The 57,671-nt window shown below is 39.2% G+C and carries 54 protein-coding genes, 4 tRNA genes, 1 pseudogene and 1 riboswitch (2 of these 60 only partly in view); of the genes and pseudogenes, 16 read left to right on the top strand and 43 right to left on the bottom strand.

What is annotated here, in order from left to right:
- From nuoL to pckA, 19 genes are all read right to left on the bottom strand, one after another.
- On the bottom strand, nt 1-948 hold the 5' portion of the coding sequence (gene nuoL / locus H9L23_RS24635; RefSeq protein WP_394355226.1) for an NADH-quinone oxidoreductase subunit L. It extends 954 nt beyond the left edge of the window; 948 of the gene's 1,902 nt are visible here — the first part of the coding sequence; it begins with the start codon at nt 946-948; the stop codon falls past the left edge of the window.
- Between the two features lie 13 nt (nt 949-961).
- Nucleotides 962-1,291: an NADH-quinone oxidoreductase subunit NuoK gene (gene nuoK, locus H9L23_RS24630; protein WP_025146334.1), complete on the bottom strand. Its 330-nt coding sequence runs from the start codon at nt 1,289-1,291 to the stop codon at nt 962-964.
- Nucleotides 1,291-1,794 carry an NADH-quinone oxidoreductase subunit J family protein gene (locus H9L23_RS24625; protein WP_187592770.1) on the bottom strand — a complete coding sequence of 168 codons (504 nt, stop codon included), beginning with the start codon at nt 1,792-1,794 and terminating at the stop codon, nt 1,291-1,293. Before H9L23_RS24625 ends, nuoK begins: the two co-directional genes overlap by 1 nt.
- A gap of 83 nt (nt 1,795-1,877) precedes the next feature.
- The gene (locus H9L23_RS24620) at nt 1,878-2,381 is read right to left on the bottom strand and encodes a NuoI/complex I 23 kDa subunit family protein (protein WP_025146332.1); all 504 of its coding nucleotides are present in this window, start codon (nt 2,379-2,381) and stop codon (nt 1,878-1,880) included.
- Nucleotides 2,382-2,383: 2 nt separating this feature from the next.
- On the bottom strand, nt 2,384-3,421 hold the full coding sequence (gene nuoH / locus H9L23_RS24615; protein WP_187592769.1) for an NADH-quinone oxidoreductase subunit NuoH: 1,038 nt from the start codon (nt 3,419-3,421) through the stop codon (nt 2,384-2,386).
- Entirely contained in the window at nt 3,421-4,431 is a 1,011-nt protein-coding gene (locus tag H9L23_RS24610; RefSeq protein ID WP_025146330.1) for a 2Fe-2S iron-sulfur cluster-binding protein, read from the bottom strand. The genes nuoH and H9L23_RS24610 overlap by 1 nt, the downstream gene beginning before the upstream one ends.
- Nucleotides 4,432-4,498: 67 nt before the next feature.
- Nucleotides 4,499-5,866, bottom strand: coding sequence for an NADH-quinone oxidoreductase subunit NuoF (gene nuoF, locus H9L23_RS24605; RefSeq protein WP_187592768.1), 1,368 nt, complete (start codon nt 5,864-5,866; stop codon nt 4,499-4,501).
- 75 nt (nt 5,867-5,941) lie between these two features.
- Entirely contained in the window at nt 5,942-6,457 is a 516-nt protein-coding gene (locus tag H9L23_RS24600) for an NADH-quinone oxidoreductase subunit NuoE family protein (RefSeq protein ID WP_187592767.1), read from the bottom strand.
- The gene (locus tag H9L23_RS24595) at nt 6,450-7,664 is read right to left on the bottom strand and encodes an NADH-quinone oxidoreductase subunit D (RefSeq protein WP_025146326.1); all 1,215 of its coding nucleotides are present in this window, start codon (nt 7,662-7,664) and stop codon (nt 6,450-6,452) included. The genes H9L23_RS24600 and H9L23_RS24595 overlap by 8 nt, the downstream gene beginning before the upstream one ends.
- Nucleotides 7,665-7,667: 3 nt before the next feature.
- Nucleotides 7,668-8,168: an NADH-quinone oxidoreductase subunit C gene (locus H9L23_RS24590; protein ID WP_025146325.1), complete on the bottom strand. Its 501-nt coding sequence runs from the start codon at nt 8,166-8,168 to the stop codon at nt 7,668-7,670.
- Nucleotides 8,168-8,710: an NADH-quinone oxidoreductase subunit B gene (locus H9L23_RS24585; protein ID WP_039472971.1), complete on the bottom strand. Its 543-nt coding sequence runs from the start codon at nt 8,708-8,710 to the stop codon at nt 8,168-8,170. The genes H9L23_RS24590 and H9L23_RS24585 overlap by 1 nt, the downstream gene beginning before the upstream one ends.
- Nucleotides 8,711-8,917: 207 nt before the next feature.
- Nucleotides 8,918-9,289, bottom strand: a complete 372-nt coding sequence (locus H9L23_RS24580; protein ID WP_187592766.1) for an NADH-quinone oxidoreductase subunit A — start codon at nt 9,287-9,289, stop codon at nt 8,918-8,920.
- A gap of 82 nt (nt 9,290-9,371) precedes the next feature.
- A complete protein-coding gene (locus tag H9L23_RS24575) occupies nt 9,372-11,099 on the bottom strand; it encodes a tetratricopeptide repeat protein (protein ID WP_187592765.1) in 1,728 nt (575 codons plus the stop codon).
- 86 nt (nt 11,100-11,185) lie between these two features.
- Nucleotides 11,186-12,085 (bottom strand): PstS family phosphate ABC transporter substrate-binding protein, encoded by a 900-nt coding sequence (locus H9L23_RS24570; RefSeq protein ID WP_187592764.1) that lies wholly within the window; start codon nt 12,083-12,085, stop codon nt 11,186-11,188.
- 241 nt (nt 12,086-12,326) lie between these two features.
- Entirely contained in the window at nt 12,327-13,145 is an 819-nt protein-coding gene (locus H9L23_RS24565; RefSeq protein WP_187592763.1) for an energy transducer TonB, read from the bottom strand.
- 18 nt (nt 13,146-13,163) lie between these two features.
- Entirely contained in the window at nt 13,164-13,670 is a 507-nt protein-coding gene (locus tag H9L23_RS24560) for an ExbD/TolR family protein (protein WP_187592762.1), read from the bottom strand.
- Nucleotides 13,671-13,673: 3 nt separating this feature from the next.
- Complete coding sequence (locus H9L23_RS24555; RefSeq protein ID WP_187592761.1) at nt 13,674-14,288, bottom strand: biopolymer transporter ExbD; 615 nt, start codon at nt 14,286-14,288, stop codon at nt 13,674-13,676.
- Nucleotides 14,289-14,367: 79 nt separating this feature from the next.
- Entirely contained in the window at nt 14,368-15,198 is an 831-nt protein-coding gene (locus tag H9L23_RS24550) for a MotA/TolQ/ExbB proton channel family protein (RefSeq protein WP_108197404.1), read from the bottom strand.
- Between the two features lie 298 nt (nt 15,199-15,496).
- Nucleotides 15,497-17,092, bottom strand: coding sequence for a phosphoenolpyruvate carboxykinase (ATP) (gene pckA / locus H9L23_RS24545; RefSeq protein ID WP_187592760.1), 1,596 nt, complete (start codon nt 17,090-17,092; stop codon nt 15,497-15,499).
- Between the two features lie 900 nt (nt 17,093-17,992).
- Here pckA and thrA point away from each other — a divergent pair.
- The 4 genes from thrA (at nt 17,993) to thrC (ending at nt 23,251) form a co-directional block, all read left to right on the top strand.
- A complete protein-coding gene (thrA, locus tag H9L23_RS24540) occupies nt 17,993-20,446 on the top strand; it encodes a bifunctional aspartate kinase/homoserine dehydrogenase I (protein ID WP_187592759.1) in 2,454 nt (817 codons plus the stop codon).
- A 4-nt stretch (nt 20,447-20,450) separates the two neighbouring features.
- Complete coding sequence (locus H9L23_RS24535; RefSeq protein ID WP_187592758.1) at nt 20,451-20,903, top strand: DinB family protein; 453 nt, start codon at nt 20,451-20,453, stop codon at nt 20,901-20,903.
- A 21-nt stretch (nt 20,904-20,924) separates the two neighbouring features.
- On the top strand, nt 20,925-21,857 hold the full coding sequence (locus tag H9L23_RS24530; protein ID WP_187592757.1) for a homoserine kinase: 933 nt from the start codon (nt 20,925-20,927) through the stop codon (nt 21,855-21,857).
- A gap of 86 nt (nt 21,858-21,943) precedes the next feature.
- Nucleotides 21,944-23,251, top strand: a complete 1,308-nt coding sequence (thrC, locus tag H9L23_RS24525; protein WP_187592756.1) for a threonine synthase — start codon at nt 21,944-21,946, stop codon at nt 23,249-23,251.
- 538 nt (nt 23,252-23,789) lie between these two features.
- Here thrC and H9L23_RS24520 read toward each other — a convergent pair.
- The 8 genes and pseudogenes from H9L23_RS24520 to murQ all read right to left on the bottom strand — a co-directional run bounded on the left by H9L23_RS24520 (nt 23,790) and on the right by murQ (nt 33,836).
- Nucleotides 23,790-25,214 (bottom strand): sugar MFS transporter, encoded by a 1,425-nt coding sequence (locus H9L23_RS24520; protein ID WP_187592755.1) that lies wholly within the window; start codon nt 25,212-25,214, stop codon nt 23,790-23,792.
- 141 nt (nt 25,215-25,355) lie between these two features.
- Complete coding sequence (locus H9L23_RS24515) at nt 25,356-25,769, bottom strand: tail fiber domain-containing protein (RefSeq protein ID WP_187592754.1); 414 nt, start codon at nt 25,767-25,769, stop codon at nt 25,356-25,358.
- Between the two features lie 78 nt (nt 25,770-25,847).
- Complete coding sequence (locus H9L23_RS24510) at nt 25,848-26,150, bottom strand: hypothetical protein (RefSeq protein WP_187592753.1); 303 nt, start codon at nt 26,148-26,150, stop codon at nt 25,848-25,850.
- A 174-nt stretch (nt 26,151-26,324) separates the two neighbouring features.
- Nucleotides 26,325-27,278, bottom strand: coding sequence for a methylenetetrahydrofolate reductase [NAD(P)H] (gene metF / locus H9L23_RS24505; protein WP_108197393.1), 954 nt, complete (start codon nt 27,276-27,278; stop codon nt 26,325-26,327).
- 159 nt (nt 27,279-27,437) lie between these two features.
- Nucleotides 27,438-31,135: pseudogene (gene metH / locus H9L23_RS24500) on the bottom strand (methionine synthase).
- A gap of 140 nt (nt 31,136-31,275) precedes the next feature.
- Nucleotides 31,276-31,381: riboswitch (SAM riboswitch) on the bottom strand.
- 113 nt (nt 31,382-31,494) lie between these two features.
- The gene (locus tag H9L23_RS24495; protein WP_187592752.1) at nt 31,495-32,250 is read right to left on the bottom strand and encodes a Bax inhibitor-1/YccA family protein; all 756 of its coding nucleotides are present in this window, start codon (nt 32,248-32,250) and stop codon (nt 31,495-31,497) included.
- A 38-nt stretch (nt 32,251-32,288) separates the two neighbouring features.
- Nucleotides 32,289-32,855, bottom strand: a complete 567-nt coding sequence (locus H9L23_RS24490; RefSeq protein ID WP_187592751.1) for a hypothetical protein — start codon at nt 32,853-32,855, stop codon at nt 32,289-32,291.
- A gap of 177 nt (nt 32,856-33,032) precedes the next feature.
- Nucleotides 33,033-33,836: an N-acetylmuramic acid 6-phosphate etherase gene (gene murQ, locus H9L23_RS24485; protein WP_187592750.1), complete on the bottom strand. Its 804-nt coding sequence runs from the start codon at nt 33,834-33,836 to the stop codon at nt 33,033-33,035.
- Between the two features lie 189 nt (nt 33,837-34,025).
- On the opposite strand from murQ, the gene H9L23_RS24480 reads away from it, so the two are divergent.
- The 4 genes from H9L23_RS24480 (at nt 34,026) to H9L23_RS24465 (ending at nt 38,231) form a co-directional block, all read left to right on the top strand.
- Nucleotides 34,026-35,633, top strand: a complete 1,608-nt coding sequence (locus tag H9L23_RS24480; RefSeq protein WP_187592749.1) for a S41 family peptidase — start codon at nt 34,026-34,028, stop codon at nt 35,631-35,633.
- Nucleotides 35,634-35,787: 154 nt separating this feature from the next.
- A complete protein-coding gene (locus tag H9L23_RS24475; protein WP_187592748.1) occupies nt 35,788-36,921 on the top strand; it encodes a histidine decarboxylase in 1,134 nt (377 codons plus the stop codon).
- 79 nt (nt 36,922-37,000) lie between these two features.
- Nucleotides 37,001-37,597 carry a short chain dehydrogenase gene (locus tag H9L23_RS24470; RefSeq protein ID WP_187592747.1) on the top strand — a complete coding sequence of 199 codons (597 nt, stop codon included), beginning with the start codon at nt 37,001-37,003 and terminating at the stop codon, nt 37,595-37,597.
- 127 nt (nt 37,598-37,724) lie between these two features.
- The gene (locus H9L23_RS24465; protein WP_187592746.1) at nt 37,725-38,231 is read left to right on the top strand and encodes a GNAT family N-acetyltransferase; all 507 of its coding nucleotides are present in this window, start codon (nt 37,725-37,727) and stop codon (nt 38,229-38,231) included.
- A gap of 107 nt (nt 38,232-38,338) precedes the next feature.
- Here H9L23_RS24465 and H9L23_RS24460 read toward each other — a convergent pair whose 3' ends face one another.
- From H9L23_RS24460 to era, 4 genes are all read right to left on the bottom strand, one after another.
- The gene (locus tag H9L23_RS24460; RefSeq protein ID WP_187592745.1) at nt 38,339-38,848 is read right to left on the bottom strand and encodes a GNAT family N-acetyltransferase; all 510 of its coding nucleotides are present in this window, start codon (nt 38,846-38,848) and stop codon (nt 38,339-38,341) included.
- Nucleotides 38,849-39,200: 352 nt separating this feature from the next.
- Nucleotides 39,201-40,502, bottom strand: coding sequence for a ribosome biogenesis GTPase Der (der, locus tag H9L23_RS24455; protein ID WP_187592744.1), 1,302 nt, complete (start codon nt 40,500-40,502; stop codon nt 39,201-39,203).
- Between the two features lie 155 nt (nt 40,503-40,657).
- Nucleotides 40,658-41,164 (bottom strand): TlpA family protein disulfide reductase, encoded by a 507-nt coding sequence (locus H9L23_RS24450; protein ID WP_187592743.1) that lies wholly within the window; start codon nt 41,162-41,164, stop codon nt 40,658-40,660.
- A gap of 16 nt (nt 41,165-41,180) precedes the next feature.
- Nucleotides 41,181-42,077, bottom strand: coding sequence for a GTPase Era (gene era / locus H9L23_RS24445; protein WP_187592742.1), 897 nt, complete (start codon nt 42,075-42,077; stop codon nt 41,181-41,183).
- Between the two features lie 114 nt (nt 42,078-42,191).
- Here era and H9L23_RS24440 point away from each other — a divergent pair.
- From H9L23_RS24440 to H9L23_RS24420, 5 genes are all read left to right on the top strand, one after another.
- A tRNA-Met gene (locus H9L23_RS24440) sits at nt 42,192-42,267 on the top strand.
- A 70-nt stretch (nt 42,268-42,337) separates the two neighbouring features.
- Nucleotides 42,338-42,409 (top strand) — tRNA-Glu (locus H9L23_RS24435).
- A gap of 156 nt (nt 42,410-42,565) precedes the next feature.
- Nucleotides 42,566-43,585, top strand: coding sequence for a hypothetical protein (locus H9L23_RS24430; RefSeq protein ID WP_187592741.1), 1,020 nt, complete (start codon nt 42,566-42,568; stop codon nt 43,583-43,585).
- A 380-nt stretch (nt 43,586-43,965) separates the two neighbouring features.
- Nucleotides 43,966-44,041 (top strand) — tRNA-Met (locus H9L23_RS24425).
- Between the two features lie 30 nt (nt 44,042-44,071).
- Nucleotides 44,072-44,143: transfer RNA gene (locus H9L23_RS24420), tRNA-Glu, on the top strand.
- 109 nt (nt 44,144-44,252) lie between these two features.
- Here H9L23_RS24420 and H9L23_RS24415 read toward each other — a convergent pair.
- Nucleotides 44,253-44,879, bottom strand: coding sequence for an SDR family oxidoreductase (locus H9L23_RS24415; RefSeq protein ID WP_246474968.1), 627 nt, complete (start codon nt 44,877-44,879; stop codon nt 44,253-44,255).
- Between the two features lie 217 nt (nt 44,880-45,096).
- Here H9L23_RS24415 and H9L23_RS24410 point away from each other — a divergent pair, with 217 nt between their 5' ends.
- On the top strand, nt 45,097-45,447 hold the full coding sequence (locus H9L23_RS24410; protein ID WP_025146356.1) for a winged helix-turn-helix transcriptional regulator: 351 nt from the start codon (nt 45,097-45,099) through the stop codon (nt 45,445-45,447).
- Between the two features lie 26 nt (nt 45,448-45,473).
- Here H9L23_RS24410 and H9L23_RS24405 read toward each other — a convergent pair whose 3' ends face one another.
- Genes H9L23_RS24405 through H9L23_RS24385 form a run of 5 tightly spaced genes read right to left on the bottom strand, consistent with a single transcriptional unit; the run spans nt 45,474 to nt 49,628 of the window.
- Entirely contained in the window at nt 45,474-46,637 is a 1,164-nt protein-coding gene (locus H9L23_RS24405) for an AMP-binding protein (protein ID WP_187592740.1), read from the bottom strand.
- A 9-nt stretch (nt 46,638-46,646) separates the two neighbouring features.
- The gene (locus H9L23_RS24400) at nt 46,647-47,564 is read right to left on the bottom strand and encodes a glycosyltransferase family 2 protein (protein WP_187592739.1); all 918 of its coding nucleotides are present in this window, start codon (nt 47,562-47,564) and stop codon (nt 46,647-46,649) included.
- A gap of 2 nt (nt 47,565-47,566) precedes the next feature.
- The gene (locus H9L23_RS24395; RefSeq protein ID WP_187592738.1) at nt 47,567-47,872 is read right to left on the bottom strand and encodes a hypothetical protein; all 306 of its coding nucleotides are present in this window, start codon (nt 47,870-47,872) and stop codon (nt 47,567-47,569) included.
- A 19-nt stretch (nt 47,873-47,891) separates the two neighbouring features.
- On the bottom strand, nt 47,892-48,797 hold the full coding sequence (locus H9L23_RS24390; protein WP_187592737.1) for a hypothetical protein: 906 nt from the start codon (nt 48,795-48,797) through the stop codon (nt 47,892-47,894).
- 3 nt (nt 48,798-48,800) lie between these two features.
- Entirely contained in the window at nt 48,801-49,628 is an 828-nt protein-coding gene (locus H9L23_RS24385) for a class II glutamine amidotransferase domain-containing protein (protein ID WP_223191015.1), read from the bottom strand.
- Nucleotides 49,629-50,160: 532 nt separating this feature from the next.
- Here H9L23_RS24385 and H9L23_RS24380 point away from each other — a divergent pair.
- The gene (locus H9L23_RS24380) at nt 50,161-51,051 is read left to right on the top strand and encodes a helix-turn-helix domain-containing protein (RefSeq protein WP_187592736.1); all 891 of its coding nucleotides are present in this window, start codon (nt 50,161-50,163) and stop codon (nt 51,049-51,051) included.
- A gap of 66 nt (nt 51,052-51,117) precedes the next feature.
- Entirely contained in the window at nt 51,118-51,852 is a 735-nt protein-coding gene (locus H9L23_RS24375) for an SDR family oxidoreductase (RefSeq protein ID WP_187592735.1), read from the top strand.
- 107 nt (nt 51,853-51,959) lie between these two features.
- On the opposite strand, the gene H9L23_RS24370 is transcribed toward H9L23_RS24375, so the two are convergent.
- The 6 genes from H9L23_RS24370 to H9L23_RS24345 form a co-directional block, all read right to left on the bottom strand.
- A complete protein-coding gene (locus tag H9L23_RS24370) occupies nt 51,960-52,547 on the bottom strand; it encodes a YdeI/OmpD-associated family protein (RefSeq protein ID WP_187592734.1) in 588 nt (195 codons plus the stop codon).
- Nucleotides 52,548-52,553: 6 nt separating this feature from the next.
- Nucleotides 52,554-53,006 carry a DUF1569 domain-containing protein gene (locus H9L23_RS24365; RefSeq protein ID WP_187592733.1) on the bottom strand — a complete coding sequence of 151 codons (453 nt, stop codon included), beginning with the start codon at nt 53,004-53,006 and terminating at the stop codon, nt 52,554-52,556.
- A 73-nt stretch (nt 53,007-53,079) separates the two neighbouring features.
- Nucleotides 53,080-53,772: a helix-turn-helix transcriptional regulator gene (locus tag H9L23_RS24360; protein ID WP_187592732.1), complete on the bottom strand. Its 693-nt coding sequence runs from the start codon at nt 53,770-53,772 to the stop codon at nt 53,080-53,082.
- Between the two features lie 116 nt (nt 53,773-53,888).
- Nucleotides 53,889-54,971 (bottom strand): Gfo/Idh/MocA family protein, encoded by a 1,083-nt coding sequence (locus H9L23_RS24355; RefSeq protein WP_187592731.1) that lies wholly within the window; start codon nt 54,969-54,971, stop codon nt 53,889-53,891.
- A 25-nt stretch (nt 54,972-54,996) separates the two neighbouring features.
- On the bottom strand, nt 54,997-56,448 hold the full coding sequence (locus H9L23_RS24350; RefSeq protein ID WP_187592730.1) for a Gfo/Idh/MocA family protein: 1,452 nt from the start codon (nt 56,446-56,448) through the stop codon (nt 54,997-54,999).
- Between the two features lie 30 nt (nt 56,449-56,478).
- A protein-coding gene (locus tag H9L23_RS24345; protein WP_187592729.1) for a family 16 glycoside hydrolase crosses the window boundary here: on the bottom strand, nt 56,479-57,671 show its end. The gene runs 2,254 nt beyond the window's last position; 1,193 of the gene's 3,447 nt are visible here — the last part of the coding sequence; the start codon falls outside the window, past its right edge; its stop codon occupies nt 56,479-56,481.

Raw genomic sequence — 57,671 nt, 5'->3', positions numbered from 1 at the left:
CGATACGGTTGAATAAGCCAATACTTTTTTGATATCTGTTTGAGTTAAAGCAATAATTGCCGCCACTAAAGCGGTTGCCGCACCAATAATGGCAATGATGTGCTGGGTAAGTGGCGCAAGATCGAACAATACACTCGAACGGGCAATCATATAAATACCAGCGGTTACCATGGTTGCAGCGTGGATTAAAGCTGAAACTGGTGTTGGTCCGGCCATTGCATCTGGTAACCAGGTAAATAAAGGCAACTGGGCCGATTTACCGCAGGCACCGATAAACAATAAAATGGTGATTAAAACCAAAGTATCATTACCTGGCAACATATTGGCTGCCTGAGGAAAAACTTTAGCAAATTCTACACTGCCAAAAGTAGTGAAGATTAAGAACACCCCTAGTAAAAAGCCTAAATCGCCGATACGGTTCATTACAAAAGCTTTCTTAGCTGCCGATGCATAAGCATTGTTGGTATACCAGAAACCGATTAACAGGTATGAGCATAAACCTACCCCTTCCCAACCGATAAACATGACGATATAGTTAGAACCCAATACCAATAAAAGCATGAAGAATACAAACAGGTTTAGGTAGGAGAAAAACTTACCAAACCCAGCATCATCGTGCATGTAACTGGTAGAATATAAATGAATCAGGAAACCAATTCCGGTAATGATCAAAAGCATGATCGAGCTTAAAGGATCAACCAGGAAAGATAACGGAATATGCAACGTACCTGCACTAATCCAATCGAATAAAAATACTTCGTGAGCTTTTTGTGTGTCGCCTTGTAAACTAAAGAAAATAACTACGCTGATGATAAAGGATGCCAGGATTACCCCACTTCCGATGATACCAACAAGTCCTTTAGATAAAGAGTTTCTGCCTAGTCCATTAATTACAAACCCTAAAAAAGGAAGTAACGGAACCAACCAAATCAATTGTTCTATTGTCATTCTTATTATATATTTACCACTTAAGGCGATTTAAAACATTAATATCTATCGATTTCGTATTGCGGTAAACCATTACAATAATCGCTAAGCCTACTGCAACTTCTGCAGCCGCCAAAGCCATAATGAAGAATACGAAAACCTGTCCTGATGGGTCGTTGCTGTGAACTGAAAACGCGGTTAAAAGTAAATTAACGGCGTTAAGCATCAGCTCAACCGACATAAAAATTACGATGGCATTTCTGCGCGTAAGTACACCAATTACGCCAATAGAAAAAATAATGGCACTTAAATAGATGTAGTGGTTTAGCGGAACGCCTGCTGCTTGTGTGAATAAATTTTCCATTATGCTTCTACCTCATCTCTTTTAGATAATAAAACGGCTCCAACCATTGCTGCCAATAGTAATAGAGATGATAATTCGAATGGTAATAAAAATGGCCCAAAAAGCTCTTTACCTAAATTTTCTACCAATCCTAATCCCGGGTTTTTCAAAATCAACGGACTGTTAATACTTGCTGATTTTAAAGAACCAATTAAAGTTATTACCAAACAACCTCCGGCAATTACGCCGACAATTTTAATCAGTGGAGATTTACTTGGTTCGGTTTCATTGTTCAGGTTAAGCAACATCAGTACAAAAAGGAAAAGTACCATAATTGCCCCCATGTAAACAATAAAGTTTACCACGGCCAAAAATTGTGCATTTAACAGCACATAGTGAACAGTGAAAGTGAAAAAGGTAAGGATTAAGTATAATACACTGTGGATTGGATTTTTTGCAAAAATCACCAGCAGCGAAAAGATGATACTTAATGTGGCTACGAAATAGAATACTTGTGTACTCATTAATTGTTTATTTATTTATGTTCTATGGTTTGTGTCTCCACAAATCATTTTTTTCCGTGGCTCGTGTCCTCACGAACCATTAATTACTTTTTCATTTCCAATGGAGCCTCAACCAGCTTATCTTTTCCGTAAATAAAATCCTTACGTAAATAATCAGCCGGAACAATTGGTCCATCTAAGTAAATCGCCTCTTTAGGGCAAGCTTCTTCACATAACCCACAGAAAATGCAACGCAACATGTTGATTTCGTATGTTGCAGCATATTTTTCTTCGCGGTATAAATCTTTCTCTTCAGGCTTGCGCTCTGCAGCAATCATTGTGATTGCCTCAGCAGGACAAGATAAAGCACATAAACCGCAGGCGGTACAACGCTCTTTTCCATTCTCATCACGTTTAAGCGAGTGCATACCCCTAAAGTTTGTAGAGAATTCGCGTTCTACTTCAGGATATCTAATAGTAGCCTCTTTTTTAAATAAGTGACTGATGGTAATGCCCATACCCTTAGCAATTGCCGGCAGGTACATACGCTCCATAAAGCTCAACGGCTTTTGTTCCAGTACTTTTTTCTTATTACTTAATGATTCCATAATTAAAACTTCTCAATAATCGCAATCACAACACCTGTTATTATAATATTGGCAATGGCCAAAGGTATTAAACCTTTCCAACCCAAATTCATCAATTGATCGTAACGGAAACGAGGGATTGTCCAGCGTACCCACATGAAGAAAAAGATGAAAGCAAATATTTTAGCAAAGAAAACTGCTGTACCAAAAAGTGGTGCCCAAGTTGGTCCTAACCAAACTGCCATCGAATCCATACCCGGATAATTGTAACCGCCCCAATATAAAGCTGCCATTACTGCCGATGATACGAACATGTTGATATACTCAGCAAAAAGGTAAAACCCTAATTTCATTGATGAGTATTCTGTATGATAACCACCGATCAATTCCGTTTCACATTCAGGTAAATCGAATGGGGCACGGTTGGTTTCGGCGAAAGAACAAACCATAAAGATTAAAAAACCAAGTGGCTGATATAAAACATTCCATCTCCAGCCATGTTGCTGATCAACGATTTCCTTTAAGCTTAAAGTATTGGTCATTAAAAGCAATGCAATGATTGATAATCCCATTGCGATTTCATAACTGATATTCTGTGAAGCTGCACGGATGGCACTTAACAAAGAGTATTTGTTGTTTGATGCCCATCCACCAATCATTACACCATAAACACCTAAAGAAACTACACCAAAGATGTATAAAACACCTACATTGATATCAGCAACCTGTAAAGCAACTGTTTTACCTGCAATTAATACCGGGCTTCCCCATGGAATAACCGCCGTACCAATACAGGCACAAAGCAATGCTAAACCCGGGCCAGCGATAAACAAAAACCGGTTGGATGAAGTTGGAATAATTTCCTCTTTCATAAACATCTTCACACCATCGGCCAAAGGCTGTAAAATACCAAAGGGGCCAGCTCTATCCGGTCCTAAACGATCTTGTAAATATGCAGCAACCTTACGTTCAGCATAAGTAGAATACATGGCAATAACTAAACTGATGCCGAAAATTACAGCTACCAGGATAAATTTTTCTATAACAAAAGCGCTATCCATTAGTATTTAACTGTTTTATGTAATTCAATTTCATTTGCCGCCTGTAATGCCTCATTTGGCTGAATAACGTGCAAAGGTTTTAATGTTTCGTAGTGATTTGATGCAATTACCGAAGTATCATCAATATGAGTTGGGTGTTCGATTACCCAATCGGCAGTTGCTTTTTTATCAAAACGGCAAGTGTTACAAATAAACTCTTCAACCTCACCAAACTGATCTTTACGTGCGGTAACACGCAGGACATCTGCTCCTTTATACCAAAGGGTTACTTTACCGTTGCATTTTTCGTGATCGCAATCGCGGTGTGCATCAACTGGTTTGGTAAACCAAACACGGTTTTTAAACCTGAAAGTTTTATCGGTTAAAGCACCAACAGGACAAACATCGATTACGTTTCCAGAGAAATCGTTATCTACAGCTTGTTGGATATAAGTAGAAATTTCAGAGTGATCGCCACGGTTTAAGATACCATGAACACGTTTGTTTGTAATCTGATCAGCAGTGAAAACACAACGGTAGCACAGTATACAACGGTTCATGTGCAACTGGATCTTATCACCTATATCAATGCGTTCGAAAGTACGGCGCTCAAACTCATAACGTGTTTTTTGCAAACCATGCTCATAACCTAAATTCTGAAGATCACATTCTCCTGCCTGATCACAAACTGGGCAATCTAGAGGGTGGTTAATCAACAAGATCTCCACAACACCTGCACGTGCTTCCAAAACTTCAGGAGAAGTAATGTTAAGCACTTCCATTCCATCCATCACCGTGGTACGGCAAGAAGCCACCAACTTCGGCATAGGGCGTGGATCTTTCTCCGAACCTTTAGTCACTTTTACAATACAGGTACGGCATTTACCGCCACTGCCTTGCAATTTAGAATAATAGCACATTGCTGGTGGAACAATATCCCCTCCGATCTGCCTTGCAGCATTCAGAATGGTTGTTCCATTATCAACCTCTACTGTTATCCCATCTATCGTAACCTTAACTTTTTCACTCATGGTTAATGATATTCTTTTTATTTTTTTGTATCGCTTTGGTTCGCGTTTCTACGAAACAAGGCGAAAATTATTTCTCTTCCGTTACCGGAGCTTTTTCAATTGGTGTTGCATAATTTGCAATGCCATAATTCTGGCTCTGGCTTTTAACCGGTTCTTTAATGTGCCATTCAAATTCATCCCTGAAGTGACGGATAGCACTAGCTACCGGCCAGGCTGCTGCATCACCCAGCGGACAGATTGTATTTCCTTCAATCTTGCGTTGAATATCCCACAATAAATCAACATCTTCCATTTTACCATGACCATGTTCGATTTTCTGCAATACTTTTTCCATCCATCCGGTACCCTCACGACAAGGCGAACATTGTCCACAGCTTTCATGATGATAAAAACGGGCAAAATTCCAGGTATTACGAACAATACACTGATCTTCATCAAAAGCGATAAAACCACCAGATCCCATCATGGTTCCTGTTGCAAAGCCACCTTCAGACAAAGATTCGTAACTCATTAAACGAGGCTCGCCGTTAGCGTATTTTAAAGTTAAATTGGCAGGCAAAATAGGTACAGATGATCCACCTGCAACTGTTGCTTTTAAGCGTTTGCCATTGGCAATACCGCCACAATATTCATCCGAGTAGATAAATTCTTCTACCGGCAAACCCAATTCGATTTCGTAAACGCCTGGTTTTACTAAATTACCAGATGCCGATATTAATTTTGTACCTGTACTTCTACCGATACCGATTTTTGCATATTCATCACCACCATCGTTAATAATCGGTACAACTGCGGCAATCGACTCCACATTGTTAACCACTGTTGGACAACCATATAAACCAGCAATCGCCGGGAATGGTGGTTTAATACGTGGATTACCTCTTTTACCCTCTAGTGATTCTAACAATGCGGTTTCTTCACCACATATATAAGCGCCACCACCTGGCTGAACATATAATTCTAAATCGTAACCAGTACCTAAAATATTTTTACCCAACCATCCTGCAGCTTTAGCTTCAGCAATGGCTTTCTCTAAAATGCGGATCTGAGGCATCATTTCGCCCCGTACATAGATGTAAGAAACCTTAGCGCCTAAAGCGAAGCTAGATACAATCATTCCCTCAATTAAAGCATGGGGAATATATGTCATTAAATAACGGTCTTTAAAAGTTCCTGGCTCAGACTCATCAGCATTACACACCAAATAACGTGCAACACCTTCAGGCTTGGCCAAAAAGCTCCATTTCATCCCCGTTGGGAACCCCGCACCCCCGCGACCGCGTAAGCCTGATTTTTTAACCTCTTCAACAATCTCTTCAGGTGTTAAAGTTTTCAGGGCTTTTTCCACAGCACGATACCCGCCTTTTTGGCGATAGACTTCAAGCGTGTTGATGCCTGGTACGTTTATATGCTCTAGTAACAGTTTTCGAGACATTTTAATTAGTCTATAGTCTGTAGTCTACAGTCCTTAGTCTTAAGTCACAACGACTCACGACTTAAGACTCCCGACTTAGGACTTATTTTTCAAATCTTCAATCAATTTATCTACACTTGCCTCAGTAAGGTTTTCGTAGAAAGTATATTCCGGGCTAATTTGCAATACCGGACCGAAACCACAGGCAGCTAAACATTCAACTCCTCTAAAGCTGAATAAACCATCGGCAGTAACTTCACCTTCTTTAACACCCAACTTGTTTTCCAAGTGGCTTAATATTTTTTCGGCACCTACCAGGCAACAAGGGCCAGTACGGCACACCTCTAAAGCATATTTACCCTGCGGCTTTAAAAAGTACATGGTATAAAATGTTGCCACCTCATAAACTTCAATAGGCTGAATATTTAAATATTCAGCAACTTTATCCATAGCCGATGTTGGTACCCAAAGAAACTCAGCTTGTACCAGGTGCAAAAGTGGCAGCAAAGCTGATTTGCTTTTATCTGCCGGATAACGGCTTTTAACTTCATCAAATTTGGCCAGCAATTCTGATGAAAACACTACAGGTGTTTGTTCTTCTACTTTAAGCATCTAATTCTCCTGCAATAATATTCATACTACTCATGTTGATAATGGCATCAGACAATAACATGCCCTCGCTCATTGGTGCAAACATCTGGTAGTTTATAAAACTTGGTCTGCGGAAGTGTAAACGATATGGTGTACGTCCCCCGTCATTAATCAGATAGAACCCTAATTCACCATTTCCGCCTTCTACAGCGTGATAAACTTCTGCTTTTGGAGCATCAATTTCGCCCATCACAATTTTGAAGTGATAGATTAATGCTTCCATATTGTTGTAAACTTCTTGTTTTGGAGGAAGATAAAATTCAGGAACATCAGCATGGAAAATGCCTTTTGGTTCTGATTTTAATTTTTCTAAAGCTTGTTCGATAATGCGTACACTTTGCCACATTTCTTCGTTACGCACTAAATACCTATCGTAAATATCGCCGCTTGTACCTACCGGAACTTCAAAATCGAAATCCTGGTAAGAAGAATACGGATCACTTACACGAACATCATAATCAACACCTGTTGCACGTAATAATGGTCCTGTCCAGCTGTATTCTAAAGCAGTTTCTTTAGTAACCTCTGCAACTCCAGCAGTCCTATCAATAAAAATACGGTTACGTGTTAAAAGGTTTTCGAACTCTTTTAAGGCTACAGGGAACTCTTTTAAAAATTTATTGATCTTAGCAAAGGCAATATCATTGAAATCTCTTTCAAAACCGCCAATACGACCAATATTCGTTGTTAAACGTGCACCGCAAACCTCTTCAAAAATTTCGTAAATATGCTCACGAAACTGAAATAAGTATAAGAAAGTGGTCGTTGCTCCCGTATCCTGACCAATAATCGTGTTGCAGATAATGTGATCGGCAATACGCGAGAGCTCCATAACAATTACCCGAAGATAATCTACACGTTTTGGCATTTGAATATTCAACAACTTCTCAACCGTCATGTGCCAGCCCATATTGTTAATAGGCGAAGAGCAATAGTTTAAACGGTCGGTAAGTGGTGTAATCTGATAGAATGGGCGATGTTCGGCAATCTTTTCGAAAGCACGGTGAATGTACCCAATAGTAGAAACGCCGCTTACAATACGTTCGCCATCTAATTGCAGAACATTTTGAAAAACGCCGTGGGTTGCAGGGTGTGTTGGACCTAGATTTAAGGTTACCAGCTCACTTTGCGGGTCGTTATCTGTAAATACCGGATGGTTATGATTCATAGTTTACCTTCCAAAAAATTCGTCTTTTTTATCTACCCTGTTCGGATCTTCCAATGGATATTGTTTCAACATTGGGTGAACACCTAAATCATCCATATTTAAAATACGGCGTAAATCTGGGTGACCTTCAAATTTAACTCCGAAAAAGTCGTATGTTTCACGTTCCATCCAGTTGGCACCTTTCCAAACAGTTGTTGCAGTCGGAATAGTTGGGTTCTGTTCAGAAATGAAAACTTTAATCCTGATCCTTACTTTCTCTACCATGTTGTGCAGGTGATAAACAACTGCAATACCATGGTCTTTACCAGGATAGTGAACTGCAGTGATATCAGTAAGGAAATTGAATTTTAATTCTTCTTTAAGATGCGAAAGCACATTGATGATAACATCTTTATAAGTTACAAAAGTTAATAAACCATAAGGTTCAGAAACGGCAGTAACCTTTTCGCCAAACCTTTCAGTCAGCTTAACGTGGATGTCGTTATTTAACGTTGTTTCTTCCATTATTTAATGCCGTATTGACCTAAAAGTTCTTTGTAATAATCAGAATTTCTTCTTCTGCCCGATTCGTTTTTCACCAAATCCTGAATACGCTGAAAACCATCTAAAATGGCTTCTGGTCTTGGAGGGCAACCCGGAACGTAAACATCCACCGGAATCACCTCATCAATACCTTGCAAAACTGAATAAGTATCGAAAATACCACCACTGCTTGCGCAGGCACCAACAGCCATTACCCAACGTGGCTCAGCCATTTGGATATAAACCTGTTTTAGTACAGGAGCCATTTTTTTGGCAATAGTTCCCATAACCATTAAAACATCGGCCTGGCGGGGAGAAAAACTTAAACGTTCTGCACCAAAACGACCTAAATCGTAATGGGAGCCCATAGTCGCCATAAACTCGATTCCACAACAAGAAGTTGCGAAAGGCAATGGCCATAATGAATTTGAGCGGGCCAAACCAATCACTTTATCTAAGGAAGTGGCAAAATAGCCAGGTCCTTCGGTTCCTGGAGGCGCATCAACTATATTAATTTCACTCATGTTTATAAACAAAAAATGCTCATCCCTTTGCAGAATGAGCAACAAATTTACAATATTTTAAAGGCAATTAAACTAGCTTTACTCGATTTAGAACCTTTCTAAATAACTAAAAGCGCTTGTAGATAGTGTAAGTGATACACATTCAGTTTTCAGTTCTCAATTTTCAGTTCGCAGTTTTAAAATTGCTAACTAATAACTGCCAGCTGACTAGTTCCAGTCTAAAACTTTTTTCTTGATCACGTAGATAAAACCTAACAACAATGTACCCATGAAGATGAACATTTCAATCATCCCATCCATTTTCAATGCACGGAAATTAACTGCCCAAGGATACATAAAGATCACCTCTACATCGAAAAGCACAAATAAGATAGCTACAACAAAGTATTTGATAGAGAAAGGCTGACGGGCATTACCTACCGATTTAATACCAGCTTCAAAGGTTTCCAGTTTATCACTCGTTTTACGTTTTGGACCTAAAAAGTGGGTAGCAACCAATGTGGTTACCACAAAACCTAAAGCAACAATTACTTGAAATATAATTGGTAAAAAATCTATAGAGGAACTTTGCGCTTGCATAATTTTTATTTTGTGATGCAAAAGTAAAAGAAAAAGGCAGAGTAACCAAACTCTGCCTTTTCTAAATTATTTAACTTTTTAATTATTTGCCTTTACCTTTTGCTTTAGCAGCAGGTGCTGGTGCTGTTAATTCTTTTAATTTAGCTGCAGCAAATGTTCCGGTAGGGTAAACCGCTACACTTTTATCGAAATATTCTTTTGCTTTAGCTTTATCTGTGTTGAAATAATATCCACCTAAATTATCATAAGCTTCTGATAGTTTTTTAGCGTTGGCAGTAACCAATTCTGGTTTCTCAGTGACTTTCTGAATAAAAGTTTCAAAATGAGGAACCATTAATCCTTTTGGTGCTTTATCATCATCTAATAAACTATTTATGCGTGCTCTGTATAAGTAAGCATCAGTAGTTTCAGGAGCGATTTTAGCAACCTTTGCAATCAAAGTATCTGCTTTTACTAATAAGTCTTTAGAAGGATTCTTTTTAGCTGAATATTGAGTTGCATAGTCGAAATAGTATGCTAATCCGTCATAAAAATAACTATATAGAACACCTTTAGCATTTGGACTAGCAGCAATTACTTTATCATAAATTTGAGCTGACTTATCATATTTTTTTGCGTCGAAAAAGGTTTTTGCGACTTCTGCAAGCGCGTCAACGTTATTTGAATCTTTCTCTACAGCTTTAGTAATATTCATTAAAGCTAAACTATCCTGACCAGCTTTTAATTGAGCTTTACCTAGATACAAGTAATCAAATCCTAAGATTTTATTTGGATCTTTTTCTTTAGCAAAGAACTCATTCATGCTGGTTAAAGATGCTGGATAATTTTTATTCTCGTACGCTGCCCAGCCTTTCATCCTTGATACAACTGCACTTTTAGGATCGTTTGCAGGAGCTTGAATTGTTGTTGCTACTTGTTCAAGGGTTGGAAAATCTTTAGCATAAAATAAGAACTGAGCATAACGCAATTGAGATTCTAAAGATTTATCAGTTAAATCCATATATTTTTTGTAGTTCTCAATTCCTTTTGCTGCTTTTTCCTTATCTGTACCGAAGCTACTCCACTGTAAGTATAACTCACCCAATTCGCGGTAAGCAGGACCATAATTTGCATCAGCAGCAATTACATCCTGTAATTCTTTTTCACCTTCAGGAAAAGCCCTAGACTCTTTGTACATTTTACCAATCTGAGTTTTAGCCCTTCTGTTATTCGGATCAACATCACCAACACGCATGTATGGACCTAAAGCTTCAGAGTTTTTCTTCTGTAACGCATAGGCATCACCTAAAGCCAAGAAAACTTCAGCATCTTTATCTTTAGAATCTAACTCATCAGCTTTGGTAATGTTAGCTAAAGCATTCGTAAAATCAGGTTTAGATACGTCATCACTTGGCTTATCCTGCGCTAAATAAGCTTTACCGATATACAAATAAGTTTTGTAATCTTTCGGAGCCAAAGCTACAGCTTTATCAAAATTGGTTTTTGCAGAAGTTGGGTTATTTGATAACATATCTGCTTCGCCCAAACCAATTAAGTTTAGGTTGTTTTTAGGATCAGCGGTTATACCTTTGGTAAATACCGCTCTTGCTGAGTCGATATAACCGGTTTTCAAATAAACCAAACCAAGATTGTAATAGTTATTACCATCTGATGCTTTTGAGCTCACCAATGATTTAAGCACTGATGATGCTTTTTGATACTGTTCAGCGTCAATGGCTTTTTTCGCGTCATTTAAATCTTGAGCAAAAACTGCAGAACCCATCAACACCAAACCTACATTTAAGGTTATTGCTTTCTTTAAAATTTTCATCGGATATTCTGTTTTTTTTATTTAATAAAAATGAAGTGTCTCTTTAGATTTACTTCGTGGTTCAATTTATAATTTTTAATTTAATTTTACTTCGTCAGGTTAATTTCCCTTGGCATTAATTTATGTGGCCCGAGTCCAGATTTAAGTACAATTAACTGCCCTCTCTGACTTCTTAACCATGTTGCAAATCCTGTGCCTAAACCATCTCTTCCTTCGCAATCTATAATATTTATATTTCTTAAGAAAGGATAAACACCATTAATCAAATTATCCTGGGTTGGTTTATAAAACTTGTCATCACCAGGCCCACCCTTCACATTCTTTACACCCAGTACCTTTATTTGAGAAAGGTACTCACTTACCTCAGTATTTTTACTGGTAATCCAATTTACGCCCAAAATACCAATAAAATTTTTATCCTCAGCAATAAGTTTAATTACTTCATTGCTTGAATTTTTAGAGTAAACACCTGTAGCTGGAAATTGACTGATACGAGCCAATTCTTTAAAATATTGAAAGGTACTTGAATAAGCGTTATCAAAGACCAATTTCTTATCTGATTTCTTCCCTTGTAATATATCAATAACCTCTTTAACGTTAATTGTACTATCAATATTGCCCTGATTGGTAATTAAAGCAATACCATCTATAGCAAAACGTGAAGTATTAATTTTAATATTACGCTGGCTATAATATTTTTCCTCTGCTTTGGTTAACAATCTTGGCAAAACGATTACCCTTACACTGTCATTTAGAAATGCAGGCAATAATTTTTCTTCAGGTTTTACGGTTGATTCAAATTTTGCATCCGGATAATCTAAACTAAAAATATCGATCTGATCCTGAACAATCGGTCCAACACTTTCATCAACCAATATTTTTAAGGTACCGCTTGTTCTGGTTTCTTTAACTGCATCCGGCTTGTTTTTACGTTTGCAGGATGCAAGTAAGGCTAGTACACAAAATATTAAAAGGTAATTTTTCATTGAATGATTAGTCGCGCCTACCCAGGCTTAAAAGTCTTACAAAAGCATAAATAATCAAAAAGATACCGATTGCGATGCGTCCCCATTGTGGAATGGTGCTTAACCGAAGCGCAATTGGTTCATAAAATATAAATGCAAAGCCTAACACCACATAAAAGACGAACATGATAAGGCCTAAAATGAGCAAAAACCGCTGTTTAGGCGATTTTTGCTTAAAAATATCAAAATTTAACATCTACTATTAGTTCAATGTAAAGTTAACGTTGATGTTGTATTTTACCCTTACCGGCTTACCATTTTGGATACCTGGGTTCCAACGTGGACTAGCTTTCAATACACGGATAGCTTCTTCATCAGTTCCGCTACCCAAACCACGGGTGACCTGAATATCTGTTAATTTACCATCTTTCTCTACAACGAATGATAAAAATACTTTACCCTGAACGTTGTTTTCTTGTGCCATTGGTGGGTATTTAATCGCTCCTCCTAAATATTTATAGAATTTAGCGATACCTCCCGGATATTCTGGTTGTTTCTCGATACTAACAAAGTCGTAAACTTTATTATCATCAACCGCAACTGCAGCTTCTCTTTTTGGTCCTTCACCTACTGGTTCAGCGATAACAATATCAGCTGTAGGGTCACCTTTGATATCTTTCTGACCTGGATCAGCTTCTTTCAATTTTTCAACTGTAGGTGGTTCATCACGAACCTCGATATCAGGTTTTACAATTGGAGGTGGCATTTTCACCTGGTCAATCTTTGGTGGCGGTGGCTCTACCGGTGGCGGTGGAGGTGTTTCCGGGTTTACCGGTGGTGGTGGAGCTAAAATTACTTCCTGTGCTTTTACCTGATCTTCCTGCTGATCCATTGAACCTTTGATAAGGCTATAGATTTTTGGAGAGAAAAATAATACAAGGAAGATAATAGATCCAATAATTAAGGCTTTAGTGGTATTGGCACCATTGCTTTTACGCAATTGGTACGCACCATAGTTTTTGTTTTTATCGGCAAAAACCACTTCAAGCCATTCTTTTCTGAATATATCTAACTTCGACATAACTATTGGTTTTACTGATTATAAAATTCCTTTTTCTTTCATGAACTGTTTCTCATTATCAAGGATATTATCATCATCAATCTGACGAACCTTAACTTTAAGAATTTCCAACTCGTCCATTATATCTACAAAGTTTTGGAATGTAGAACCTGATGTTGGTTTAACCAGTACAACAAAGTCTCCGGCAACGCCTGAAGCGTCAGCTGCTTTTCTATTTTTAACAATAGCATCTTCGATTTGTGAACCAGATTCTATCGTTGGTGCGCTTTCGCCAGCAACTCCCATGTACCATGCAACCTTATCGCTTTTACCCAATAAAATTGTCATTGTTTTACTTGCTTTCAGCTCCAATCTGTTCTCAGGTAACTTTTCGTTTTTATCTGGCTTTGCAATATCCATCGCTTGTGGCGTAGAGATTACTGTTGTTAAGATAAAGAATGTTACCAAAAGAAACATTAGATCCACCATCGGAGTCATATCAACCCTTGGGGTGGCTTTCTTCCCGCCTGTGTTTAATTCTGCCATTTCTTATTTCTTTTTAGCTTCAGAGTTGGTAACCAATAAAAACTTGTTTACACTTTGTTTCTGAAGTACATCAATAATCTTTTTAACTACCGGATATTCTTCTTTTGCATCACCTTTAATACTGATACGCATATCCTGATTATTAATCTCCTTAGTTGCTTTACGGGCATTTAATACCCATGCATTCAGCTGATTATCAGTTGAATCTGAAGGTATACCAGGTTGAACCCCTGGTTTCATACGGTCAGCACCATTTAAGGCAATAAGAGATTTTAAACTCTGGATCGGAACACCGAAACTTCCTATCGAAGAAAAGCGTTGTACTTCTAAGGGAGTGAACGATATTTTATACTGTTCGCCCATTAGTTCTAATGTTTTCGCTCTTACTTTGACCCCTGCTACTTCAAAGAAAACTTTACCCTGCCCAATGGTTAATATCGCATTGTTTTCTACCGGCACCTTAAACTCATACGTAGATGAAGGTGTAGAAACGGCTAGTGGTTCTGGTTGCCTTGCTGTAGCAGTTAAGATGAAGAAAGTAAGTAACAATGATGCCACATCACACATGGCGGTCATATCTGTTACTGTACTTGTTCTTTTAACTTTAATTCTAGGCATAATATTTTTTACTAGTTTTTAATAATGATGATCTTTTTTCCGGTTTTCCATAAAGCCGGTAAAAATTTTTTCAAAATTCTTATTTATGCGAACTAGCGTATGTTTGAACGATGCTGAAACCAGCTTCATCGATTGCGTAAGTTAACTTGTCAATTTTAGAAGTTAATACGTTGTACATGATAATTGCCACAGTAGATACCAAGATACCTGTTGCAGTATTGATAAGTGCCTCAGAGATACCTACCGCTAATGCTGACTGATCTGGAGCACCAGAGTTTGCTAAACCGGCGAATGCACGGATCATACCTGTTACTGTACCTAATAAACCTACTAATGTACCGATTGATACCAAAGTTGCAATTACAGTTAAGTTTTGCTCTAACATTGGCATTTCTAAAGCTGTAGCTTCTTCAACCTCTTTTTGGATTGCAACGATTGATTGCTCAACATCCATGTTGGTATCAGCTTCAACTTCGCTGTATTTTTTCAAACCAGATTTAATTACGTTAGCAACTGAACCTTGTTGTTTATCACACTCAGCTTTTGCAGCCTCGATGTTACCTGCGCTTAATAAACCTTGTACTTTGCGGATGAAAGTATCTAAGCTAGATTTTCCACTTGCTTTACCAATAACGATGAAACGTTCGATAGAGAATACAATTACCACTAATAGTAATCCAACTAAGATTGCTACGATAGGGCCTCCTTTGTAAGCTGTTCCAAGATAGTTACCAGGTAATGGTAATTTCTCTCTGTCACCATCGATAAAGTTACTTCCTTCTCCGAATACGAATCTCCAAACACAGAATCCAATAACGATACAGATTGGAATAACGAATGTTGCAAATACGTTTGAAGCACTAGAAGAGCTCTCTTTTTTAACAGTTGTTGGTTTTGGTGCGTTTGCCATTTTTTTTGAAATTTTAGTTTTAGTTCTTGTTTTTAATTTTTAGCTGTTTTTTCTTATTGTAATACACTCAACGTTTCATATCCGAAATTGTTGCGAAAAACAAATTTATAAATTGATTTTAAATTACAAATTAATAAATCAATAAGCAATTAAATCGTTACTTAGAATTTAGTTTCGGTAAACCACATAGGGTGTATAACAAAAAAATTGCCCCAGCCGAGGCAATTCTTTCACAATAAAAACTAAAAAAAAATCGAATTGCAAATTTTTCGCTCAAAAAATGCATTTTAAAGTGCATTTAACATAATTTTAACGCTTCGTGTCTGCTTTTTGGTACTTTTGTCAGTTCAAATTGCTTAAAATTTTCTGAAAAGGCATCTGCCAGCTGATAAGCTTTTAAAAAATATTCTTCCTGATTATCCCATGTTTTAGACGGATCTAAAATATCATTGGGTACCCCGGGACAAATTAATGGCATCATTAATTTAAATACATGATGTTGTTTATAATGATGGTGATTTAAATCTCCGTTTAATGCTGCTTTGATCATTGCCCTGGTATAACTCAATTTCATCCTTTTACCAACGCCATAGGCTCCCCCACTCCATCCTGTATTTACCAGCCAAACGTGTACTTTGTGCTTTTTCATCTTCTCCCCCAATAAAGCTGCATATTTTGAAGGATGCAATGGAAGAAAAGCTTTACCGAAACATGCCGAAAAGGTTAACTGAGGCTCAGTAACACCGGCTTCTGTACCCGCAACTTTAGCAGTATAACCACTCATAAAGTGGAACATGGCCTGTTCTACGTTTAATTTTGATATTGGAGGCAATACGCCAAATGCATCAGCGGTGAGGAAAAAAATATTCTTCGGCACCGCGGCAACAGAGGGCAGGATGGCATTATCAATATAATCTATAGGATAGGCTACACGTGTATTTTCTGTTTTATCGATATTGGAGTAATCAACATCTTTTGTGCCCGGAAAAAAATTAATGTTTTCTAATAATGAGCCAAATTTAATGGCTTTAAAGATTTGAGGCTCTTTTTCTTCGGTTAAATCAACACATTTTGCATAACAGCCTCCTTCGAAGTTGAATACCGAATCGCTGCCCCAGCCGTGCTCATCATCTCCGATTAAACCTCTTTCGGGATCGGCTGATAAAGTGGTTTTGCCCGTTCCAGACAAGCCGAAGAAGATAGCGGTATCTCCATCCTTGCCTACATTTGCAGAGCAGTGCATAGAAAGTGTATTCTTATATACCGGAAGAATGAAATTTAACACAGAAAAGATTCCTTTTTTAATTTCACCAGTATAACCTGTTCCACCGATCAAAATCATTTTTTTAGTGAAATTGATGATAGAGAAATTTTCCTGACGGGTTCCATCAACAGCAGGATCGGCGAGGAAGCCTGGGGCGGCAATAATCGTCCACTCCGGGCTGCTTATTAAAGCATCTTCATCAGGACGGATAAATAAATTGTGAGCAAAAAGATTCTGATAGGCCGTTTCAGTAATTACGCGGATGGATATTGCATCATCCGGATCGGCACATGCTGAAGCATCACGTACATAGATTTTTTTGTCGCCAAGGTAACTGGTGAGCTTATTAAATAACTGGTCAAACTTTTCAGGGCTGATTTTAATGTTTACATCTCCCCACCAAACCTGATCTTCGGTTACGTCGTCGCACACGATAAACCTGTCTTTAGGCGAACGTCCGGTAAATTTCCCGGTATCAATGGCCAGGGCTCCCGATGCCGCCATTGTACCTTCTTTATTTAATAATGCATCATCAATTAGCTCTTTTGGAGACAACTGGTACTTTACAGCAATGTTCCCGCCTAGATTTAAATAGCTTAAATCTGGCGTTTGCAGTTTCTTTTTGCTCATAACAATAAGTTAGTTAGTGGGGCAAAGGTAAAGACTTATGTTGCACAAAAACGAGTTTTAAAATATATTTATTTACATATTGTAGCAAATACACTATGACTTAAAAATCTCATTTACAATTATTTATAAAGTATTTTTGAAGATAAAAAAATTTAAAAAAATACACTAAGTTAAATTAGGTAAATGGTTTTAGTGTGTTTAAATTCTTCTGAGTACACACCTATATGGGATTGAGTGTAAGTTATGCATCTTAGATAAAAAAACATCAATTTACCACCCCGCCCTGCGGGCACCCCTCCAAAAGAGGGGAATAATTAGACGCTGGAAAGGCAACCCACTTCAATAGTAGCACCAGCCCGCGTTAATTAAACCTGATAAAAGCGGCAGCTCCCGATTCCCCAACAACAAAACAGCACTCCCATCGGGACTATAGCGATTAGCAGGGCTGCATTACCGGGAGGAATACTGAAGGATCTTTTCAAATTATCAAAAACCACCCCGCCCTTTTGGCACCCTCCGAAAAGAATCGGAGCAGGCACTTCAAAGCAGCAGAATAAATAATGCACTTATTTCATTTACTTAAACGTTTTAATAGAAATTTCGAAATAAAATTGAAAAAACATTTGCATTTTAAAAAAATAATCTTCTACTTTACGGTGTACAAAGTACACAAAGACAAGATGAAATTTAACACTTCAATTATTACAACGATTATTATTACCACCGGTATAAACCAGCGGGGCTAATTTGTTGTAAGTTGAAAAAACATAAAACACAGAAAGCGTCCCGATGAAAATCGGGACGCTTTTTTTTTAACCCATGCTGAATGAAACCTGTACGAACGAGCATTTTAAACTACAGATTGGTACAGTAACAAACAGTTAAACCTAATATAAACTAATGAAAGTACTCAAATTCGGCGGCACATCCGTAGGTTCGGCCGAGAACATTAAAACCCTCTTACGCCTGGTTGGCGAAGAAAAACAGAAGAACAGCCCGGTAGTTGTATTATCGGCAATGAGTGGTGTAACTAATTTGCTTACCGACATGGCCGAAATGGCCGAACGTGGTGAAGATTACGATGCCCATTTAAAAGAAATTGAAGCTAAACATTTTGCTGTAATCCGTACGCTTTTACCTGCGGCTGCACAGAACCCGGTGTTTACGCGTTTAAAGATCTTTTTTAACGAACTGGAAGATCTGCTGCAGGCGGTAACCAATCTGCGTGAGCTTAGCTCACAAACCAAGGACCAGATTTTAAGCTATGGCGAACGCTGTTCTACTTTTATGATCAGCCATATTGCTTCGCAAACTTTTGGCGGCGCACTTTATGTAAACGGATCGGAACTGATTAAAACCGATAGCAACTTCGGTCAGGCGAAGGTTGACACGGAACTGACTGAAATGCTGATCAACAATTTTTACCAGGAAAATAAAGATAAGGTGCTTTTTGTAACTGGTTTTATTGCCAGCAATGCATCAGGCAGAGTGACTACATTAGGTCGCGGGGGTTCTGATTATACTGCAGCCGTTTGGGGCGCAGCCTTAAATGCGGAAGAAATAGAAATCTGGACCGATGTAAACGGCATGATGACAGCTGATCCACGCATTGTGAAAAAGGCTTTCTCGTTACCGGAGTTAAGTTATACTGAAGCCATGGAATTGAGTTATTTCGGGGCTAAAGTAATTTATCCGCCAACGATGATCCCTGCTTTTATGAAGAAAATCCCGATTGTGATCAAAAACACTTTCGAACCTGATTTTGGTGGAACATATATTAAAAGTGATGTAAAAGCTTCGACTTTACCAATAAAAGGAATTTCTTCTATCGATCAGATCAGCATCATTAATTTAACTGGTAGCGGCATGGTTGGGAAGGCAGGTTTTAGCGGAAGGTTGTTTTCACTGCTTTCGCGCGAGCAGATCAATGTGGTATTGATTACACAATCTTCATCAGAGCATAGCATTACTTTCGCAGTAAAACCAACAGATGCTTCACAGGCCATTTCTTTGATCAAAAAAGAATTTGAGCTGGAGCTGGATGCGAAAAAACTAGAACTGCCAGAAGTTGAAAATAATCTTGCCGTTTTAGCCATCGTGGGTGAAAATATGAAACGTACACCAGGGATGAGCGGACGTTTGTTCAATGCATTGGGCCGTAATGGTATTAACGTAAGGGCTATTGCACAGGGTTCATCTGAATATAATATTTCGGTAATCATTAGTAAAGATGATTTATCGAAAGCGGTTAACGCGGTACACGATGCTTTTTTTACCGACCTGAAAAGGACATTAAATATTTTCTGCTTAGGTACAGGAAACATCGGTAAAACCTTATTTAATCAATTAAAAGAGCAAATGCCTTTCCTGGCGGCCAATAACGATTTACAGGTTAAGGTTGCTGGCATTAGTAACACCCGTAAAATGATTTTCAGTGCAGATGGTTTATCGCTCGAAAATTGGGAAACCGAACTAGATGCAAATGGTGAAAAAGCAGATCTAGCAGGTTTTGTAGCCAAAATGAAAGCTTTAAACTTACCAAACTGTGTTTTTGTGGATAATACCGCTGCAGAATCGCCAATAGAATTTTATCAGGGCATATTCGAAAGCAGCATTTCTGTGGTAACCTGTAATAAAAAAGGAAACTCTGCAGGTTATGCGCAGTATAAATCATTTAAAGATACCGCCCGTAAATTTGGTGTCGATTTTTATTATGAAACCAATGTTGGTGCTGGTTTACCTATTATCCGCACGCTAAAAGAACTCATGATGAGCGGCGATAAGGTTGCCCGGATTGAGGCCATTTTATCAGGAACGATTTCTTACATCTTCAATAATTTTAAGGGTGAGGCTGGTTTTTACGAAACAGTGAAAGAAGCGCAGGAACTGGGTTATACGGAACCAGATCCTCGAGACGACTTAAATGGAAAAGATTTTATGCGTAAAATGTTGATTTTGGCGCGAGATGCGGGTTATCCTTTGGAAGCCAGTGATGTGAAAATCGACAATATTTTGCCAGAAGCCTGTTTAAATGCCACATCGGTAGAAGATTTCTATTCGGAACTACAAGCTAATGCGGCTTACTTCGAAAACCTGAAACAAACTGCAGGCAGTGAAGGAAAGGTTTTACGCTATATCGGTAAATTGGAAGATGGCAATGTAGAAATCAGCTTACAAATGGTAGATGATACTCATCCTTTTTATATGCTATCGGGAAGTGACAACATTATTTCTTTCACTACTGATCGTTATAAATCACGTCCATTGGTAGTAAAAGGCCCAGGAGCAGGCGCAGAAGTAACGGCTGCCGGTGTTTTTGCGGATATCATTAACGTTGGTACTTTAAATAACTAATACCATGAATCCGGTTTTAGCACATAAAAATGAAATCCTAAGCCTGGTTGATCAGGCAATGATTGATTTTGAAAATATCACAAAAAAAGCCTGGAACGATAAACTGCAACCCTCAAAATGGTCTAAAAAAGAATTATTGGGTCATTTGATCGATAGTGCTTCCAATAACATTCGCCGGTTAATTGTTGGCCAGTATGAGCAGGGTGTTAAAATCGTTTATCATCAGGATGAATGGGTGCTTTATCAAAATTATCAAGAAACTGATATCGCTGATGTTAAAATGCTTTGGAAATTGTTAAACCATCAGATTTGCCGGGTAATTGAAAACATTCCGGAAGAAAAGCTTCAGAATAACTGTGATACCGGAAAAGGAAAAACAGAACTGCATACACTTTCTTATTTTATTGAAGATTATGTTGTGCATTTAAAATATCATTTAAACCAAATAACCGCTTAACACGAGCTAAGCCAATTAATAATGAAAAATAGTATAAAAGTTTTCGCTCCGGCAACGGTTGCAAATGTAGTGTGCGGTTTCGACGTACTGGGCTTCGCCGTAAACGAACCGGGTGATGAAGTGGAAATGCGTTTTACAGACACACCAGGAGTAGTGATCAAAAGAATTACCGGCGATGACGGCCGTTTACCATTGGATGCTGCTAAAAATACGGTAAGTGCCAGTGTGCAACATTATTTAAAACACATCGATCGTTTAGATGTAGGCGTAGAAATTGAACTGTACAAAAAAATGCCCATTGGTAGCGGATTGGGCTCGAGCTCGGCCAGTACGGTTGCCGGTTTATTTGCCATTAACAAATTAATGGGCGATTTATTAACGACCAAAGAATTGGTACCTTTTGCCATGAAAGGTGAAGAACTGGCTTGTGGTTATGGCCATGCCGATAATGTTGCGCCTGCGTTATTGGGCGGATTTGTGTTGGTGAGAAGCTACGAGCCACTCGATGTAATTTCTTTACCTACGCCGGCTGGTATGTATGCAGCAATTGTTTACCCTGAAGTAGATGTACCAACTAAAGATGCGCGCCAGATGATACGCAGTAAGGTTGCTTTAAAAGATGCGGTTATCCAATGGGGAAATGTGGCAGGTTTAGTTAGTGGATTGTTTATGAATGATTTTGACCTGATTGGCCGCAGTATGAAAGATGTTTTGGTAGAACCAACACGTTCGATACTAATTCCTGGTTTTGAAGAAATGAGAAAACTGGCTATGGAAAATGGTGCAATCGGCTTCGGAATTTCAGGTTCTGGACCATCAGTTTTCGCACTAACTAAAGACGAAGAAACAGCCAGAAAAATAACCAAATCGCAACAGCAACACCTACATAAAATAAATATTAACAGCAAAGCTTTTGTTTCTCCGGTTAACGCGGAAGGGCCGAAAGTTATGTAACCATGGAAAATGTAAGATGGAAAATGGACTTTGTAAGTCGGGTTTCCCATCATCCATATAACATTTTCCATTATACCTCATTAAAAATGAAACTATACTCAACCAACAATAAAGATTTACGTGTTTCTTTTAAAGAAGCCGTTTTTAACAGTATGCCGCAGGATAAAGGCTTATATATGCCGGTAGAAATCCCGCAGCTTGATACAGATTTTATCGAAAATATTGAGAAGTATTCTCTACCTGAAATTGCTTACAAGGTAGCCTCGACATTATTAAAAGATGAGATTCCTGCTGAAGATTTAAAAGCCATAATTGAAGATGCCATTAATTTTGAAGCTCCAGCGGTTAAACTAGATGACAAAACCTTTGTGCTCGAATTGTTCCATGGTCCATCGTTGGCCTTTAAAGATTTTGGTGCGCGTTTTATGAGCCGTGTTATGGCTTATTTCTTAAAAGATGGTGAACAACTGCTAGATGTTTTAGTTGCGACTTCTGGTGATACCGGTGGCGCAGTGGCTTTGGGTTTCTTAGGCCTACCGAATACTCGTGTAACGATCCTTTATCCGGAAGGAAAAGTAAGTCCGATACAAGAACTGCAGTTAACCACCAATGGCGAAAACATCAGAGCCGTTGAGGTAAAAGGAACGTTTGATGATTGCCAGGCTTTGGTAAAGCAGGCTTTTGCGGATGATGAACTGAACGCAAAATTCCGGTTAACCTCAGCCAATTCGATTAACATTTCAAGGTTGATCCCGCAAACATTTTATTATTTCAATACTTATGCCCAACTGAAAAAGCAAGGCTTAAACGATGTAATATTTTCTGTACCAAGTGGAAACTTCGGCAATATTGGTGCTGGCCTGCTTGCTTACAAATTAGGGTTGCCAGTTAAACAGTTTATTGCCGCTACCAATGTAAACGACACCGTTCCACGCTTTTTAGAAAGTGGTGTTTACGAAACCAAACCATCAACACAAACTTATTCGAATGCGATGGATGTTGGTGCACCAAGTAATTGGGTTCGTATTATGGATCTTTTTGATCAGGATGTGGAAGCGGTTAAAAAAGTGGTTACTTCTTATCGCTTCACTGACGAAGAAACATTGCGAGGTATTAAAGAACTTGACAATAAACTAAATTATGTTGCCTGTCCGCATACAGCGATTGCGTATTTGGCAATTGAAAAATACAGAAGCGAAAATCCATCTGATGAAAGTGCGGCTGTTTTCTTATCTACTGCACATGCCTGCAAATTTCCTGATATTTTCCCGGCAGATCTTGCTGCTAAAATCGAAATTCCAGAACAGGTAAAAGCTTTGGAAAGTAAACCTAAACATGCAGATCAGTTGGGGACAGATTTTGAAGGATTTAAGGGTTATTTGCTTAAAGGGTAATAATTATATTAATCGTCATACCCAACCTGATTGGGAATCCTAATGCACATACATAAGTCATTAAGATTCCCACACAGGGCGTATCGTATAGACACAAATTTTAAAATCATTTTTAGTGCTCTCTGCCGCAAGGCATCAAACTTTTGAGGCATCAAAAGTATGCAAACCGAAGCGATAGCGTAGCTCATTTATACAATTAAAAACACTAAAACCTATAAATAAAATGCTTCGTCAATCCAGCAAGGAGCCTCTGCACAAGCTCATACACATCAAAAAACAGCGGCACTTTGTTTTGTGTTTGTTGTACTAACTGAAAGTTTTTGCAAACCTTGATACACAAAACACACTGCGTTTGAGGTTTGGTAGAGCTAGTTGTTCTATTGTACACCTGTTTTTTGATTTTCCTGGCTCTTGGGATTGACTGGCGTGCTTCGGCAAAGTACTATTGTTTTTTAAAGCAAGCTAGCATAGTGCCTTAAATAATGCTTAAAAAGATATGTCCACACGATAACCCTGCGCGGGAATGACGTATCTAAGATTAATGTCCTGATTTCATACTCGTCTGCTCGATACCTTTCAATCTTTTCGAACAATAAATACCAAAATACAAGATAAACAGGTAGCACACTAATGGAAGTATAAATGAGTGGTGTACACCAATTTTATCGGCAACAGCTCCCTGAATAAGCGGCATAATTGCCCCGCCCAAAATGGCCATTACCAATAGAGAAGATCCCTGACTGGTATAAGCACCCAGTTTAGCAATGGCGAGGGTATAAATATTCGAGAACATAATCGAATTAAAAATACCGATCCCTAAAACACTGTACATCGCTAATTCACCTTTATTTATCATTGCCGAAATCAATAACAATACATTTATAGCTGAGAAAATAGCCAGGGTTCTTGCAGGTGCGGATTTTCCAACTAAAAATCCTAAAAAGTTTAATGCAATAAATACCAGGAAGAAACTGATCTGTGCAAAAGTTAAGTCAACAATACCATAAATTAAGGCAAAAACCAATACAGCAGTGCCCAACATATAAATTATCTTTTTTGATTGGCTTAAAGTATGGCTAAGTGAAATTGAGCCTACAAAACGGCCAATCATTGCCCCTCCCCAATAAAGGGATAAGTAATTTTTACTCACCACCTCATCCAATCCGGTTATTTCCGGCAGCCTTAAAAAGCTAATGATAAAACTTCCAACAGCCACTTCGGCACCAACGTAACAGAACAAGGCTATAATTCCTCTGGTTAAGTGTGGAAATTTCAATACACCTAATCCTTTTACCTGTTCTTCCTCTTCGGGCTGAAAAGAAGGCAACTTTACATAAAAAATAAGCAAGCCTACCAACAGTAATATGGCTGCAAAAATTAAATAGGGAATACGTGTGGCTGATGCACTAAAACTCCCATCAGCTTCGGAAAAGAATTCAAAAATCAGGTGACCACCCAGAATTGGAGCTATGGTGGTTCCAAAAGCGTTAAAGGCCTGCGTTAAATTTAAGCGGCTGGAGGCGCTATCTTCAGGACCTAATAATGAAACATAGGCATTTGCCGTAATCTGAAGGACGGTAAAGCCTAAACCCAATACAAACAATGCTCCTAAAAACAATGGATAAACCGAATACGTTGCTGCTGGGAAAAATAAAGCACAGCCAATGGCGGCGAGCACGATTCCAAAAAGAATTCCTTTTTTATACCCGACTTTATTAATCGGATCACCTTTGGTATAAGAAATCAAAAAGTAAATCAGTGAACCTACAAAATAAGCACCGAAGAAACAAAATTGCACCAGCATCGATTCAAAAAAGCTCAATTTAAAAAGCTGCTTCAAATATGGAATCAAAATATCGTTCATGCAGGTGATAAACCCCCACATGAAAAATAAAAGGGTAATGGTAACTAAGGGAACGGCGTAATTTGATCGAGACTGGCTTTCGGCAATTTTGTTATTCATTTATATATTGATATTATTTAACGGGGTAAAGCTAGCCCAATAATTACACTGGCTGGCTTTAACCACAGATTAGTTACCTTTTTTTTACTTTCAGTAATTAATGTTGATCAAAAAAAATCCCGATTCTCATCGGGATTTTCATTATTTAGTATTCTGCGACTTTAATGTACTGATTTCGCGTTTCAGTTCTTCAATTTGTTGCTGCTGCTCTTTTATACTGGCTACCAACAGTGGCACCAAACTTTCATAATCCACTTTGGTAATCGTTGCACTTTTAAATGCATTTTTACCTGCCGGATAATCTTTGGACTGTACGGAAACAATTTCCGGAACAGCCGTTTTGGCATCGGCGCCTATGAAACCATATTGTGGCCGTGCTGATAATTTTAATTTTTCAGCCCAGGTTTTGTTATAGTTAAAACTTACCGGCTCGAGCTTAGTAACCCGACTTAAAGCATTTTCTACAGGTTTAATATTGTTTTGCACAACTTCTTGTGCACTGATTTTTAACGACGCAGCGGCTAACAGCACTGCGAATGAAATTGCTCGTTTCATATCTTCTTATTTGTAATTTTTAAAATAGACTATTTGCTTCACTTTTATGCGAAACAAGGAATAAACGGAAAGTATATGTTAAATAGAAGGAGGTGGCGTTAAAACTTCTGGGAAATAAGCCAATTTAAAAGAGTGATCAGGAATGATTACCTTCTTAGCAGTTTGTAGCGGGAAATAAATATCCGTATGAAGTAAGATCTGATTTATAGCATATTCGGTTTCTACTTTCTTTTCTTCCTTTTCGGTCGCATCATCATTAGTAGATAAAACCTCAATACGATCTGCAGAATAACTCAAATACGAAATCACATGACTCACCTTTAGAAAAAAAGTTAGCGCAATGCAGCTAATGAGGATGTATTTAAGGGTATAAAACTTCATTGATACAAATATAAGTTGTATGCCCTTAAAACAATAAATTTTAGGTTAAAGTTCTGTAAGAATTTGAAATAATGGATAGATGCTATCCGATAGTTTACGAAGGTAAGGACAGTTTTTTTGCAATTATGGCTTGCTTAGACCTCGCAGGTTTTAAAAACCTACGAAGTCTTTTTATTAAAAAATAGCTTTCGCAATTTTTTTAGTCTGCTCGGGGCGACCCATGGTATAAAAGTGCAATACCGGAGCGCCAAAATCGATCAGCTCTTTACATTGTTTGATCATGGCTTCTGTACCGATTTCTTTAGCCTCATTATTGTTTTTAGCGTGAGATAGCGCATCGGTCAATTCATCAGGCAAATCGATGTGAAAAATTTTAGGCAGCACATTTAACTGCGATAAGGTACTGATTGGCTTTAATCCCGGAATAATTGGAATGTTAATATCATTTTCCCTGCATTTTTTCACGAAATCGAAATACTTCTGGTTATCGAAAAACATCTGCGTTACGATGAACTCCGCACCTGCCTCGACCTTCTTTTTCAGGTATTTGAAATCGGTACTCATGTTAGGGGCTTCAAAATGTTTCTCCGGATAACCAGCAACACCGATACAAAAATCACTTTTAAAAGTTTCTACATCTTCATGCAGAAATTTACCTTCATTATGGTTTTTGATGTGCTCGATCAGGTCAGTTGCATAACAATGTCCGCCTGGAGTTGGAACAAAGTTCCCATCTGCTTTTCGGGCGTCACCTCGCAGGGCTAAAACGTTATCGATACCTAAAAACTGCAGATCGATCAATGCATTTTCGGTTTCCTCTTTGGTAAAACCACCGCAAATGAGATGCGGAACAGCATCAACTTTATATTTATGGATAATGGCTGCACATATAGCAATGGTACCGGGACGCTTGCGATAAGATACCTTTTGGAGCAAACCATTTGCCTGCTCTTTGTAAATGTAATCTTCGCGGAGCGAAGTTACATCGATAAAAGGTGGATTAAATTCCAATAACGGCTCTATCGCATCATAAATCCACTGTATACTTTGCCCTTTGATAGGCGGCAATAGTTCAAAAGAAAATAAGGTTTTACCCTTTGCGTTTTTTATATGGTCTGTAATCTTCATAACCTGGTTTGGTTGTCATGCTGAATGCTAATGAAGCATCTCAAACATAATGGCAGTTCCTATATTTGATGACTGCTAACATCAAAATTATGTGTTTTTCACTTAGAGATCCCTTCGCTGCATCCGATAGCTATCGGATCAGGATAACAAAGCGATGGGTTAATAAGCTAAATTCGGACTTAACCATCTTTCCACTTCTTCAACCGGCATATTCTTTCTGATGGCGTAATCTTCAATCTGGTCTTTGGTTATTTTTCCTAATCCGAAATACCTCGAATCGGGGTGTGCAAAATAAAACCCACTTACCGCTGCTGTTGGATACATGGCATAACTTTCGGTTAAGTGAAGTCCAATTTTATTCTCCGCATCAAGCAATTGGAACAAGGTACCTTTTTCAGTGTGTTCCGGACAAGCAGGATAACCAGGTGCCGGACGGATACCCGCATATTCTTCCTTAATCAATTCCTGGTTGCTCAGGTTTTCATCCTGTGCATAACCCCAATATTCTTTACGTACGCGCTCGTGCAGGCGCTCTGCAAAAGCTTCAGCCAACCGATCGGCCAATGCTTTTGCCATGATACTATTGTAATCATCGTAATTGGATTCGAACTCATTTACCAGTTCATCTATCCCGATACCAGCAGTTACCGCAAAACCACCAAAATAATCCTGAATACCACTTTCTTTTGGTGCAATAAAATCAGATAAAGCATAATAAGGCTGCCCATCTACTTTTTCTGCCTGCTGGCGGAGGGTGTGAATTTTGATTAGTTTGGAGTTTGAAGTTTGGAGTTTGGAGTCTCCCAACTCAGCACTCTCAACTCTCAACTCGATATCGTCTCCTACTGCATTTGCCGGCCAGAAACCAATTACCGCTCTTGCGGTTAATAATTTCTCATCGAGGATCCGTTTTAACAAAGTCTGTGCATCATCAAAAAGTTTCTTTGCCTCGTCGCCTACATTTTTATCATCGAAAATTTTAGGATAACTGCCACGAAGTTCCCAAGTATGGAAAAAGGGTGTCCAATCGATATAAGGAACCAGTTCCTCTAAAGGATAATTATCGAAAACCCTTGTACCCGTAAATTCCGGAACGGGCAGATTAGGCTGAAAATCGATCTTAAATTTATTTTCACGTGCTTCTTCAAGTGTTTTAAAACGTTTATCAGAGCGTTTGTTTAAATGTGCTTCGCGTGCTTTATCGTATTCGGCCCTGATACCTGCAATATAATCGTCTCTCGTATCAGGATTCATTAAGGTGCTGCAAACCGTAACACTTCTTGAAGCATCTAACACGTGGATAGCAGGTCCAGAGTAATTTGGTGCTACTTTTACTGCAGCGTGGATTCTGGAAGTAGTTGCACCACCAATGATCAATGGAATGGTAAAACCTTCGCGTTCCATTTCTTTGGCAAAGTGAACCATTTCATCCAGCGATGGTGTAATCAATCCACTTAAACCAATAATATCGGCATTAATTTCTTTGGCTTTTTTAATGATTTCCTGTGCAGGAACCATTACCCCCATATCAACAATTTCGAAGTTATTACAGGCCAAAACCACACCCACAATATTTTTTCCAATATCATGCACATCGCCTTTAACCGTAGCCATTAATACCCTTCCTGCTGATGAATTCTGATCCTGATCGGGATTATCCAGTTTTTCCTGCTCTATAAATGGCAACAAATAAGCTACAGCTTTTTTCATTACCCTTGCCGATTTAACCACCTGAGGCAAAAACATTTTTCCCGCACCAAAAAGATCACCGACAATGTTCATTCCGTCCATTAATGGTCCTTCAATTACCTGAATCGGGCGGGCGTATTTTTGTCTTGCTTCTTCCACATCATCATCCAGGTACTCCACAATTCCTTTTACCAGTGAATGCGACAACCTTTCTTCAACAGTACCTTTTCTCCACTCTTCGTCTTTAACAACCTCTTTGCCTTTAGACTTTACGGTATCGGCATATTCTACCAAACGTTCTGTTGCATCATCTCTACGATTTAAGAGTACATCTTCTACCCTTTCCAGTAGCTCAGGTGGAATTTCCTGATAAACCTCCAACATCCCCGCGTTAACGATACCCATATCTAAACCGGCCTGGATGGCATGATAAAGAAATGCAGAGTGCATCGCTTCGCGGACAGTATTATTGCCCCTGAAAGAGAACGAAATATTCGAAACCCCACCACTCACTTTAGCATGAGGCAGGTTTTCTTTGATCCAACGGGTGGCATTGATGAAATCGACGGCATAATTATTATGCTCCTCTAATCCGGTTGCAACGGTTAAGATATTAGGGTCGAAAATAATATCCTCTGGGGGAAACCGATTTCATGTACCAGTATATCGTAACTTCTTTTACAGATTTCTTTCCTACGTTCGTAATTATCGGCCTGACCTTGTTCATCAAAAGCCATTACCACAACCGCAGCACCGTATTGCATAATTTTACGGGCACTTTCTCGGAATTTATCCTCGCCCTCTTTTAAGGAAATGGAGTTTACAATTCCTTTCCCCTGTAAACATTTTAAGCCATTTTCGATAACCGACCATTTAGATGAATCGACCATGATAGGCAATTTGGCAATATCGGGTTCTGAAGCAATCAGGTTTAAGAATTTGGTCATTGCCGCTTCCGAATCCAGCATCCCCTCATCCATGTTTACATCGATTACCTGCGCACCGCCCTCAACCTGTTGCAGAGCAACGGCCAATGCGGCTTCATAATCGCCTCCTAAAATCAGTTTGGAGAATTTTGGAGAACCAGTAATATTGGTTCTTTCGCCAATGTTTACAAAAATGCTATCCGGGGTGATGGTTACCGGCTCCAAGCCGCTTAAACGCATGTAAGGTTCGAGCACCGGAATTTTGCGCGGCTCAGCTTTTCTGGCATTTTTGGCAATGCAGCCAATATGTTCCGGTGTAGTACCGCAACAACCACCTACAATATTTACAAAACCAGAGGCAATAAAATCATCTACCAGATGTGCAGTTTCGTGCGGCTGCTCATCGTAAGCACCAAACTCATTCGGTAAACCTGCATTAGGATAGGCTGAAACGTAACAACCTGCTTTTGCCGCTAACTCCTCGATGTGCGGACGCATTTCTTTTGCCCCCAATGCACAGTTAAAACCTATACTTAATGGTTTAGCATGCATTACAGAATTCAAAAAAGCTTCTGCCGTTTGACCGGAAAGCGTTCTGCCAGAGGCATCGGTAATGGTTCCTGAAATCATGATTTCCAGTTTACGGCCTATTACCTCTTCATATTTTTTAATGGCCACAATGGCCACTTTAGCATTTAAAGTATCGAAAATGGTTTCGATCAATAAAACATCCGAACCACCATCTACCAGGCCGCGAACCTGCTCGTAATAAGCTTCTTCTAACTCATCAAAATAAACGGCCCTAAAACCGGGATCGTTTACATTTGGCGACATAGAAAGGGTACGGTTGGTTGGACCAATGGCGCCTGCAACAAAACACTTGCGGTCTGGATTTGCAGCCATAAACTCAGTTGCAGCCTCTTTTGCTACGCGTGCCCCTTCGAAACTCATTTCGTAAGAAAGGTCTTCCATCTGGTAATCGGCCATGGAAATACGCTGTGTACTGAAAGTATTGGTTTCAATAATATCGGCACCAGCCGCCATATACTCCAGGTGTATCGTTTTTATAATATCCGGACGTGTAATGTTGAGCAAATCATTATTGCCTTTTACATCACAGGGATGGTCCTTAAATCGCTCTCCCCTAAAATCTTCTTCGGTTAAAGTATATCGCTGAATCATGGTACCCATTGCACCATCAATCACCAAAATACGTTTCTCTAATTCTTCTCTTATACTCATTCTTGTCGTTAGATATGAGAATTGAGATATGTGATATGAGAATTATTAAGCACAACCTATGTGCCTCAAATCTCAAATCTATCATCTCAAATCTCAAAAAAAGGCTTATCTAAAAAGTTGGTACGTGAATCGTAATCCTAAACTTATCTGGTCCCGAATTTATTCGGGATAGAATTTAGCACCTTGTATGGTTACAGGTTGCTAAGACTTCGTTGGGTCTAATCCCTCCGTCTTTCTTAATAAGCATACAAAAATGCAACAAAGCTACATCAATTCCAAAATTTATCGCTTCGCTACCAAATAAAATTACAAAGGCCATGCAATTCTGCACAGCCTTAAGAATATTGTTCTGTTGATGATTATTTTCTACTTCCGAAAATACGTAGTAAGAATAGGAAGATATTTAAGAAATCAAGGTATAAAGATAAAGCGGCAACAATAGCCATTTTTTTGGATTCGATCTGAAGAACCTGTTCGCCACTAGCCTCAATCCCTTCGCCGATTCTTTTTATTTTTTGTACATCGTAAGCAGTTAACGCTGTGAATATGGCAATGCCAATGAAAGCCATAAATAAGCTGAACTGTTCGCTCTGGATAAACATATTAATTACACTCGCAATCACTAAACCAATTACACCCACCATTAAAATGGGCCCAAACTTACTTAGATCGATATTAGTAGTATAACCCATAACGGCCATGATACCAAATATACCTGCAGCACCTGCAAAACAGCTTACTATTGAACCTGAAGTATAGGTTAACAAGATAAAACTTAAACTTACTCCTGTTAGCACGGAATAAAGCACAAATACGCCAATTAATGCTGGCAATGATAATCTGCTTAAACCAAAGCCCATCAATAATACAAGGCCAAGTGGTGCAAACATAGCGATATAGCCAAAGATTGACATACTTACTTTTCCGGTTGCAGGGTTAATATTTAAAAGATACTGCATCAATTGTTCATTGGTACCAAAAAGATACGCAGCTACTGTAGATAAACTCAACGCAACAAACATCCATAAGAAAACGTTTGCAAAGAATTTTTTAGAAACAGAGTTTTCTTGTACAAAAACGCTGTTTTTTTGATATTCAAAATTTTGTTGTTCCATTTTAAATTTTGTGTATTTAACTATATAAAAATAAATATTTAGTTCAATCTTTTTGTCAGCAGTTCTTCAACTTTTTTAAAGAACTGTAGTGGTTTTAACGTGCGCCAAGGCAGATTATCAAAAGCGCCCCCAAAGTTAATGTAATAATCGATGTTATTGTCCCTAAATTCGGTAATTACATGCTGTTGAAAATTTACCCCAACAATCCAGCCATCTTCTACTTCCTGAAACCATTCTTCGTAATAACTATCATCGGAAGCATGAAAATTCAGTACATTTTCTCCGATCAGGATAAATTTATTGATGCCTTCATCCATCATCAGTTCTAAAATATCACGCTTCATTAGCATAATATCATTGTTAATGGCATCGTTCCATTCGCCTATAAATTCGATAATGGCATAACTGCGGTCGTAATCTGCATATAACACCTTCATGTAAAGTGTATTCGAACCAAACTCATCCCACTGCGGGTGCAGTAAAAAGTTATAAATCTGCTTATCGAAATAAAGTTCCGAATATTCGGTATTGTAAAACGGAGAACGTTCGTCTTCTGCAGAAATATAATCATCTCTCCACTGGTAATAAGGCTCTATCTCGTGCATGCTTTTAATTATAATTATTGAATGAGAGAGTAGATAAATATTGAATGAGTGAATTTTGAATGATTGAATGTTAAGTTTAATTCTGCATTCAAACTTTCATCCTTCTCTAATTCCCCCATTCAACATTCTCTAATTCCATCCTTCTCTCATTTTCTCATTCTATCATTCTATCATTCCTTAGTGTCCTGCTTCTACCGCTTTGCGTACGCTTCCGTAACGGGTCAACAATTCGGCGGCTTCATCATAACCGATATTCAGTTCGTCGGCAACCATTTGTGTACCCCGATCGACTAATTTATGGTTAGTTAACTGCATGTCGACCATTTTATTGCCAACTACGCGGCCCAGTTGCACCATTACTGTGGTACTGAGCATGTTTAAAACCATTTTTTGTGCCGTGCCCGATTTCATGCGGGTAGATCCGGTAACAAACTCAGGGCCAACCACCACTTCAACCGGAAAATCCGATTCTGCCGCTATCGGTCCGCCAGTGTTACAAACAATACAACCTGTTAAAATACCATGTTTACGTGCCGTGTTCAGCCCACCGATAACGTAAGGTGTAGTGCCCGAAGCGGCTAAACCAACCAAACAATCTTTTTCGTTGATATTGAACTCCTGAAGATCTTTCCAGGCCTGTTCAGAATCATCTTCGGCAAATTCTACTGCTTTTCTAATGGCAGTATCACCACCTGCAATAATCCCCACTACCCAATCAAACGGAACGCCATAAGTAGGTGGACATTCTGATGCATCTACCACCCCCAAACGGCCGCTGGTACCTGCGCCAATATAAAAAAGACGGCCGCCTTTTTTCATCCTTTCGGCAACTGCCGATGTTAATTTTTCGATCTGAGGCAAAGATTTCTCAACTGCGTAAGCAACTGTTTTATCTTCGTTATTAATGCCCTGCAGAACTTCCAATACCGACATCTGATCGATGTGCTGATAGTTAGATTCTTGCTCGGTAACTCTGTTCATAAATTTAATTTTGATAAAATTCGGTAAATTCTTTCTAAAATCTACCCTAAAAAATCAAAAATATCGCTCAAAAATTTCAATCGATCCCATCTTTGCGTTAATTAATGTTAAAAATTAGAAACAAAAGACACTAAAATGCAGTTAAAAAATATATCAACCCGCTAATTTTCATAAATTTGCATAACGCTGATGAAAAAAAATACCCGGAACAACATACTGATCGCCACAAGCTATTCTGTAATTTTAATAGCGGGCATGTTTTTGGGTATAAAATTTATTAAAGATCAAGGATTTGGCGTTAAAAAAAGTCCGCAGCTTGCTGCAAACAGCGACGAAAAATTAAATGAAATCCTTCACATCATCAACGGTAATTATGTTGATGACATCAATACCGATTCGCTTCAAAATTTACCGATAGACAGCGTTTTACATCAGCTCGATCCACATAGTGTTTACCTGCCTCCAACCGATGCGCAGGACATGACCGATAATCTGGAAGGCAATTTTGAAGGCGTAGGCATAGAATACTATATGCTTAACGATACCATGATGGTTACAGGTGTGGTTAAAGATGGGCCTGCCTATCAGGCTGGTATAAAGTTGGGTGATAAAATCCTGAGCATCGATACCACCACGGTAAGCGGAAGAAATTTACCAAAAGATCAACTTACCGGCCGTTTTAAAGGTAAAGCAGGTACCGGGGTAAGCGTGGTGCTTTTGCATCCAAATACCCAGCAGAGCAACCGCATTATGGTTACCCGTGGTAAAGTGAACATTAGCAGTATTGATGCGGCTTACATGATCAATAACGAAACGGGCTATGTGCGCATTAGTAAATTTGGCGCCAATACCGATAACGATTTCTCCGTTGCGGCAAATAATCTGAAAGCAAAAGGCATGAAAAAACTGATCCTCGATCTGCGCGACAATGGTGGAGGTTATTTTACTGCAGCAACAGGTCTGGCCGATCAATTTTTACCAGAAAACAAACTCATAGTATATACACAGGGCAAACACGAGCCACGCACTGATTATTTTTCAACCGGCACAGGCGCCTTTCAAAATGGCAAACTTGCTGTGCTGATCAATGAAAATACAGCTTCAGCCAGTGAAATTGTAGCCGGAGCCATTCAGGATCTGGGACGTGGTATTATTGTGGGCCGCCGCTCATTTGGCAAAGGCCTGGTACAAGAGCAGTTTGCTTTTGGCGATGGCTCTGCATTGAATTTAACCATCGCCAGGTATTATACCCCATCGGGACGCAGTATCCAGAAATCTTACAAAAAAGGCTATGATGCCTACAAACATGAGCTGGATGAGCGTATGATGGATGGAGAACTTACAGGTGACCGCACTTCTTTTCAGGATTCTATCGAAAAAACCGAAGGTGTAAATGTTCAGCCCAACCGAAAAATTAAACCGGTTGGAGGTATACAGCCCGATATTTTTGTCAAACTCGATACTAACGGCTACAATAAATTTTACAGCAACCTGGTAAGCAAAAAAGTGCTTTCTGATTACGTTTTCAATATATTAACGGCGAAGTATAGTGCCAGTTTTGTGGAACAGAATATCAATATCTTTACGATAAACGATAATGACTTTAAAGATTTTATCGGCTTTCTTCAGCGTAAAAATGTGCCGATCGACCGTTTCCAGTTATACAGTGCCAAAAATGTAATCTTAAATGATTTAAAAGCATTGCTTTGCAGATACTATTTAGGCGATGTTGGCTATTACAGGGCCGCAAACCAAACCGATAACGCGGTAAGACAGGCATTATTAAACCTGCAATAGCCATATTTTATATGCTATCCGATTAAAACAAACCCACACAGTCAGTTTTAAATTTCAAACAAACACTTAAAATCAATATAATATTCTTATTTAATATAATTAATTAATACTATATTTTGTTTTATTTAATTTTGCTGTCAAATCATATCAGTTTATGAAAACAAGCAGATTAGAAGCAAAAGATCAACAAGTATTAGATGAGTTGTTAGAAAAGGTTAAGGAACAGACCGATTTATTTTTAGGTTATCCGGTATCTAAAGATTTTGATTACCAGGCACTCGCTGATTTCTTAAAATACCCGATGAATAACCTGGGCGATCCTTTTGTTACTTCTACTTATGGTGTTGGATCGCGCGAACTGGAAAAAGAAGTCGTTCAGTTTTTTGCAGAGCTATTTCGTGCTCCGGCAGACAATTGGTGGGGTTATGTAACGAATGGTGGCTCAGAAGGTAATTTGTATGGTTTGTACCTGGCCAGAGAACTGCATCCAAAAGGAATGGTTTATTATTCTGAAGCGACCCATTACAGCGTACAAAAAAACCTGCACCTGCTTAATATGGGCAATATTGTGATACGCACACAGGAAAACGGCGAGATCGATTACGAAGACCTGGAACATACCATCAGGATGAACCGACAGATACCAGTAATTATTATGGCCAATATAGGTACCACCATGACCGAAGCACGCGATGATGTGGCCAAAATCAAAAGCATTTTAAAAAAACTGGCCATACAGCATTATTATATCCATGCCGATGCTGCGCTTTCAGGCACTTATAGCGCTTTGATCGAGCCCAGGCCAGCATTCGACTTTGAAGATGGTGCAGACAGCATTGCCATCAGCGGACATAAATTTTTTGGCTCGCCAATGCCCTGTGGTGTGGTAGTGGCAAAAAAATCGAACCGCGACCGGATTGCCCGCTCTGTTGCTTATATAGGGAGTGTAGATACTACCATTACCGGATCAAGAAACGGACATAGTCCACTGTTTTTATGGCATAGTATTAAACGTTTGGGTTTAGCGGGTTTAAAAAACAGGGCAATGCACAGTTTGGCCACCGCAGCTTATACCGAAGAGAAACTTAAAGAAATGGGCATTGCCGCATGGCGAAACCCAAACGCCATTACCGTGAATTTCCCTACCCCATCTGCTTCAATTTGTAAAAAGTGGCAATTGGCCGCTGAACAAGGAAATTCTCATATCATCTGCATGCCCAATGTAAGCGAGGTTCATATCGATCTTTTTATCAACGACTTAAAAACCGAAGCCATATTGCAAGATTAACACCCACAAACTTTTGTCTCGGCTAAATGTTTAATAGCAACTTTAACTTAGTAAATACTGAACCTTTAAATATAATAGCATGAAAATAATAATTGTAGGCGCAACAGGAACATTGGGTAAAAAAGTAGCCGAGGCTTTTTTGGAGAAACATGAGGTAATCCGTGTAGGAAATACCAAAGGAGATGTTCAGGTTGATATTACAAATGAATCATCAATTAAGGCCATGTTCGAAAAAATTGGCGCTTTTGATGCGCTGATCAGTACGAGTGGAAAAGGCCCGTTTGTACCCATAAAGCAAATGACGGGTGAAAAATTTAAAAGCGGATTACTCGACAAATTATTGGGACAGGTTAATTTGGTACTTATCGGGCAGCATTACATTAATAAAGGCGGCTCATTTACCTTAACCTCCGGGATATTGGCCGATCATCCGATAGCTGCCGGAGCCGTATTAAGCGCCGTAAACGGTGGATTAAATTCTTTTGTAATTGCCGCCGCTCCAGAACTTGAAAATGAGGTGCGTATAAACGCGATCAGTCCAAATGTAGTGGAAGATTCGCCAGCCTATTTTGATTCATTCCCAGGGGAAATTCCGGTGACGATGGATAAAGTAGTTAAAGCTTTTGAGAAAAGTGTTCTGGGTATAGTTACCGGTCAGGTAATAAAAGTTTATTAAATGTTGAAGGCATTAGTTCCTTTATCAAAGCAACTGGTGCTTTCTTTATTTTTTAACAAAAGCTTGTTCTAAAATTTTGTTTTTTAAAAAGCCAAACTATTATATTAGTCTATCTAACAATTTTAATATGATAGAAACTGAGCGCCTCATTTTAAAACCTTTAACACACAATCAGCTCTTAAAATATATTAAAGACGATCATTCGCTCGAACAGGAATTTGATCTTTTGCCCACCAGGAAAAATATCTCTCCTTCCCTGCACGACGCCTTGGAGCAGACCATTCTGCCCAATGTCTTTGACAAGGATAAAGATTACCTCTACCATACTTTGTGGACCATTATATCAAAACCTGATCATAGGATGGTAGGCGATATCTGCTTTGTAGGCGAACCAGATCCAAATGGTGAAATTGAAATTGGTTATGGTACTTATGAAGAATTTCGAGGTCGGGGATTTATGACAGAGGCTGTTGGCAGAATAATCGAATGGGCAAAGGAACAACCAAAAGTTAAATCAATTTTTGCTGCAACCACGAAGGATAACGTGGCTTCTTATTCTATTTTAGAAAAAAATAACTTTATCCATATCGGCGAAGTGGATGATATGTTGAGCTGGAAGATTGAACTGAAATAAGTTTTGCTTACGCTGAGTAATTTGCCACGGAGACACGGAAAATCAGGAAATAATGTTCGCTTGCGCAGCTATAGCAGAAAGACTGCCTTGTTCCCTGCAATTGCTTATTACAATACAATCTCAAACAAACTTAGGCTAATTCCTTCATAGTGTTTTGGCAATCCTTCGGTTTTATCCATAGTTACCACACCAACATAATCAAAACCACATGCGGTATAATATTCGAGCAGTTTTTCATTATCAGCCCAGGTATCCATTCTGATAAATTTAATCCCGTTGTCTGCAGCAAAAACTTTAGCCCATTTAATAATTTCCTTTACAAAAGAATAGCCCCTGAATTTGGGATGGGTTACAATCCTATGGATGTAAATCGCTTCGTGATCCCGTTCGCCCCATATTAACTGATCGTTAAACGTAACCGCAAAAACACAGGCAACAACACCATCTACCAAAATTTTATATTGACGGTTTTCATCAATTTCGGTTTGTACCATTTCTCTGCTAAAGCCTTGCCAGTGTTTATTAAAAACTTTCTTTTGATGAGCAATGGCCATATCGTAAAATTCGAAAATGGTATCAATATCTGTTGGCAGGCTGTTTTGTACTTGTAATTGCATGTGGTAAAGGTAAATTTTTATCTCGTTAGTCGGGATTTGCAATCCCGTCTATTAAAGTTTAGCTTTTCGTGGATTTCAAATCCACAGAACGAAAGGTCAATATTACAAATCTCGACGAACAGAAACCTCAGCGCTTAGTGCATTATGATTCCCAATCAAGTTGGGAAGGACGATCTCTCTACAAAAATCGCTGTAGCCCCAATGTTCCTTAAAAAATGACCTTTCAGAATGACAGTGCTATATAAACAAAAACAGGGCTGCTTTCGCTATGGAACGCAACCCTGTTTTAAATAACAGTGGTTTTAGGTATATCGGTCTTATGCCCTCCACCTTTAAACCTTCAACTTCAAACCTATTTCTGTCTGAAGTAAATCTGGATAGGTGCACCAGAAAAATCGAAGTTCTCTCTCAGTTTATTCTCGATGAAACGTTTATACGGATCTTTAATGTACTGCGGCAGGTTGCAGAAAAAAGCAAACATTGGCGAAGTCGCATTGATTTGAGTGATATATTTAATTTTAATGAACTTTCCTTTTAGTGCCGGAGGTGGGAATTTCTCGATCAATGGCAACATTACATCATTTAATTTAGATGTAGGTATTTTCTTGCTACGGTTTTTGTAAACCTCTAAAGCCGCTTCAATTGCTTTGAAAATACGCTGCTTGTTTAATACCGAAGTAAATACAATCGGCACATCGGTAAAAGGACGGATACGTTCGTGAATCTGTTCTTCGAAAGCTTTCATCGTTTGGGTATTCTTTTCGATCAGATCCCATTTGTTAACTAAAATAACGATACCCTTTTTATTCTTCTCAGCTAAATGGAATATATTGATATCCTGACTTTCGATCCCTTCTACGGCATCGATCATTAATACCACCACATCAGCTTCTTCTAAAGCTTTGATGGTACGCATAACTGAATAAAACTCTAAGTTTTCTTTAACCTTGGTTTTTTTACGTAATCCTGCAGTATCGATCAACATAAATTCGTGACCAAACTGGTTATAATGGATTTTAATTGAATCGCGGGTGGTACCTGCGTTTGCAGTAACGATATTACGCTCTTTACCAATTAAAGCATTAACCAAAGAAGATTTACCCACATTTGGGCGACCCGCAATGGTAATTTTTGGCAACTGGTTTTCTTCTTCAGGAATATCTTCGAAATTTTTAACAATTTCATCCAATAACTCTCCCGTTCCAGAACCCGTCATTGACGATAATGGATAAACCTCACCTAAGCCGAAGCCATAAAAGGTATGGATTTCGTTATATAAAGCGGTATTATCTACCTTATTTGCAGTTACATAAACAGGCTTTTTACTTCTACGCAGTACTTGTGCAATATCATCATCCAGATCGGTAATACCTGTAGTTACATCAACCATAAAGATCAATACACTGGCTTCTTCGATGGCAATCATTACCTGCTCACGGATGGCAGCTTCATAAACGTCTTCCGAATTGGCCACATAACCACCGGTATCGATTACTGTAAATTGTCTGTCAGTCCACTCGCCTACACCATAGTGCCTGTCGCGGGTTACACCGCTTACATCATCTACAATGGCCTTACGGCTTTCGGTTAATCTATTAAAAAGGGTACTCTTGCCTACGTTTGGCCTGCCTACGATGGCTATAATATTACTCATGGGTGTTCTATTGATAGTTAATGGCTTATAGTTAATGGTCGTGGTGTTCGGGCAAGCTGCTCAAACTATTTGGCTATCAGCCATTGACTATCAACTACTAACCGATTTATTTCGGGCTGCAAAGGTACGGTTATTTTTCGTAACCTCCATTAATATTAATTTTTATACTTATCTAAAAGTCCTCTTATTACTTCTTCGGTCAATTGATTTCCCTGCAATAAGGGAAAGCCTTCCCACCTAACCATCCCTTTCGGATCGATAAGAATGGCATGCGGAATACCTTTAACCTCAATCTGATCTTTCACTGTCCCTTTGGTATCAATGGCTTCAAAATAATTGATTTTTGGGTTATCAAAAGCAGCTACTTTTTCTTCTGCCTCATCAGATACACCAATAATTACCAGTTTATCTGCATATTTTTTCTGCAGGTCGTTTAAGGTAGGGATATATGCCCTGCACGGGCCGCACCAGGTTGCCCAAAAATCGATCAGCACAAATTTCCCTCTGGTATCGGGTTGTTTCGAAAGCCATTTTTCGACCACCAGTTCTGGCGCCTTTTCGTTCAGGATGGATTTTGCCCACAATTTTTTACCATTGTTCGATTCCTGGGCGAAAGCCAGTGTACCAATCAAAAGCAAAAGAAGCGTCAGACTTTTTTTCATCTCCTAAAAATCGAAATTAATTATCGTAACCAAAGCTTTTCAGGTAATTCTTTTTGCTTCTCCAATCCGGAATTACTTTTACAAACATTTCAAGGAAAACCTTGCTATCCAAAAATTTCTCAATCTCCAAACGCGCTTCGGTACCCACCTTTTTTAACATGCTGCCACCTGTACCGATTAAAATGTTCTTTTGCGAATCACGTTCTACGATAATTTCTGCCGTAATCCTGATCATTGCCCCCTTACCATTTTTCATTTCCTCTTCTTTAAAACTCTTTACAATCACTTCGGTGCTGTAAGGGATTTCCTTTTGGTAATTGAGGAAGATTTTTTCGCGGATAATCTCAGAAACGAAGAAACGCTCAGAGCGGTCTGTTAAATCTTCTTTATCGTAATATGGCGGATGCTCTGGCAACATTTCGAGCACGCGCTCCAATAATCCGTCTACATTGTGTTTATGTAAAGCCGAAATTGCATAAATCGCAACCGGATTTAGCTTTTCCTGCCAGTAAGCAATCTTCTCTTCAACCTTTTCCTGCTTCGCCTGATCAATTTTATTGATGAGTACAATTGTTGGGATATCGCGGTTCAGGATTTTCTCCAGAACATCTTCTTCATCGTGCTCTTCGTTAATATCGGTTACAAACAAAAGTACATCTGCATCAGTTAAAGATCCGTTAACAAAGCTCATCATACTCTCTTGTAAACTATATTTTGGCTTAATTATACCTGGGGTATCAGAAAAAACGATCTGATATTCTTCTTCATTTACAATCCCTAAAATGCGGTGTCTTGTGGTTTGTGCCTTAGGAGTGATAATGCTAAGCCGCTCGCCTACAAGCACATTCATGAGGGTGGATTTACCTACATTTGGTTTACCTATTATACTTACAAAACCTGCTTTATGCGCCATTAAAATATTTTTTAAAAAAAATTTGCAGCACAAAGAAACGAATTATATCTTTGCATTCCAATTCGGAAACAGAGTTAAGGATTTAATTCAAAAGAAAAAACGAGTTGTATAGAGTGCGGGGTGGAGCAGTTGGTAGCTCGTCGGGCTCATAACCCGAAGGTCGCACGTTCGAGTCGTGTCCCCGCTACCAATTCAGTTGGTAGTTCTCAGTTGGCAGTTTTAATTGCCCACTGAAAATTGGAAATTTGAAACTGAAAAATGGCCCGTTCGTCTAGGGGTGAGGACGCCAGATTTTCATTCTGGAAACAGGGGTTCGATTCCCCTACGGGCTACGATCCCGCTTTACGATAAGTAGAGCGGGATTTTTGCTTTCTAGAGAATATTATCCCCAGATCAATCAATAATATTCCTACCCCACCGCATAATCACATTTTTAATCTTATTTTAGCATACAACAAAAATCCCTATTACCATCTAAAACGCAATTAATGAGCTCCGTATTCAGAACATCCTACACCCAGGATCCAAACACCGTAACCGATGACAAATTGAAAGAAATCATCGGACAACGAAAGTGGCAAACTGTTGATATTAAAATTTCGGAGGAAGACCTTAAAGAAAATATATGGTTTTTAAACGACGCAGTTGTTTTAAGACAAAGCAGAGAGGGTGTTCCTTTAATGACGACCACAGCAATTTACGGCCCCATCCATAAAGATACCAGGGTAGCCTTAACCCCAGGCGAAGGAACCGGTGTAACAATACTACCGAAAGCACCAACAGAAACATCATTGATTGATGAGCTGGAAGCCCTGGCGCGAAATGCAAAAGCACCAAAAGAAGGTAATGCGGTTACGGTTAATTCGAACTGGGTAAGCAGCATTGATGGTGGAAGATTACCTAACCTCGACCCTTCTGCAAACGTATTTGGCCAAACAGGCTCTTTATATGTGAATGAAACAGCTGTAATTTTTCCGGTAATAGAGCCAAGCCACCCCGATTACGAAGAAACACTTGCTTTTTACGGAGCTAAGCTGCTTAAACGGAGAGAATCATTTTACATGGGTTTTGAAGACACCTTATTTGGCATGGAGTACGATACCTCTTTGCCGGATTACATCCGCAATTATGCCATGTCGCCCATAGGTGGCGGAGGCATGTTTGTTGAACACCACCCCTTTCCTCATATTTTTCTGCCTAAGCCAAATGAAAATGGAAAGGTATTTTGTGAAGCCAAAGTCACCTTAGGTCACAAGGTGGAGGTTATGGATCCGGAAAAAGAAAATCCCAGAATTGTATTTACCACTTTCAGGGTACCTGCTGATGGATCAGCCCTGGCGATTAAACCATCTACCATACATAATGATAGTTTTACGAACGGAAAACTGGCTGTCTTTGTTGCCAATACACCGGCAGATACGGTAGCTTTCAGACAAACTGCCCCTTTTACCAACATAATTGTAAAGGACAATGAACCAAAAATAGAGAAGCCAAAAGATTTTAGCTGAAAATAGCGCCTGATTCGCCCGCATCCGATATGATGCGGGCAAACAGGACTTTTAATCAATATAACTAACCAAATATATATTGAGAATTAAATTGTGCTAAAATTCGAAAAGAATATTCTTATTTAGACTAATTATAAACAAAGAAAGGAAACAAAGTTCATTCTACCAAATTTTGCATCAGCAAAATTCGTTAAACTTTGTTAAAAACCACACAACTCGCTCATTATCAATCCAAACTTTATTAATAGAAATGAGCAGTCTTTTTAGGGGTAGATTGGCCACCAAAAATATTTTAAAAAATATTGCAAATGACTTTGCAGATGTCAAAACAATTTATACCTTTGCACTCCTTCAAACGAAGAAAATTTGAAGATATAGAGTGCGGGGTGGAGCAGTTGGTAGCTCGTCGGGCTCATAACCCGAAGGTCGCACGTTCGAGTCGTGTCCCCGCTACCAAAAGAGTTGAAAGACACTCTAATATTTAATGGCCCGTTCGTCTAGGGGTGAGGACGCCAGATTTTCATTCTGGAAACAGGGGTTCGATTCCCCTACGGGCTACGAAAAGCCGCTTCTATCCGAAGCGGCTTTTTTATTGCTTATCCATTTTGGGAATAGAGGTTCCCTATAGTTATCAAAACCACTACGGCTACAAAAACCGAATGTTAATTTATTTTAATGCATAGTTAAGGTAACCGCCATCTGCCACAATCTCTGTTCCTGTAATAAAACTTGCCGCATCAGAAGCCAGGAATAATACTGTTTTCGCAATTTCATCAGGATTACCGAGTCTTTGCAAAGCTGTAGCACCCGCTAATAGTTCTTTTGCTTCTGCTGGTAAAGCATTTTCCAAACCAGGTGTTGCCACTGGCCCAGGGCTAACAATGTTTACACGGATTTTCCTACCTGCAAGTTCGTTTGCTGCAATTTGAGCAATTTTATTCAATGCCCCTTTGGTTGCAGAATATAAGCTGGCTCCTACATTTGCGGCTGTTGCTACTGTTGAAGATGTAAACAAAACCGCCGCTCCATCAGCTAAATGAGGAAGTAACTTTTGCAACGTAAAAAAATGACCTTTTACATTAGTATTGAATTGTGCGTCGAAATTTGCCTCGGTAACATTTTCTATTGGTTCAAATGTGGCAATCCCTGCATTTAGGAAAAGAACATCTACTTTGTCGCCCCTTTCGGCAATTGCTTTCTCCAGGATAGAAATGTCTGCAAGTTTTGAAGTATCGGCTACTACGGTATTTAATTTTGGGCTATTTATTTCTGCATTAGCTTTTTGGAGATTGATGGCATTTCTGCCTGTTATCCAAACATTTGCCCCGGCGTTAATAATGCTTTTGCTGTTGCTAACCCAATTCCAGTGGTGCCGCCTGTAACGACAACGTTTTTATTTGTAAAATCCATGATTATTTTTTTTATTTAAGTCGCAAAGTTAAAATGAATCAATTTATTTCAGTTACTTTGTTACGAAAAGTAACAGTAACTTTCGGGTAACAAAGTAACTTATGACTGAAAATCATTGCGAATTAGGGCACAAAAAAGAGATCATGGCGGTCCACGATGCGATGGACGTGCTGAGCGGGAAATGGAAAATCTCCATCATTTCATCTATCTGTTATTATAACAAAAGAAGATTTTCTGATATTTTAAATGATGTACAGGGAATATCAAATAAAATGCTGAGTAAAGAATTAAAAGAGCTGGAGATCAATAAATTGGTAAAAAGGACTGTATTGGATACCCAGCCCATATCTGTTCAATACCAGCTAACAGAATATGGCATGACGCTGAAAACCATTATTAACGATCTTACAGCCTGGGGACTGGAACATCGCAAGGTAATTATTGGCAAATAAATTAGATACAGCCTCGAGCAGTGACACTAAATTCTATGATCGACAATGACAGGTGTTTTACCAGTAGTGGCATTGATATAAAGGTTTAAATCCTCACCAGCTAAAACTTCTAAATTTTTCACCTTGTAGCCGAATACCTTATTTATTTCCTTAAGTTTTAATTCAATATAGGCTGCTTTATCGTTATTAGTTACATCGGCGATCAGGATAAATCTTATAGCGGTATGCCCCTCATGAGGTGTAATCTGTATCTGAAACCGTTCTACATCTGTTAAAACTGCGTTAAAATCATCCAGTTCATAGTTACACTCATTAAACATAAAAGAATTGGATGATCTCCCTTTTAATTCAAGATAAACTTGATCATCAACTTTAACCCATTTACCGATATCGCCTGTATTGTACCTAAAAATGGGAAAACGCTTACGGAATAGATTGCTCACCAGGAGGGAACCATAACCATCGGCATCAGGGGAGTTTGGCTCCACAACCAGGCCGTCAATCACCCTGAATAATGATGGCGACCGGCTATAATCGCACCAGGCCCATATCCCTGTTTCGGCAGAACCGTATAATGAATAGATCTGCCTGGTTCCAAAAACATCCTCGAAAAGTTTAATGTGTGAGGGCGGCAAAAACTCGCCACCAAACAAAAGATTTGTAATGGATAAACTAAGCTGATGTTTTTTAAGGTATTGCGCAAAAAGGAATAGTTTTGAAGGTGTACCTAGCAATAAATTGGGCTTAAAATTTTGAGCCATCCGGCAGGCATCTTCATAGGGTAAACTTGCACCCGCCACCAGGGTGGTTGCACTGCATCTTTCCAATAAATCATCCATAATTGCGGCCGTACGGTACATATCCATATAACCAAACATATTGAGTGCAATGGTTTTTGGGATAAATATCTCAGCTTGCTTTAATGCGGAAGCGAGTACGGCGCGCTGCTCGAGATTTTCTACAATATCTACTGGAAAAACCAATGGTTTTTGTGTAGATCCGCCAGAACGAACCAAATAAACTCCTTGTTTTTCGCTATGAAGATCAAAATTATTGTTTAACTGAGTAATCAATTCTTTTTTGCCTATTAAAGGCGCATTTTGATAATCGTCGTAACGAAGGTAATAGGATTTGAAAAGTTCTGACTGCCTAACAATCTGGTAATATTGGTTAAGGAGGGGATTAATCATTATTAAAATTTATCTTTTGATGAGCAGATAACCAACGTATTTTGGCAAAAAACTGCGATAATGCCATAAAAAGCGTACTTTTTGGATATTTGATGGCAAATTTTGTAAAGCGTGTTTATACCAGCGTTCACCGATCATGCCCATTAACAGGCGGTCGTGCCTATCCTTACTGTTTACATACCTCAAAATTACCGGGGGCAATTCGATTTGCTTAAAATGATCATATTTTTTCCGCGATAAGCTCCCGTGTACCTCGTTGACATAAAGATAACCTCCGGTTTGCAAGGCTATTTTACCCGGCACCGAGTTCAGTATTCCTTTTAGTACCCGGTACCAAAAATCGATTCCTTCATTTAATTGTGCTTCGGCCTGGTATCGGTTAGAGGCGATCCATTTACTTCTTGTAATCACATTACTGCCAACCCCCATTATAAAATGTGGCGAGCTAACTGCCGTTAAAGGATCTTTAATCAGGTATAGATCTGCATCAAGCGGTTCCAGGTACTTTTTTAGCGGCTCCAGATCGGGATATATTTCATTGCCCGGCATAAAAATGATATTGAGGACCATAAAATCGAGCTGATGCACTCTAAATGCAGATGATGCTATTTGCAGTAACTTTGGATGATATTCATCATCGGCATCTAAAAAACTAACTAACTCACAATTGGTAGCGGCAAAACCAATATTTCGTGCATTACCCGGGCCTTTATTCTCTGTGAGTTCAATTACCTGTATCCTGCAATTGCCAAAGGCAGAAATATTATTACGCAAAAAATCATGAACAATAGAAAGGCTATTATCTGTACTTAAGTCGTCGACAATAATCAACTCATCCGGCAGTTTACTTTGCCGGATGAGTGAATTTAAGGTTTGGCTAACATAAGCCGCTTTATTAAACAGCGGTATAATGATGGCATGTGTCATGTTTATGAGTCCGACATCATTGCGGGAAAAATGACTCCCCTCCCCTGGTGAACATTAACCACGCTTTCTGCTGAGCCACGGAACAAACCAGGGCCAAAAGACCGGTTATTATAACATAATAACATGCCTACTAAATTGATCAATGTTTTATCCGGACCATTGCTATATTTAAACCAACGCTGGGGCACATATTCCTGTACCATGTATTCGGGCCATTGTTTGGCTATAATATCAGACCAAACCGCGGTTTCACAATCACTTTTCACATACATATCGATACCACGGCCACCGCTATTCCTTTTTAACACCCAATTTTGAGGGAATTACTTACTTCAACCCGTTTTTCGGGGTATGGAGGGCGTAAGTGGGGATTAAAAATGATCGTAAAAAAAGATATTCTTCCTTAGAAAGATAATCTTTCATGATCTCTTCACTCCACAAAACAGCAAGAATGCGTTTATCATGAACCAATATCAGTGTACGTACATCATTAAAGTAGTTACCTTGTTTGATGATCAACTCTAATACTTCGGGATCAAAATTACGCAGTTCTTCACGGTCCATTTCCAATATAAACTGATCAACGGCTTTACCATGCAGCATAATTGCCCCATTTTGGCAGGTTAACTGTGCAGGACTTGCCGAAACGTAATTCAGACCCTGCTTGCTAAATTCATTTAACAGGTAAAACACCTCAGTACCTTTTTCTCTCTCGTGCACCAACACGATGGGTTCTTTACTATTGAATCGGCCAAAAATGGTGTTAATAAATTCACGCTGATGAGGAACAGCCTCGAGTAAGGGCAAACTGCTATCTTCAGAAATCACGTTAAGGTAATAACTCAACATCCACCCATTAATCGGGTACCTTGCGCCTATTTCGCAGATTTTGATACTGCCATCTTCTGCCTGTAAAAAATCAGGGCGATACATGCCCACTTCGTAAGGCTGTGCGTTTGCGATATTTAAAATATTGTTCAAGCGATCATCAAAGTTATAAATGGCACGCATCCTTTCATCAGCAAAATAAGCATTGACAACACTGATTAACGCTTTATTTAAAACCTGGCACAGTTTTTCCATCCGTACAATTTCGTTACGGTTTACAGCAACGGGAACCGGAGAAAATGAATCGGCACCATTACAGGGTATTTCGCCCAGGTGTTTCATCAGCAATTCATTCAGCGCATCCCTGCTGCAAATGCTTTTTCCTTCTACAAGTTCACCCGTCATAATTTATGCAATTTCATCTGCCAATACCGGTTCTAAACTAGCGCTAATGGTTTCCATTACGGCCGCTTTTTTACTTAAATAATCGGCAACAATTTCGCTTAAGTCGTAATCAGCCAAATTTACGTCCATTGCCTTAACATAATAATTGATGGCATTAACGGCATAAAAGAAATGGTTTTTCTCAGTTGGTCCACAGTGAACGGTTATCCAGGCCAAAGTATGTTTTAGGGTATCTTTATCAAAGCCAAAATCATCTTCCAGCCAACGCGTAAATTTTGGTAATATAAACTCTACCTCGCCATGTGTATAAATCTCATGCACCAACGTGGTTAAAAGACCGATCAATAAATCTTTGTTGCGCAGCGAATTCTGATCTTTCCAATATTTAAAAGCACGGGCACTTGGATCAAGGTATTGCCTCAACAACCATCCATCATCGCCACAGGTATTTGTAGCCATGGTATAAAACAGGTCAGAGTGCAGTACTTTTCCAACAACAGCCAGGTCTTCATCAACAATTCTGTTTAAGCTTGCCACCGACCTGAAAAGCTGTGCTTCATCTGGTACAGGTATATTTTTATGAATCAGCATCGTCATGCGGTTACTCAATCCGGCAACGGTAACTGCACTGTTGTTGGTTTGACTCCAGCTATGAAAAAAGGGCTTAAGGTGATCCCTGTCATGCGGAATTGCCGTAAGTTTAACAAAACTTTCTTCGATTGTTGTAAAATGTTCAGCCTGTTGAGGGAAATAGGCCAAAAGTTGGTGCTTTAATGGAGATTCTTCCATTCCTTCGAGCACGGGAATGATGATTGACAATAAATTTTTCACAATTTTTTGGTTTAAGGTTTATTAAAAATGTAAATAAATACAGATTAAAATATTCTTATTTTGTTTAAAAAATTAATAACAGGCAGGAGATCGGTCTGTTATTACCATATCAGATTATTTGGCAAAATCTTTAATATAGTTAAGCAAAATAAAAAACACAAATAACTGATATATAATAATATACAGTTAAATAATGAAATTAAAGGATAGTAATCGAAATAACTGATGAAAGAGCGTGTTGCATTTTGATGAGCGGTTTAAGTTTTGGAATGATGAGATGGCTTTGAGTTGTACATAGATACGGACTTTATTTTTAATAAAAAATACATACATATAATATCACTAAAAATTACACATAAATACATTTATTTATTACGATAAAGTAATATATATAATACATAATTAAACTACTGATAATCGTCAAATTTTTAGAATGCTGTTTTAAGAACGTTGACATTTAATTCTTTTTACAAAAAATCAACGTATATTATTCATGTACCCATGAGGTTTTTCTTTCATTTGTAAGTAAGCCATGCAGACACTTAACCACAATCAACAATTACCCATTTACAGACTAGAACCTGATGAAATTGCGGGTAATAAAAACTTCAGGCTTTATCAATTTGAAGGAACTTTACCAAACCAATCGGAACTACTTATTCCCCACAGGAAAAATCATTACCTGATTGTTTTGATTAGAAAAGCAGATAGCCGCCAGTGGATCGATATGACGCCCTATAAGCTTAAAAATAATACCGTTTATTTTTCCGGACCGAATCACATCATTGTTAAAGAAGGTTTTAAGCAGTTATGGAGTACCGGTATTGCCTTTACCAAAGAGTTTCTGTCGTTTCAGGAAAACGCTTCATTAAGTAAACTTCCACTAATCCAAAACCCACACGACGGGCATGAACTGGCCCTTAGCGTAGCTGACCTTGATTTTGTTGAGGATATGCTCGCAAAAATAAATGTAGAATACCAGCACCAAAGTGAGTGGCAGCAACGCATGCTTACGGCCTACCTCACCCTACTCCTCACCTACCTGAGCAGGCTATATACTGAGCAGTTTAAAGATAACGACCGCTCTGCAGAGAAACTGTTGTTAAAAGATTTCCTGTCGAAGATTAATGAATCCTACCGGAAACTGCGCGAAGTGGGCGATTATGCTTCTTTATTGAATATTTCTCCCGGACATTTAAGCGAAGTAGTGAAAATACAGAGTGGCAAACCTGCCATTAAACATATTCACGAGCGCCTGATACTCGAGGCACAGCGTTTGCTCTTTCATACCGATCATGCGTTGAAAGAAATTGCATTTGATCTTGGTTTTTCTGATACTTCTTATTTTAACCGCTTTTTTAAACGCGAAACTGGCCTGACACCTTCAGCATACCGTGCCAGCATCCGCAAAATGTACCATTAATACCGATGGATGTGTTCTAACCCGGTTAGCATCGCAGTATACATTTGTACCATAAAAAATTTAAATATGAAAACAGTACTCATTACAGGAGCAAATAAAAGTATTGGTTTTGAAACAGCCAAACAGTTATTACAGCAAGGATATTATGTATATCTGGGATGTAGAGATATTAATAAGGGAGAACTGGCGGTTAATCAGCTAAAATCAGAAGGATTAAATGAGGTAGAACCCATTGAAATTGACGTTAACAATGCCGGATCAATTAAAGCCGCAGCCGAACTACTTGCTCAAAAAACCAAAACACTTGATGTATTGATTAATAATGCAGGTATTGCCGGTACCATGCAAGCGGCATTAGAAACCGATATTAATGTATTTAAAGAAGTGTTTGAAACCAATTTTTTTGGTGTAATAGAAGTTACACAGGCATTTATCGATTTATTGAAGCAATCGACAGAACCCAGGATTGTTAACGTTACATCGGGTTTAGGATCGCTTGCATTGCATAACGACCCAACCTGGAAATATTATGGGGTAAAACCTGCAGCTTATGTTTCATCAAAGGCTGCGCTTAATGCCTATACCATTGTACTGGCACATCACTTAAGAGATACTTCTTTTAAAGTTAATGCTGTTGATCCGGGTTATACGGCAACCGATTTTAATCACCAATCAGGCCCGGGTACCGTACCTGATGCCGCAGCAAGGGTGGTAAAAGCGGCTACATTGGGTGCAGATGGGCCAACCGGACAGTTTTTCAGCGATGATAATGCCCCTGAAACGGGAATTAGTCCATGGTAAATCCCTTGATATTATTTAAGTGGGCGCAATTTTAACGTCCACTTAAAATGACTTTTAATCTGAACAAGGTAATTTTGCCTGATTAATTAGAAAAAAATGATACAAGCCTACCTAAATTGTACTGGTTTAAGTTTCTGGCCCGCCAAAGTAGCTATTTCGTTTATTCTTTTCTGTCTGGTTTCAGGCTTTTTAGCCAGTACAAGCCATTGCAATATGCTTTTTTGAACAGATTTGCTTAAACTCAAAAAAAAGGGTCTCGATCCGCGATGAACTTTAAATGCAGCAGTTAAATCTTTCGGGATTTTCAATTCTTCCACTTTATCGAGGATGATCCATGAGCCATTCTGTTTTGCTTTTTCGATGCTGTCAAAACCAGCGGTTGTCATTAAGCCTTCTTTGATCAAACGCTCCACTTTTGCCTTGTTAATTTTAGACCATACACTGTTTGGTTTACGCCTGCAGAAAAACTGCATAAAGGTTTTATCATCTATCGATCTTGCGGTACTGTCAATCCAGCCAAAACACAGCGCTTCGTCTACAGCCTGGTTCCATGAAATTGATGGTACACCAGATTTTATTTTATGGTAAACAAGCCAAACGGACTGTTTTGAGCTATGGTTTTCAGCCAACCATGCTCTCCATTCCTCCTGGCTTGCCGGACAAAAGCTTTCGATTTCTTTTTCTTCCTTTTTCATTTTCAATTAAAATCCGAACTGTCTTAAATGATGATCGAAATGTTTCCACTGCATCAATGCCCATTCTTCGGGTGTTAATGGCCCAAAAAAGGCTTGTGGATGTGTGGTGCATTTAGCCGGGCCACCTTCAAAAAAGGCTTTGATCTGTTTGATTACTTTTGCTTTTTCATCTTCGAAATCGGGATTACCTTTAATGATGTAACTTTTATCCGTGGCACTGTTTTTAGGAAACGGCATTTCGCTAAAAAATTTTTGTTTCATTAATTTACCAAAAAAACGTCCTAAAAAACCCAATCTATCTGGATTGTGCAATCCCATAGCCGTTTCGAGCGATGCATTGCAATGTGCGAGCATCTGGCTAACGTTCATTTTGCCCCATTGCTTTTGGGCAGCTGGCGTTAGTTTTTCAATTCGTGCTAAAATGGCGGCAGTATCGGAAGGATTAAATAAATTGTGCATGTTCATTAATTTTATGTTATAGTACAAAACTAATGCAGGCTAATGACAGCCCTATGTCAGGGGTATAAATGCCTTAATGATTTTTATCGAAATATTCTTGCAGGGTCATTTTGTGCGGAGCAAATTTCTCAGTAAGCATTTCGAGTTTTTTGATCCGATCTAAGCGGAAGAAGCGAAATTCGGTTCTTAAACGGCACCAGGCTACTAATAACCAGTTTTCCTGAGTACTTAACAGTGCAAAAGGTTCAATTAAGCGGTTGCTTGTCTGGTTTGCTTCATTGGTATATTCGATCTTGGTAACATAAAAATTAGTGAGGGCAAATTGCAGATCAGACAGGTTATTACTGTTTCTCTCGTTGTTAAAGTTTTGGGTAAAACGCGTGCGTTCGGAGAGAAGATTTACATTGTCTTTTACCTGATGTCCCAATACCGCTTTGATCTTGTCGATGGCTTCTAAATAATCTTTAATAAAAGAAGTATCCTTGTTTTTCAGCACCAATTGTTCGGCAATTATTAAAGCATTGGCCTGGCTTTCGGTAAACATTACGGGAGGAATTTTGTAACCTTCCATTAACCTATACCCTTTTCCTTCTTCTGTAAAAACCGGAACACCTGCCTGTTCTAAAGCTTTAATGTCGCGGTAAATGGTTCGTACACTTACCGAAAATTTTCGCGCGAGTTCCGGAGCCGTTAAAAGACGTTTGGTTTGCAATTGAGTTAAAATTGCGGTGAGGCGCGAAAGTCTTTTGGTATCGTTATCGTTCATAGTTAAACTTAGGGAAGCATTTCGATGAACAATGATAACAAAAATTGGTTGTTAAAAAATTATTCCCGCCTGTAAGGCAAGCATTTCGTTTCGCTACAAAAGAAATGACGAAAATTTTAACCTAATCGGATCATTTCACCTGTTTTGACTGATTCATCGCAGGCAAAAGCGATTCTCAAACTATTTACAGCATCCTGTGTGGCATCGGCTAAATCAAGATCTTCTGTTATCGCTTTTAAGAAATACCGTTGTTCGCGGTTGCAAAGTTCCTGGTGATCAGGTTCGTCGGTCAGGTCGATCCATTCATCGGTTTTGCTAAATTCATCCTGTGCGTTTAAACCGGCATGGTGCACTTTAATGGATTCGGTTTTGGTATGCGCATCAATATTATCGGAGTTTCCGGCGGCGCCGGCTTTTTTGGCCATGATGGATACGGAACCTTTCGGACCAAAAACATCTTTAATAAAAAAGGCGTTATCGCTTACCATAGGCCCCCAGCCTGCTTCGTACCATCCAACAGAACCATCTTCGAAACGGATCTGCAACTGACCGTAATTATAGTTCCAATCTGGAATATCGTCGGTAAGCCTTGCGCCAATGGCACTCACCTGCACAGGTTTTGATCGTGTCATCTGACACATGATATCAATGTAATGTACGGCGCAATCTACGATAGGACTTAAACTTTTCATCAGGTTGCGGTGTACGGTCCACTTTGGTCCATGGCTTTGTTGGTTCAGGTTCATTCGCATCACCAATGGTTTTCCCATTTCCTGCGCCAGCTCGGTAAATTTCTCCCATGAAGGGTGATAACGAAGAATATAACCCACCAATAATTTTTTATTGGCCTTTTTAGCCGCTTCGGCTACTTTTATTGCACCTTCTACGGTATCGGCCAATGGCTTTTCAATAAATACATGACAACCGCTTTCGAAAGATTTAATGGCATAAGCCTCATGCGTATCAGGATAAGTAGAAATGCAAACGGCATCAGGTTTGGTAATCGCTAAGGCTTCGTAAAAATCGGTGTACAGATCATATTGGCCACCTAATTTTTGATTGAGGATTTCCTTACTTTTTCCGGTTGAGACTAATCCGCATATTTCAAAACCAGGCAAAGTATGATAAGCTGTGGCATGGGAAGCTCCCATATTGCCACAGCCCACCACTAAAACCCTTAAATTCTTATTTTCTGTCATTTGTAAAAGTTAGAAAGTTTTAAAGTTAAACACCTAAAGTCCAGCCTTTTCGGTATTCGCGTTTCACAAACTGGTTTACTTCGTCAAAATTGGTCACTTTCATATTTACCTTATCCCATAACATTTTGATGTCCCTGCCCGGATAACTGATTTTGCCTGCTGCATCTCTGCGCTGAACGTCAGTTCCACGGATGGCTAAATTGGCAATTAATAAAGTTTCGGTAAGTGGCCCGGCAATTTCAAAAGGTGAGCTGAGCTGCATTTTTCCGTATCCCGCAATTGCGGCTTCGGCAAACTGGGTATAATGACCTTCTTCCTGATTAACTATACGTGGAATGGTGATTTTTGTTTTATCCGATTCGTTGCGGGACAAGGGCAACAGCCTTGGATTTTTACCATAAGTTTCGCAGATCATTTTTCCTTTTGTACCGATAAACAATACCCCATTGTCGCCAAAGCTTTCGTTTGCGCCTAATTCTTCCGGACGTTCGGGTTTGATTCCCCCATCCATCCAATGTACCTGTACTTCGTGTCTGGTTTTAGGGGTTTTGGCAAAAGTCATAATCACATGGCTTGATGGCGGACAGCTCTCCGGCAAATAAGCGCGTTTAAATTCATCAACATACACACTACCCACGCTGCATTCAACGCTGATCGGCGTATCGAGTGCCAATACCCTGAATGGTGGTTCTACCAAATGGCAGCCCATATCGCCAATGGCACCCGTACCGTAATCCCACCAGCCACGCCAATTGAAGGGAACAAGTTTATTGATGTAATCTTTATACGGAGCACTGCCTAACCAAAGATCCCAATCGAGTTCTTTTGGCACGGCTTCTTTTGCTGTCGGCCAGGAGATTCCCTGCGGCCATACTGGTCGGTTAGTCCAGCAGTAAACCGTATGTACTTTACCGATCCGGCCAGCATCATACCATTCCTGCAGTCGCCTTACTCCATCACCCGATGCACCCTGATTACCCATCTGCGTAACCACTTTATAACGGTTTGCAGCTTCGGTTAACATCCTGGCTTCATAAATATCGTGCGTTAATGGTTTCTGTACGTACACGTGTTTACCCAACTGCATGGCAGCCATGGCAATCTGTGCGTGGGTATGATCAGGTGTGGATACGGTTACGGCGTCAATATTTTTGCCTTCCTTATCCAACAACTCGCGGTAATCTTTATAATATTTTGCCTTGGGGAAATTTTTCAGTGAATTTGCAGCTCTTCTATCATCCACATCGCATAAAAAAGCTACATCTGTTTTCCCACCCCTAACAATACTGGCAATATCACCCTCTCCTTTCCCACCTGCACCAATACCTGCCAGTTGCAGGCGATCGCTCGGCGCCAGAAAACCTTGCCCACCCAACACATGGCGGGGTACAATCATAAATCCCGCTGCAGCAAGAGCGGTTGTTTTAATAAAGTTCCGTCTCGAATTTTCAGTATTCGAATTTGCCTTATCTTCCATTATTATCTCAGGTTATAATGCTAATTTAATTTATTTCTTTTTAGTAGCTGTTTCTTTTTTGCTGAGGTCTTTAATCCTGATGTTGCGAAACTGAACCGGCGAGCCATGACCAAGGAAACCGATATGACCGCTCGTACGCGACAAACCTGGATGTTCCTGGTGATCAGGCGTTCCTCCTTTTTTGAAAGGTTCGATATCTCCGTCTAAAATCACGGTGCCATTAAGGATAACTTTGATCTTTGATCCTTTGGCAATCACTTCTTCGTAATTCCACTCTCCGGTGGGTTTCAAAAAGCCTCTTTTGGCCGGAATGGTTCCGTAAACAGAGCCATGGTACTGGTACACTTTAAGGTCTTTATAAATGGGCGCATCATTATCCAGAATCTGTAATTCCATGCCTGCATAAGCCGCATCACCTTCCAATGGAGCCCTGATGCCTAAACCATTATTGGCACCCGGAGTTAACTGAAACTCGAAACGATAAACAAAATCGCTAAATTCTTCTTTGGTGAATAAATTACCGCCAGATCCTTTTCCAGGCTTTGGACGGATGGCGATGTTGCCATCTTCAATCACATAATCAGTAGTATTACCGGTCCAGCTGTGCATGTTGGTCCCGTCGAAAAGAATTTTATAACCTTCTTTTTTTTCCTGAGCGCTGAGTTCGAAAGGTTTCGGACGAGGGATTTCTTTGATGTAAATATCGCGGTAAGCCACTGGCGATCCGTGTGCCTGTAATTCAATCTGTTCTTCGGTAAAAATTGGCAGGCTTCTGTCCCAGTAATTTTCTAAAATTACGTTATCGGTCACCAATTGTCCGTTCAGGTAAACGGTAACGCGATCGCCTTTCATTAAAATCCTGAAGGTGTTCCATTCATCTAATTTATTATCGGCCACTTTAAGGGGCTTGCTTTCGTTGGTTTGGTTATTGTATAAACCACCAGAACCAACCTGGGCACCCACTTTTGTACGGGCAAGATCCCAGATCTGTACTTGTGGTGTACCACGCAGATAAATACCGGCGTCGCCTTCTCCTTTTTTATCATCGATGATTTTCCAATCTACCAGCATCTCAAAATCGCCGTATTTTTTAACCGTTGCCAGGTTATTGCCATGACTTTGGAACTGCAATTCTCCGTTTATCACTTTCCAGCTTTCCTTTGCTTCGGCATCGGCTTTCACCTGTGCATCTGCAAGGGTTTTGGCATCCATTTTTGATCTTT

Source organism: Pedobacter roseus, assembly GCF_014395225.1.
GTDB lineage: Bacteria > Bacteroidota > Bacteroidia > Sphingobacteriales > Sphingobacteriaceae > Pedobacter > Pedobacter roseus.
Note: the sequence above shows the minus strand (reverse complement) of the source record. Positions and strands in the feature narration are given on the sequence as shown.

What these genes read in the sequence shown, in the direction of transcription:
- H9L23_RS24370 (WP_187592734.1), bottom strand. Translation starts at nt 52,547, where the DNA reads ATGAAAAAGGAAGAAAAAGAAATCGAAAGCTTTTGTCCGGCAAGCCAG.
- H9L23_RS24450 (WP_187592743.1), bottom strand. Translation starts at nt 41,164, where the DNA reads ATGAAAAAAAGTCTGACGCTTCTTTTGCTTTTGATTGGTACACTGGCT.
- H9L23_RS24580 (WP_187592766.1), bottom strand. Translation starts at nt 9,289, where the DNA reads ATGCAAGCGCAAAGTTCCTCTATAGATTTTTTACCAATTATATTTCAA.
- H9L23_RS24585 (WP_039472971.1), bottom strand. Translation starts at nt 8,710, where the DNA reads ATGAGTGAAATTAATATAGTTGATGCGCCTCCAGGAACCGAAGGACCT.
- H9L23_RS24510 (WP_187592753.1), bottom strand. Translation starts at nt 26,150, where the DNA reads ATGAAGTTTTATACCCTTAAATACATCCTCATTAGCTGCATTGCGCTA.
- der (WP_187592744.1), bottom strand. Translation starts at nt 40,502, where the DNA reads ATGAGTAATATTATAGCCATCGTAGGCAGGCCAAACGTAGGCAAGAGT.
- H9L23_RS24535 (WP_187592758.1), top strand. Translation starts at nt 20,451, where the DNA reads ATGAATCCGGTTTTAGCACATAAAAATGAAATCCTAAGCCTGGTTGAT.
- H9L23_RS24610 (WP_025146330.1), bottom strand. Translation starts at nt 4,431, where the DNA reads ATGAGTGAAAAAGTTAAGGTTACGATAGATGGGATAACAGTAGAGGTT.
- H9L23_RS24570 (WP_187592764.1), bottom strand. Translation starts at nt 12,085, where the DNA reads ATGAAAAATTACCTTTTAATATTTTGTGTACTAGCCTTACTTGCATCC.
- H9L23_RS24410 (WP_025146356.1), top strand. Translation starts at nt 45,097, where the DNA reads ATGACTGAAAATCATTGCGAATTAGGGCACAAAAAAGAGATCATGGCG.
- H9L23_RS24530 (WP_187592757.1), top strand. Translation starts at nt 20,925, where the DNA reads ATGAAAAATAGTATAAAAGTTTTCGCTCCGGCAACGGTTGCAAATGTA.
- H9L23_RS24350 (WP_187592730.1), bottom strand. Translation starts at nt 56,448, where the DNA reads ATGGAAGATAAGGCAAATTCGAATACTGAAAATTCGAGACGGAACTTT.
- pckA (WP_187592760.1), bottom strand. Translation starts at nt 17,092, where the DNA reads ATGAGCAAAAAGAAACTGCAAACGCCAGATTTAAGCTATTTAAATCTA.
- H9L23_RS24460 (WP_187592745.1), bottom strand. Translation starts at nt 38,848, where the DNA reads ATGCAATTACAAGTACAAAACAGCCTGCCAACAGATATTGATACCATT.
- H9L23_RS24555 (WP_187592761.1), bottom strand. Translation starts at nt 14,288, where the DNA reads ATGCCTAGAATTAAAGTTAAAAGAACAAGTACAGTAACAGATATGACC.
- H9L23_RS24375 (WP_187592735.1), top strand. Translation starts at nt 51,118, where the DNA reads ATGAAAACAGTACTCATTACAGGAGCAAATAAAAGTATTGGTTTTGAA.
- H9L23_RS24355 (WP_187592731.1), bottom strand. Translation starts at nt 54,971, where the DNA reads ATGACAGAAAATAAGAATTTAAGGGTTTTAGTGGTGGGCTGTGGCAAT.
- H9L23_RS24380 (WP_187592736.1), top strand. Translation starts at nt 50,161, where the DNA reads ATGCAGACACTTAACCACAATCAACAATTACCCATTTACAGACTAGAA.
- H9L23_RS24575 (WP_187592765.1), bottom strand. Translation starts at nt 11,099, where the DNA reads ATGAAAATTTTAAAGAAAGCAATAACCTTAAATGTAGGTTTGGTGTTG.
- nuoK (WP_025146334.1), bottom strand. Translation starts at nt 1,291, where the DNA reads ATGGAAAATTTATTCACACAAGCAGCAGGCGTTCCGCTAAACCACTAC.
- H9L23_RS24470 (WP_187592747.1), top strand. Translation starts at nt 37,001, where the DNA reads ATGAAAATAATAATTGTAGGCGCAACAGGAACATTGGGTAAAAAAGTA.
- H9L23_RS24560 (WP_187592762.1), bottom strand. Translation starts at nt 13,670, where the DNA reads ATGGCAGAATTAAACACAGGCGGGAAGAAAGCCACCCCAAGGGTTGAT.
- H9L23_RS24550 (WP_108197404.1), bottom strand. Translation starts at nt 15,198, where the DNA reads ATGGCAAACGCACCAAAACCAACAACTGTTAAAAAAGAGAGCTCTTCT.
- nuoF (WP_187592768.1), bottom strand. Translation starts at nt 5,866, where the DNA reads ATGTCTCGAAAACTGTTACTAGAGCATATAAACGTACCAGGCATCAAC.
- H9L23_RS24390 (WP_187592737.1), bottom strand. Translation starts at nt 48,797, where the DNA reads ATGACGGGTGAACTTGTAGAAGGAAAAAGCATTTGCAGCAGGGATGCG.
- H9L23_RS24600 (WP_187592767.1), bottom strand. Translation starts at nt 6,457, where the DNA reads ATGCTTAAAGTAGAAGAACAAACACCTGTAGTGTTTTCATCAGAATTG.
- H9L23_RS24520 (WP_187592755.1), bottom strand. Translation starts at nt 25,214, where the DNA reads ATGAATAACAAAATTGCCGAAAGCCAGTCTCGATCAAATTACGCCGTT.
- H9L23_RS24495 (WP_187592752.1), bottom strand. Translation starts at nt 32,250, where the DNA reads ATGGAACAACAAAATTTTGAATATCAAAAAAACAGCGTTTTTGTACAA.
- H9L23_RS24365 (WP_187592733.1), bottom strand. Translation starts at nt 53,006, where the DNA reads ATGCACAATTTATTTAATCCTTCCGATACTGCCGCCATTTTAGCACGA.
- thrA (WP_187592759.1), top strand. Translation starts at nt 17,993, where the DNA reads ATGAAAGTACTCAAATTCGGCGGCACATCCGTAGGTTCGGCCGAGAAC.
- era (WP_187592742.1), bottom strand. Translation starts at nt 42,077, where the DNA reads ATGGCGCATAAAGCAGGTTTTGTAAGTATAATAGGTAAACCAAATGTA.
- H9L23_RS24565 (WP_187592763.1), bottom strand. Translation starts at nt 13,145, where the DNA reads ATGTCGAAGTTAGATATATTCAGAAAAGAATGGCTTGAAGTGGTTTTT.
- H9L23_RS24405 (WP_187592740.1), bottom strand. Translation starts at nt 46,637, where the DNA reads ATGATTAATCCCCTCCTTAACCAATATTACCAGATTGTTAGGCAGTCA.
- H9L23_RS24620 (WP_025146332.1), bottom strand. Translation starts at nt 2,381, where the DNA reads ATGGAATCATTAAGTAATAAGAAAAAAGTACTGGAACAAAAGCCGTTG.
- H9L23_RS24400 (WP_187592739.1), bottom strand. Translation starts at nt 47,564, where the DNA reads ATGACACATGCCATCATTATACCGCTGTTTAATAAAGCGGCTTATGTT.
- nuoH (WP_187592769.1), bottom strand. Translation starts at nt 3,421, where the DNA reads ATGGATAGCGCTTTTGTTATAGAAAAATTTATCCTGGTAGCTGTAATT.
- H9L23_RS24475 (WP_187592748.1), top strand. Translation starts at nt 35,788, where the DNA reads ATGAAAACAAGCAGATTAGAAGCAAAAGATCAACAAGTATTAGATGAG.
- H9L23_RS24465 (WP_187592746.1), top strand. Translation starts at nt 37,725, where the DNA reads ATGATAGAAACTGAGCGCCTCATTTTAAAACCTTTAACACACAATCAG.
- metF (WP_108197393.1), bottom strand. Translation starts at nt 27,278, where the DNA reads ATGAAGATTACAGACCATATAAAAAACGCAAAGGGTAAAACCTTATTT.
- H9L23_RS24430 (WP_187592741.1), top strand. Translation starts at nt 42,566, where the DNA reads ATGAGCTCCGTATTCAGAACATCCTACACCCAGGATCCAAACACCGTA.
- murQ (WP_187592750.1), bottom strand. Translation starts at nt 33,836, where the DNA reads ATGAACAGAGTTACCGAGCAAGAATCTAACTATCAGCACATCGATCAG.
- H9L23_RS24360 (WP_187592732.1), bottom strand. Translation starts at nt 53,772, where the DNA reads ATGAACGATAACGATACCAAAAGACTTTCGCGCCTCACCGCAATTTTA.
- H9L23_RS24480 (WP_187592749.1), top strand. Translation starts at nt 34,026, where the DNA reads ATGAAAAAAAATACCCGGAACAACATACTGATCGCCACAAGCTATTCT.
- H9L23_RS24515 (WP_187592754.1), bottom strand. Translation starts at nt 25,769, where the DNA reads ATGAAACGAGCAATTTCATTCGCAGTGCTGTTAGCCGCTGCGTCGTTA.
- H9L23_RS24590 (WP_025146325.1), bottom strand. Translation starts at nt 8,168, where the DNA reads ATGGAAGAAACAACGTTAAATAACGACATCCACGTTAAGCTGACTGAA.
- H9L23_RS24625 (WP_187592770.1), bottom strand. Translation starts at nt 1,794, where the DNA reads ATGAGTACACAAGTATTCTATTTCGTAGCCACATTAAGTATCATCTTT.
- H9L23_RS24490 (WP_187592751.1), bottom strand. Translation starts at nt 32,855, where the DNA reads ATGCACGAGATAGAGCCTTATTACCAGTGGAGAGATGATTATATTTCT.
- H9L23_RS24595 (WP_025146326.1), bottom strand. Translation starts at nt 7,664, where the DNA reads ATGAATCATAACCATCCGGTATTTACAGATAACGACCCGCAAAGTGAG.
- thrC (WP_187592756.1), top strand. Translation starts at nt 21,944, where the DNA reads ATGAAACTATACTCAACCAACAATAAAGATTTACGTGTTTCTTTTAAA.